57 protein-coding genes and 1 pseudogene (2 of these 58 cut by a window edge) are annotated in these 55,419 nt (G+C 60.5%); 35 read left to right on the top strand and 23 right to left on the bottom strand.

The features are described 5' to 3' along the window. Window positions 1-883, bottom strand: partial view of a LysR family transcriptional regulator gene (locus tag ACQY8Q_RS18750; protein ID WP_428427954.1) — the 5' portion only. 11 nt of this gene lie to the left of the window's left edge; the window shows 883 of its 894 coding nt (coding positions 1-883); the start codon lies at window positions 881-883; the stop codon falls past the left edge of the window. A gap of 121 nt (window positions 884-1,004) precedes the next feature. Here ACQY8Q_RS18750 and ACQY8Q_RS18745 point away from each other — a divergent pair, with 121 nt between their 5' ends. Further along, the gene (locus ACQY8Q_RS18745; protein ID WP_428427953.1) at window positions 1,005-1,400 is read left to right on the top strand and encodes a (R)-mandelonitrile lyase; all 396 of its coding nucleotides are present in this window, start codon (window positions 1,005-1,007) and stop codon (window positions 1,398-1,400) included. 15 nt (window positions 1,401-1,415) lie between these two features. Beyond that, entirely contained in the window at window positions 1,416-2,405 is a 990-nt protein-coding gene (locus ACQY8Q_RS18740; RefSeq protein ID WP_428427952.1) for an aldo/keto reductase, read from the top strand. A 118-nt stretch (window positions 2,406-2,523) separates the two neighbouring features. Here the strand turns inward: ACQY8Q_RS18740 and ACQY8Q_RS18735 are convergent, their stop codons facing one another. Together ACQY8Q_RS18735 and ACQY8Q_RS18730 are read right to left on the bottom strand one after the other, a co-directional pair. Beyond that, window positions 2,524-4,149, bottom strand: coding sequence for an arylsulfatase (locus ACQY8Q_RS18735; RefSeq protein ID WP_428427951.1), 1,626 nt, complete (start codon window positions 4,147-4,149; stop codon window positions 2,524-2,526). 188 nt (window positions 4,150-4,337) lie between these two features. Continuing rightward, window positions 4,338-4,763, bottom strand: coding sequence for a universal stress protein (locus ACQY8Q_RS18730; RefSeq protein ID WP_428427950.1), 426 nt, complete (start codon window positions 4,761-4,763; stop codon window positions 4,338-4,340). Between the two features lie 339 nt (window positions 4,764-5,102). On the opposite strand from ACQY8Q_RS18730, the gene ACQY8Q_RS18725 reads away from it, so the two are divergent. After that, window positions 5,103-5,966 carry a VOC family protein gene (locus ACQY8Q_RS18725; RefSeq protein ID WP_428429816.1) on the top strand — a complete coding sequence of 288 codons (864 nt, stop codon included), beginning with the start codon at window positions 5,103-5,105 and terminating at the stop codon, window positions 5,964-5,966. Window positions 5,967-6,114: 148 nt separating this feature from the next. Next, window positions 6,115-8,295 (top strand): right-handed parallel beta-helix repeat-containing protein, encoded by a 2,181-nt coding sequence (locus ACQY8Q_RS18720; RefSeq protein ID WP_428427949.1) that lies wholly within the window; start codon window positions 6,115-6,117, stop codon window positions 8,293-8,295. A gap of 61 nt (window positions 8,296-8,356) precedes the next feature. Here the strand turns inward: ACQY8Q_RS18720 and aztD are convergent, their stop codons facing one another. Continuing rightward, a complete protein-coding gene (aztD, locus tag ACQY8Q_RS18715; protein ID WP_428427948.1) occupies window positions 8,357-9,586 on the bottom strand; it encodes a zinc metallochaperone AztD in 1,230 nt (409 codons plus the stop codon). Between the two features lie 489 nt (window positions 9,587-10,075). Here aztD and ACQY8Q_RS18710 point away from each other — a divergent pair, with 489 nt between their 5' ends. Together ACQY8Q_RS18710 and ACQY8Q_RS18705 are read left to right on the top strand one after the other, a co-directional pair. Next, on the top strand, window positions 10,076-11,203 hold the full coding sequence (locus ACQY8Q_RS18710) for a glycosyltransferase family A protein (RefSeq protein WP_428427947.1): 1,128 nt from the start codon (window positions 10,076-10,078) through the stop codon (window positions 11,201-11,203). A gap of 95 nt (window positions 11,204-11,298) precedes the next feature. Next, complete coding sequence (locus ACQY8Q_RS18705; RefSeq protein WP_428427946.1) at window positions 11,299-11,949, top strand: sugar transferase; 651 nt, start codon at window positions 11,299-11,301, stop codon at window positions 11,947-11,949. A 58-nt stretch (window positions 11,950-12,007) separates the two neighbouring features. Here the strand turns inward: ACQY8Q_RS18705 and ACQY8Q_RS18700 are convergent, their stop codons facing one another. Both ACQY8Q_RS18700 and ACQY8Q_RS18695 read right to left on the bottom strand, forming a co-directional pair. Further along, window positions 12,008-12,832: a nickel-binding protein gene (locus ACQY8Q_RS18700; RefSeq protein WP_428427945.1), complete on the bottom strand. Its 825-nt coding sequence runs from the start codon at window positions 12,830-12,832 to the stop codon at window positions 12,008-12,010. A 138-nt stretch (window positions 12,833-12,970) separates the two neighbouring features. Next, the gene (locus tag ACQY8Q_RS18695; RefSeq protein WP_428427944.1) at window positions 12,971-13,270 is read right to left on the bottom strand and encodes a winged helix-turn-helix transcriptional regulator; all 300 of its coding nucleotides are present in this window, start codon (window positions 13,268-13,270) and stop codon (window positions 12,971-12,973) included. A gap of 201 nt (window positions 13,271-13,471) precedes the next feature. Between ACQY8Q_RS18695 and gstA the strand changes: the two genes are divergently transcribed. Genes gstA through ACQY8Q_RS18680 form a run of 3 tightly spaced genes read left to right on the top strand, consistent with a single transcriptional unit; the run spans window position 13,472 to window position 14,707 of the window. After that, a complete protein-coding gene (gene gstA, locus ACQY8Q_RS18690; RefSeq protein ID WP_428427943.1) occupies window positions 13,472-14,086 on the top strand; it encodes a glutathione transferase GstA in 615 nt (204 codons plus the stop codon). After that, window positions 14,083-14,481 (top strand): nuclear transport factor 2 family protein, encoded by a 399-nt coding sequence (locus ACQY8Q_RS18685; RefSeq protein ID WP_428427942.1) that lies wholly within the window; start codon window positions 14,083-14,085, stop codon window positions 14,479-14,481. Before gstA ends, ACQY8Q_RS18685 begins: the two co-directional genes overlap by 4 nt. A 10-nt stretch (window positions 14,482-14,491) precedes the next feature. Beyond that, window positions 14,492-14,707, top strand: a complete 216-nt coding sequence (locus ACQY8Q_RS18680) for a tautomerase family protein (protein ID WP_428427941.1) — start codon at window positions 14,492-14,494, stop codon at window positions 14,705-14,707. Window positions 14,708-14,771: 64 nt separating this feature from the next. On the opposite strand, the gene ACQY8Q_RS18675 is transcribed toward ACQY8Q_RS18680, so the two are convergent. Further along, complete coding sequence (locus ACQY8Q_RS18675) at window positions 14,772-16,685, bottom strand: methyl-accepting chemotaxis protein (protein ID WP_428427940.1); 1,914 nt, start codon at window positions 16,683-16,685, stop codon at window positions 14,772-14,774. 337 nt (window positions 16,686-17,022) lie between these two features. Between ACQY8Q_RS18675 and ACQY8Q_RS18670 the strand changes: the two genes are divergently transcribed. The 5 genes from ACQY8Q_RS18670 to ACQY8Q_RS18650 all read left to right on the top strand — a co-directional run bounded on the left by ACQY8Q_RS18670 (window position 17,023) and on the right by ACQY8Q_RS18650 (window position 22,412). Continuing rightward, window positions 17,023-19,116, top strand: coding sequence for a S9 family peptidase (locus ACQY8Q_RS18670; protein ID WP_428427939.1), 2,094 nt, complete (start codon window positions 17,023-17,025; stop codon window positions 19,114-19,116). After that, the gene (locus ACQY8Q_RS18665) at window positions 19,117-19,638 is read left to right on the top strand and encodes a hypothetical protein (RefSeq protein WP_428427938.1); all 522 of its coding nucleotides are present in this window, start codon (window positions 19,117-19,119) and stop codon (window positions 19,636-19,638) included. An 84-nt stretch (window positions 19,639-19,722) separates the two neighbouring features. Continuing rightward, complete coding sequence (locus ACQY8Q_RS18660) at window positions 19,723-20,190, top strand: hypothetical protein (RefSeq protein WP_428427937.1); 468 nt, start codon at window positions 19,723-19,725, stop codon at window positions 20,188-20,190. Window positions 20,191-20,282: 92 nt separating this feature from the next. Continuing rightward, window positions 20,283-20,804, top strand: a complete 522-nt coding sequence (locus tag ACQY8Q_RS18655) for a DUF1697 domain-containing protein (protein WP_428427936.1) — start codon at window positions 20,283-20,285, stop codon at window positions 20,802-20,804. A 99-nt stretch (window positions 20,805-20,903) separates the two neighbouring features. Further along, window positions 20,904-22,412, top strand: coding sequence for a protein adenylyltransferase SelO (locus ACQY8Q_RS18650; RefSeq protein ID WP_428427935.1), 1,509 nt, complete (start codon window positions 20,904-20,906; stop codon window positions 22,410-22,412). Window positions 22,413-22,661: 249 nt separating this feature from the next. On the opposite strand, the gene ACQY8Q_RS18645 is transcribed toward ACQY8Q_RS18650, so the two are convergent. Continuing rightward, entirely contained in the window at window positions 22,662-22,901 is a 240-nt protein-coding gene (locus tag ACQY8Q_RS18645) for a hypothetical protein (protein ID WP_428427934.1), read from the bottom strand. 357 nt (window positions 22,902-23,258) lie between these two features. Between ACQY8Q_RS18645 and ACQY8Q_RS18640 the strand changes: the two genes are divergently transcribed. Next, entirely contained in the window at window positions 23,259-25,601 is a 2,343-nt protein-coding gene (locus ACQY8Q_RS18640; RefSeq protein WP_428427933.1) for a glucose/quinate/shikimate family membrane-bound PQQ-dependent dehydrogenase, read from the top strand. Window positions 25,602-26,162: 561 nt separating this feature from the next. Beyond that, a complete protein-coding gene (locus tag ACQY8Q_RS18635) occupies window positions 26,163-28,115 on the top strand; it encodes a GTP-binding protein (RefSeq protein WP_428427932.1) in 1,953 nt (650 codons plus the stop codon). Between the two features lie 139 nt (window positions 28,116-28,254). Here the strand turns inward: ACQY8Q_RS18635 and dmeF are convergent, their stop codons facing one another. The 3 genes from dmeF to ACQY8Q_RS18620 form a co-directional block, all read right to left on the bottom strand. Continuing rightward, entirely contained in the window at window positions 28,255-29,328 is a 1,074-nt protein-coding gene (dmeF, locus tag ACQY8Q_RS18630) for a CDF family Co(II)/Ni(II) efflux transporter DmeF (RefSeq protein ID WP_428427931.1), read from the bottom strand. Between the two features lie 36 nt (window positions 29,329-29,364). Further along, the gene (dmeR, locus tag ACQY8Q_RS18625; protein ID WP_428427930.1) at window positions 29,365-29,637 is read right to left on the bottom strand and encodes a Ni(II)/Co(II)-sensing transcriptional repressor DmeR; all 273 of its coding nucleotides are present in this window, start codon (window positions 29,635-29,637) and stop codon (window positions 29,365-29,367) included. Window positions 29,638-30,193: 556 nt separating this feature from the next. Next, entirely contained in the window at window positions 30,194-30,484 is a 291-nt protein-coding gene (locus ACQY8Q_RS18620) for a DUF1330 domain-containing protein (RefSeq protein ID WP_428427929.1), read from the bottom strand. A gap of 66 nt (window positions 30,485-30,550) precedes the next feature. Between ACQY8Q_RS18620 and ACQY8Q_RS18615 the strand changes: the two genes are divergently transcribed. After that, on the top strand, window positions 30,551-31,036 hold the full coding sequence (locus tag ACQY8Q_RS18615) for a MarR family winged helix-turn-helix transcriptional regulator (protein WP_428427928.1): 486 nt from the start codon (window positions 30,551-30,553) through the stop codon (window positions 31,034-31,036). A 222-nt stretch (window positions 31,037-31,258) separates the two neighbouring features. After that, window positions 31,259-31,465, top strand: a pseudogene (locus ACQY8Q_RS18610) (HD domain-containing phosphohydrolase); the annotation flags it as partial. 237 nt (window positions 31,466-31,702) lie between these two features. On the opposite strand, the gene bla reads toward ACQY8Q_RS18610, so the two are convergent. Next, window positions 31,703-32,587, bottom strand: a complete 885-nt coding sequence (gene bla / locus ACQY8Q_RS18605) for a class A beta-lactamase (protein ID WP_428427927.1) — start codon at window positions 32,585-32,587, stop codon at window positions 31,703-31,705. A gap of 377 nt (window positions 32,588-32,964) precedes the next feature. Here bla and ACQY8Q_RS18600 point away from each other — a divergent pair, with 377 nt between their 5' ends. The 3 genes from ACQY8Q_RS18600 to ACQY8Q_RS18590 all read left to right on the top strand — a co-directional run bounded on the left by ACQY8Q_RS18600 (window position 32,965) and on the right by ACQY8Q_RS18590 (window position 34,193). Beyond that, window positions 32,965-33,468: an N-acetyltransferase family protein gene (locus ACQY8Q_RS18600; RefSeq protein ID WP_428427926.1), complete on the top strand. Its 504-nt coding sequence runs from the start codon at window positions 32,965-32,967 to the stop codon at window positions 33,466-33,468. 126 nt (window positions 33,469-33,594) lie between these two features. Then, window positions 33,595-33,783, top strand: a complete 189-nt coding sequence (locus ACQY8Q_RS18595) for a type II toxin-antitoxin system HicA family toxin (RefSeq protein WP_113242931.1) — start codon at window positions 33,595-33,597, stop codon at window positions 33,781-33,783. Between the two features lie 5 nt (window positions 33,784-33,788). Next, window positions 33,789-34,193 carry a type II toxin-antitoxin system HicB family antitoxin gene (locus ACQY8Q_RS18590; protein ID WP_428427925.1) on the top strand — a complete coding sequence of 135 codons (405 nt, stop codon included), beginning with the start codon at window positions 33,789-33,791 and terminating at the stop codon, window positions 34,191-34,193. A 520-nt stretch (window positions 34,194-34,713) separates the two neighbouring features. Here the strand turns inward: ACQY8Q_RS18590 and ACQY8Q_RS18585 are convergent. From ACQY8Q_RS18585 to ACQY8Q_RS18575, 3 genes are all read right to left on the bottom strand, one after another. Then, window positions 34,714-35,631 (bottom strand): c-type cytochrome, encoded by a 918-nt coding sequence (locus ACQY8Q_RS18585; protein WP_428427924.1) that lies wholly within the window; start codon window positions 35,629-35,631, stop codon window positions 34,714-34,716. Window positions 35,632-35,724: 93 nt separating this feature from the next. Further along, window positions 35,725-36,162, bottom strand: coding sequence for a c-type cytochrome (locus ACQY8Q_RS18580; protein ID WP_428427923.1), 438 nt, complete (start codon window positions 36,160-36,162; stop codon window positions 35,725-35,727). Between the two features lie 182 nt (window positions 36,163-36,344). Next, window positions 36,345-36,983, bottom strand: coding sequence for a LysE family translocator (locus ACQY8Q_RS18575; RefSeq protein ID WP_428427922.1), 639 nt, complete (start codon window positions 36,981-36,983; stop codon window positions 36,345-36,347). A gap of 136 nt (window positions 36,984-37,119) precedes the next feature. Between ACQY8Q_RS18575 and ACQY8Q_RS18570 the strand changes: the two genes are divergently transcribed. Beyond that, window positions 37,120-37,836, top strand: coding sequence for a helix-turn-helix transcriptional regulator (locus ACQY8Q_RS18570; protein ID WP_428427921.1), 717 nt, complete (start codon window positions 37,120-37,122; stop codon window positions 37,834-37,836). 9 nt (window positions 37,837-37,845) lie between these two features. Here the strand turns inward: ACQY8Q_RS18570 and ACQY8Q_RS18565 are convergent, their stop codons facing one another. From ACQY8Q_RS18565 to ACQY8Q_RS18555, 3 genes are all read right to left on the bottom strand, one after another. Then, window positions 37,846-38,076: a hypothetical protein gene (locus ACQY8Q_RS18565; RefSeq protein WP_428427920.1), complete on the bottom strand. Its 231-nt coding sequence runs from the start codon at window positions 38,074-38,076 to the stop codon at window positions 37,846-37,848. Between the two features lie 98 nt (window positions 38,077-38,174). Next, window positions 38,175-39,029, bottom strand: a complete 855-nt coding sequence (locus ACQY8Q_RS18560; RefSeq protein ID WP_428427919.1) for a metallophosphoesterase — start codon at window positions 39,027-39,029, stop codon at window positions 38,175-38,177. Between the two features lie 147 nt (window positions 39,030-39,176). Further along, complete coding sequence (locus ACQY8Q_RS18555; RefSeq protein WP_113242939.1) at window positions 39,177-39,776, bottom strand: superoxide dismutase; 600 nt, start codon at window positions 39,774-39,776, stop codon at window positions 39,177-39,179. A 243-nt stretch (window positions 39,777-40,019) separates the two neighbouring features. Between ACQY8Q_RS18555 and ACQY8Q_RS18550 the strand changes: the two genes are divergently transcribed. The 4 genes from ACQY8Q_RS18550 (at window position 40,020) to ACQY8Q_RS18535 (ending at window position 43,440) form a co-directional block, all read left to right on the top strand. Continuing rightward, window positions 40,020-40,349 (top strand): hypothetical protein, encoded by a 330-nt coding sequence (locus ACQY8Q_RS18550; protein WP_428427918.1) that lies wholly within the window; start codon window positions 40,020-40,022, stop codon window positions 40,347-40,349. Between the two features lie 111 nt (window positions 40,350-40,460). After that, window positions 40,461-41,351: a dihydrodipicolinate synthase family protein gene (locus tag ACQY8Q_RS18545; protein WP_428427917.1), complete on the top strand. Its 891-nt coding sequence runs from the start codon at window positions 40,461-40,463 to the stop codon at window positions 41,349-41,351. Between the two features lie 176 nt (window positions 41,352-41,527). After that, a complete protein-coding gene (locus ACQY8Q_RS18540) occupies window positions 41,528-42,412 on the top strand; it encodes an AraC family transcriptional regulator (RefSeq protein ID WP_428427916.1) in 885 nt (294 codons plus the stop codon). A 77-nt stretch (window positions 42,413-42,489) separates the two neighbouring features. Continuing rightward, window positions 42,490-43,440: an IS481 family transposase gene (locus ACQY8Q_RS18535; protein WP_428426613.1), complete on the top strand. Its 951-nt coding sequence runs from the start codon at window positions 42,490-42,492 to the stop codon at window positions 43,438-43,440. Between the two features lie 125 nt (window positions 43,441-43,565). Here ACQY8Q_RS18535 and ACQY8Q_RS18530 read toward each other — a convergent pair whose 3' ends face one another. Next, complete coding sequence (locus tag ACQY8Q_RS18530; protein ID WP_428427915.1) at window positions 43,566-43,751, bottom strand: hypothetical protein; 186 nt, start codon at window positions 43,749-43,751, stop codon at window positions 43,566-43,568. 237 nt (window positions 43,752-43,988) lie between these two features. On the opposite strand from ACQY8Q_RS18530, the gene ACQY8Q_RS18525 reads away from it, so the two are divergent. The 3 genes from ACQY8Q_RS18525 (at window position 43,989) to ACQY8Q_RS18515 (ending at window position 46,672) form a co-directional block, all read left to right on the top strand. Next, entirely contained in the window at window positions 43,989-44,495 is a 507-nt protein-coding gene (locus ACQY8Q_RS18525) for a hypothetical protein (protein WP_428427914.1), read from the top strand. Window positions 44,496-44,576: 81 nt separating this feature from the next. Then, window positions 44,577-45,857 carry a hypothetical protein gene (locus tag ACQY8Q_RS18520; protein ID WP_428427913.1) on the top strand — a complete coding sequence of 427 codons (1,281 nt, stop codon included), beginning with the start codon at window positions 44,577-44,579 and terminating at the stop codon, window positions 45,855-45,857. Continuing rightward, the gene (locus tag ACQY8Q_RS18515; RefSeq protein WP_428427912.1) at window positions 45,854-46,672 is read left to right on the top strand and encodes a hypothetical protein; all 819 of its coding nucleotides are present in this window, start codon (window positions 45,854-45,856) and stop codon (window positions 46,670-46,672) included. The genes ACQY8Q_RS18520 and ACQY8Q_RS18515 overlap by 4 nt, the downstream gene beginning before the upstream one ends. A 43-nt stretch (window positions 46,673-46,715) precedes the next feature. Here the strand turns inward: ACQY8Q_RS18515 and ACQY8Q_RS18510 are convergent, their stop codons facing one another. From ACQY8Q_RS18510 to ACQY8Q_RS18500, 3 genes are all read right to left on the bottom strand, one after another. Continuing rightward, the gene (locus ACQY8Q_RS18510) at window positions 46,716-47,666 is read right to left on the bottom strand and encodes an MYG1 family protein (protein ID WP_428427911.1); all 951 of its coding nucleotides are present in this window, start codon (window positions 47,664-47,666) and stop codon (window positions 46,716-46,718) included. 162 nt (window positions 47,667-47,828) lie between these two features. Beyond that, window positions 47,829-48,911, bottom strand: a complete 1,083-nt coding sequence (locus ACQY8Q_RS18505) for a D-alanyl-D-alanine carboxypeptidase family protein (protein ID WP_428427910.1) — start codon at window positions 48,909-48,911, stop codon at window positions 47,829-47,831. Window positions 48,912-49,104: 193 nt separating this feature from the next. Next, on the bottom strand, window positions 49,105-49,992 hold the full coding sequence (locus ACQY8Q_RS18500) for a branched-chain amino acid aminotransferase (protein ID WP_428427909.1): 888 nt from the start codon (window positions 49,990-49,992) through the stop codon (window positions 49,105-49,107). Window positions 49,993-50,143: 151 nt separating this feature from the next. On the opposite strand from ACQY8Q_RS18500, the gene ACQY8Q_RS18495 reads away from it, so the two are divergent. From ACQY8Q_RS18495 to tam, 6 genes are all read left to right on the top strand, one after another. Beyond that, window positions 50,144-51,184 carry a zinc-dependent alcohol dehydrogenase family protein gene (locus tag ACQY8Q_RS18495; RefSeq protein WP_428427908.1) on the top strand — a complete coding sequence of 347 codons (1,041 nt, stop codon included), beginning with the start codon at window positions 50,144-50,146 and terminating at the stop codon, window positions 51,182-51,184. Between the two features lie 212 nt (window positions 51,185-51,396). Beyond that, complete coding sequence (locus tag ACQY8Q_RS18490; protein ID WP_113242950.1) at window positions 51,397-51,564, top strand: Thivi_2564 family membrane protein; 168 nt, start codon at window positions 51,397-51,399, stop codon at window positions 51,562-51,564. 84 nt (window positions 51,565-51,648) lie between these two features. Continuing rightward, entirely contained in the window at window positions 51,649-51,855 is a 207-nt protein-coding gene (locus ACQY8Q_RS18485) for a hypothetical protein (RefSeq protein ID WP_162743609.1), read from the top strand. A gap of 140 nt (window positions 51,856-51,995) precedes the next feature. After that, on the top strand, window positions 51,996-52,565 hold the full coding sequence (locus ACQY8Q_RS18480) for a phosphatase (RefSeq protein ID WP_428429815.1): 570 nt from the start codon (window positions 51,996-51,998) through the stop codon (window positions 52,563-52,565). 217 nt (window positions 52,566-52,782) lie between these two features. Beyond that, complete coding sequence (locus tag ACQY8Q_RS18475; RefSeq protein WP_428427907.1) at window positions 52,783-53,433, top strand: haloacid dehalogenase type II; 651 nt, start codon at window positions 52,783-52,785, stop codon at window positions 53,431-53,433. Between the two features lie 84 nt (window positions 53,434-53,517). Further along, on the top strand, window positions 53,518-54,288 hold the full coding sequence (gene tam / locus ACQY8Q_RS18470; RefSeq protein WP_428427906.1) for a trans-aconitate 2-methyltransferase: 771 nt from the start codon (window positions 53,518-53,520) through the stop codon (window positions 54,286-54,288). Window positions 54,289-54,310: 22 nt separating this feature from the next. On the opposite strand, the gene ACQY8Q_RS18465 is transcribed toward tam, so the two are convergent. After that, window positions 54,311-55,419 carry the 3' portion of a serine hydrolase domain-containing protein gene (locus ACQY8Q_RS18465; RefSeq protein ID WP_428429814.1) on the bottom strand. 124 nt of this gene lie beyond the right edge of the window, so the window shows 1,109 of its 1,233 coding nt (coding positions 125-1,233); its start codon lies beyond the right edge, outside the window; its stop codon occupies window positions 54,311-54,313.

The following is a 55,419-nucleotide window of genomic DNA, read 5'->3' as shown; positions in this document are numbered from 1 at the left end:
AACGAAGCGCGCTCACCAAGAGGGCAAAGGCAGCGGACGGCTGTTTGCGGCTGGGATAATAGAGGTGATAGCCGGAAAACGGCAGGCACCAGTCATCGAGAACACGGATCAACCGGCCGTCGGCAATCTGTGCCTTGACCGCATCTTCCGGCAAATAGGTCAGACCCAACCCTTCGAGCGCCGCATTCACCCGCAGCGCGATATTGTTGAAGACCAGCCGCCCTTCGACCCGCACCCGCAGCTCATGCCCGTCCTTTTCGAACTCCCAGACATAGATGCCGCCATAGGTTGGCAGCCGCATGTTGATGCAGGAATGGCCGGTCAGATCGTGCGGTGTCTCAGGCTTTTGCCGCTGTTCGAAATAGGCGGGAGAGCCGACGACGGCCATGCGCATGTCGGGTGCGATCCGGACCGCGATCATGTCCTTGGCCACCTGCTCGCCCAGCCGGACGCCGGCGTCATACCGCTCGGCAACGATATCCGTCAGGCCATAGTCGACGATGACCTCGGCATTGATGTCGGGATAGTCCGGCAGCAGTTTTGCCAGCGCTGGCCACAACACCGCTTCGGCCACATGTTCGCCTGCGGTGATGCGGATGGTGCCGGCCGGTTTGTCGCGGAATTCGCTGAGCGCCGCCAGTTCGCTTTCGATCTCGTCCATGCGCGGGCCGACCGTATCGAGCAACCGGGCACCGGCCGGCGTCGGCGAGACGCTGCGGGTATTGCGGCTGAGCAGCCGCAGGCCGAGCCGTTTTTCCAGCCCGGTAATTGTGTGGCTGAGCGCCGATTGCGAGACACCGAGCCGCGCAGCCGCCTTGGTAAAGCTCTGTTCGCGCGCGACGGCGATGAAGGCGGCGAGATCGTTGATAGACTGGCGCGGCATTCATGAATTCTCCTCATGAGGCTTAGCGCGTTCTAGCACCTAATCGCGGGTAATCGCACGCGCTAAATACAAGATCATCAATGGCCACACGAACGGCCAGCCTCTCCGGAAAGGATATCTGATGAACACCAAGCGCAATGGTTCTGCCCCATCCGCCAAGGGACCTGCAGACTATTTCACCGGAACAGTTCGCATCGATGCGCCGTTTCAGGGAACGGCACCCGCCCGCGTCGGCGGCGCGACAGTGACGTTCGAGCCGGGCGCCCGCACCGCATGGCACACCCACCCGCTTGGCCAGACGCTGATTGTCGTCTCCGGTTTCGGCCGGGTACAGCGCCTGGGCGGCCCGATCGAGGAGATCCGGCCCGGCGATACCGTCTGGTTCGAGCCGGGCGAAAAACACTGGCATGGCGCATCGCCGGCCACCGCTATGACCCATGTCGCCATCGCTGAAGCGCTGGATGGCAAGGTTGTCGACTGGTTGGAACACGTCACCGACGAACAATATCAGGCTTAATCAGGAGCGATCACAATGCAGAAACGCACACTTGGAAACAGCGGCCTTGAAGTCTCGGCCATCGGTCTCGGCTGCATGGGCTTGAGCTTTGGCTATGGCCCTGCCACCGAAAAGCAGCAGGCAATCACGCTGATCCGCACCGCCTATGAACGCGGCGTCACCTTTTTCGACAGCGCCGAGGCCTATGGCCCCTACAAGAACGAGGAACTGCTAGCCGAGGCGCTGGCCCCGATCCGGGACACGGTGGTCATCGCCACAAAATTCGGCTTCGACTTCAATGCCGAGGGTGGACAGAGCGGCTTGAACAGCCGTCCGCAGCATATCCGCAACGTTGCGGACGCAGCACTGAAGCGGCTCAAAACCGATGTCATCGACCTGTTCTACCAGCATCGCGTCGATCCCGCCGTGCCGATCGAGGACGTCGCCGGAACGGTCAAGGACCTGATTGCCGAAGGCAAGGTCAAGCATTTCGGCCTGTCGGAAGCAGGCGCCCAGACCATCCGCCGCGCCCATGCGGTCCAGCCGGTGGCAGCACTGCAGAGCGAGTATTCGCTGTGGTGGCGGGAGCCCGAGGGCGACATCCTGCCGGTGCTGGAAGAGCTGGGCATCGGCTTCGTGCCCTTCAGCCCGCTCGGCAAAGGGTTCCTCACCGGTGCAATCAACGCGCAGACCACGTTCAACGATAAGGACTTCCGCAACACCGTACCGCGCTTCTCCACCGAAGCGCGTAAGGCCAATCAGGCGCTGGTGGATTTGCTCGGCGAGATCGCCACGGCCAAGCAGGTGACCCCGGCGCAGATCGCGCTCGCCTGGCTTCTGGCGCAAAAACCCTGGATCGTGCCGATCCCCGGCACCACCAAGCTGAACCGTCTCGAGGAAAATATGGGCGCTGCAGCCGTCATCCTGTCGGCAGGCGATCTCGCCGTCATCGAAAATGCGGTGTCGACGGTCACAATTCAGGGCGAGCGCTACTCAGCGCAACATCAGGCGCGGATCAACCGCTAATTCGGAAAGGGTGCCATCGCCACTGCTAACCACGAAGGCAAGCCCGGCTTGCCTTCGTGGTTCGTGAACGGTCACAGGTGCTTACAGGCACCACTGGTGACCACACTGCGTGGCAGGCCTACTGCGGCATCAGCCTTTCCAGTTCGCCGAGTTTTTTCAACGCAGCCTGCTGTTGCAGCCAGCCATAGTTGATGTTGCTGGCATTCAAAGTGCTGCCCATCTGGAACGGATATTTATCGAAGTCGGTGAAGAACTCCTTGATCTTGCCCTGGATCGGCACCAGCAACCACATGTTGCGGCCGAGGAATTCCGTGGCGCCTCCGCCTTCTTCCAAGCCTTTCTCATAGGGGTCCATGCGCAGGTTGGTGATCAATGCCCAACTCGGGACTTCGCGGGTCGCAGTTGCAATATTGCCCGGACTTGCCTTCGCAAACGCCAGCTTCCAATCGTTCCAGCGGATGGCATTGAGATTGCCCCCCTGGTCAAAATAGTAGACGGATTCGCGTGGTGGCGCCTTGCTCTCGCCTTTCAGCAGCGCGGTCAGGTCGTAGCCGTCGAGATGAACCTTGAACGTCTTGGCCCCGGCCTTGTACCCCTCTTTCATTTCCGCCTTGATGTCCGAAATTCCAGCAGCAGTGGCAAAGGTCGGCAGCCAGTCCATCAGCGTGACCGGATCGTTGATCTGCGTGCCCGGTTTTACCACGCCCGGCCAGCGCACCATCATCGGGATACGGAAGCCGCCTTCCCAGGTTGTTCCCTTTTCGCCGTGGAACATGGTCATGGCGCCATCCGGCCACAGGGCGATTTCGGCACCGTTGTCAGTCGTATAGAGCACGATGGTGTTTTCGGTGATGCCGAGAGCATCGAGTTGATCGAGCAGCTGTCCGACATGGCCGTCATGTTCAGCCATCCCGTCGGCATGGATGCCCTTGCCGGTCTTGCCGACCGAATCTTTCTTCAGATGGGTGAAGATGTGCATGCGGGTCGAGTTGAACCAGCAGAAGAACGGCTTGTCGGCCTTGGCCTGCCGGTCGATGAAATCCTTCGCCGCAGCCAGAAACTCTTCGTCGATCGTCTCCATACGTTTGGAATTGAGCGCGCCGGTATCCTCGATCTTGCCGTCTGCCCTGGACTTGATAACCCCGCGTGGGCCGTACTGTTTCTTGAATTCAGGATCTTTCGGGTAGAAATATCCTTCCGGCTCTTCCTCGGCATTGAGATGATAGAGATTGCCGAAGAACTCGTCGAAACCGTGGTTGGTCGGCAGGTGTTCGTCGTGATCACCCAGATGGTTCTTGCCGAATTGACCGGTGGCATATCCTTTCGACTTCATCACGTCGGCAATGGTCGGCATCCAGTCCTGAATACCGTGCGGATCGCCCGGCATACCAATCGTCAGGAGCCCGGTGCGGAAGGGTTCCTGCCCGAGAATGAAGGATGCTCGTCCGGCCGTGCAGCTCTGCTGGCCGTAGCTGTCGGTGAAGATCGCACCTTCGGCCGCGATGCGGTCAATATTGGGCGTGCGATAGCCCATAAGCCCCATCGTATAGGCACTGATCTGGGGGATGCCGATATCGTCGCCGAAGATCACCAGAACATTCGGCACTTTGCCGGAGGGAGCGGCGGCTTGTGCCTGCGCCGCTGTCGTGGTGGCGATATTCCCAACTGCAACGACACCGGCTGCGAGAGCCGTTGTGCCAATGAGCAGGTTACGTCGCGTTACATTGCTGTCGTCGTAGGCCATGTCATGTACCTTCCATCGAACGTTGAACTGTTGGGTGGATTTGAGATGCACTGCTGACGCCGCAACCGGGCATATTTATTAGAGTGCATGCAAGTACGTTACAGTAACATTCCGATATCAGACATGGCGGAGTGTCCGGGAGCAGCACTCCCGAACATATCGAGCATCAGCAAAACTATAGGCTTCGCCTACCGGTCGATCAGCACCGCACATTTGCAATGGCTAGCGACGCGGCTGGCGGTCGAGCCGATGAAATAGTCGATCAGTCCCGGCCGGTGCGAGGCAATGATCACCAGATCGCCCTCCACTTCCTCAGCAAAATTATTGATGACGCCGGCGGCACCACCGATACGGATTTCGACGCGGCCCGTCGTCACCCCGTGTTTTTGCATGAGATCGGTCAGCGTCTTCTTGGCATGATCCCGCGACGCCTCGATCAGTTCCAGCGGAAAATCGACGATCATGTAGCCTTGGGCATAGGCGTTCAGGTCCTCGACGACGTTGAGCAGGATGATCTCGCCGCCCTCATCCAGCAGCGACTGGGCGCGCTCCAGGACCTTTTCGCCGTGCTCCAGATGGTCCATGGCAATCGGCACGATAATTCTCGAATACATGACGGTCTCCTCGGGTTCGCCGCACCGTGCGCAGCGCATGATGGCCGCTTTGGAAGCCACCAGTGTCGCCGCATTGCGCGGATAGATTCAATATAGGTGTGCGGTGGCAAAAGTCACAACCCGCCATTCGGTCGCAGGCGATTGTCAACAGGTTGAGAACAGTAAATCCTCAAGTCGGTATCTTCCGTGAACGCCGCGCGCGCGTCATATAGTTCACCAACACAATCAGACGGGACCGGACCGATGGCCAGCTTCAACAGACGCACGTTCATGAAGTTTTCGGCCACAGCATTGGTCACCGGAGGCACCGTCACCACCGCCAAGGCAGGAAGCACGTCCATGACCGTTCAAGCCGAAGACCACGCCGTCCGCATGCCAGCCTTCGTCGATCATTCCCATCTGGTGGTGCGCGACCTGCCGATGGTGTCTTCCTGGTATCAATCGATCATGGGGCTGTCGCCGATCGAAAAGACGGCAAGCGGCGAGACGCTTGGCGTTGCCGGCCGTCCGCTTCTGACCCTGACGACGCAGGGCAATGCGGCAATCGCCCCGCAGAATGCCCCCGGCCTGTTCCACACCGCCTTCCTGGTGCCCGATCGCACCGAGCTTGGCCGCTGGCTCGCCCATATCGCCCATAACAATGTGCCGCTTCAGGGCGCTTCCGACCATCTGGTTTCGGAAGCCATCTATCTCGGCGATCCGGAGGGCAACGGCATCGAGGTCTATCGCGACCGGCCGCGCGCGGAATGGAACTACGTCCAGGACGGCATGGTGAAGATGGCGACGCTGCCGCTCGACCTGCAGGCGCTCTATGACGAAGCCCCGAAGGACACGTGGAATGGCATGGCGGGTGGCACCGCCATCGGCCATATCCATCTGCAGGTTTCCGATATTCCGCAGGCCAATGCGTTCTTCGGCGATGTACTCGGGCTCGACCTGATGGCCAGCTATCCCGGTGCCAGCTTCTTTGCCTCGGGCAAATACCACCACCATGTCGGCGCCAATATCTGGAATTCGCGCGGCGCGCCGAAACGCCAGGCCAACATGACCGGCCTGTCGGACTATACCGTGCATTTCAACGATCCGGCCAAGCTGCAGAACGCCGTTGCCAAGCTGGACGAACTGGAGATCCCGGTGACCCGCAACGGCGATACCGTCTCGCTGATCGACCCCTGGGGGATCGGTCTGAAACTGGCCGGCTGACGACACGCGGGCGCTCCGATTGAAAGTTTTCAACAGGGGTGCCTGCGACGGATTGACCAATCCTGCACTTAAAATTGACTATTATTGTCAGGTATTCTAACCCGCCCGGACATCCGCCATTGCGGATTCTTGTCTAGGGGTTAGCATTTTGAATAATAAGAGAATTCTTGTATACGCACTCGCCACTGCGAGCGTTGCGCCACTTCCCTTGCGCGCAGCCGATTGGCGCCCTTCGGTGGAAATCGACGGCACCTGGCATAACGGCGATTCGAGCGCCAGTGGCGGCTTCTTCCTGCCCATCCTGCTTGATTCGGGCAGTGCACTGTTCATCGATATGCAAGGCGCCTTCATCGAAGGTGGCGTCCAGCGCGGTTCGATCGGCGCGGGCTACCGCATGCGGGCAAGTGATGATTGGGTCGTCGGCGTCTACGGTTACTACGACTACCTGAACAGTGCCTATGACAACTCGTTCAACCAGCTTTCCTTCGGCATCGAAGCGCTTGGGCCGGTGTTTGAAACACGCGCCAACATCTATCTGCCGCTCGGCAATGATCACGCGCTCGACGGCATGGGCCGTGGCGAGATCGACGGTGGCAAGCTGATGTTCCGCGAAGGCATGGAACGCGCCCGCCGTGGCGCTGATATCGAGGCCGGCGTTCGCGTACCGCTGTCGGCTGCCAGCGACAAGATGCAGCTGAAGGTCTTTGCGGGCAGCTACTTTTACGGCGGCGACAATCTCGACGACAAGCTGGGTGCCAAACTGCGCGCCGAACTGTCCTTTGCCGACCTGCCCGGCCTTCCCGGCGGATCGACGGTGACGATCGGTGCCTCCGGCACCTATGACAACGAAGACCATTTCAAGGGTTCGGCGATGGCGCGGCTGCGCGTACCGCTCGGTGCTTCTTCGTCGACGGGTTCGGCCGATCCGTTCGATCCGCTGACCCAGCGCGTCGAGCGCAACCGCACCATCGAGACCCATCGCGGTGCCACGGGCGATCTCGAAAATGCTGTTATCGACCTCAACGGCCAGACGGCAGGCAATGTCATCGACGTCTCCGCCGCCAATGGCGATGCAGCCGCCATCAACGCCATCATCGCTGCGGCCGGCGACAACGCGCTGATCCTTGCCAATGGCACGATCGGGCTCAACCAGTCGCTGACGCTGAACAATGGCCAGGTGCTGCTGGGCGGCGGCGGTGTTCTCAGCTTACGTGGTGCCTCAAGCGGCGGCGAAGGCTGGTTCCGCAACCAGGGTGCAGCGACGACGCTGACCGGCTACAATCCGGCCATGGACGTTGTCACCATGGCATCGAACAGCGCGATCTCGACCCTGTCGATCACCGGCGGACTGGCCGGCATCGGCGGCACCGACGCATCGAACCTGGTCATCGACCGCGTCGACATTTCCGGCACCAGCCGGGATGGCATCCGCTTTGACCGTGTCAACGGCGCAATCATCCAGAATTCCAGCATCCACGATCTCTACATCTGCGAAAGCAGCACGGAATGCGAATTCTCGGTGTTCGACCCGAACCGGGCGCCCTATGCCGCTGTCAGCGCACATGGAACCAGCAACCTGACGATCCGCGACACTGCAATCGACAATGTCACCTACGGCCTCTTCGCCGGTAGCGCCATCGATGAAAGTGAATGGCCGCCGGTGATCACCAATGCCGCCAGCAACATCACGCTGGACAACGTGACGATCTCGCGGTCGCGTCGCGAAGGCCTGTTGTTCGTCGCGGCAAACGACGTGAACCTTAACAGGGTGACGATCGACAACTCGATGCAGGACCGCGACATGGACCTCGTCGTGCTGCAGGGTACGCGTGATGTCACGATTACCGACATGGTGCTGAAGGGTGGCATCAACGGCCTGATGATGGTGACATCCAGCAGCATGCCGGAGGGTGCACTGACCACCAACGTCAATGTCGATGGCCTGACGATCGACGGCACGCGCAATGCCGGCATCTTCCTCAACCCGGTCTCCGACATCAGCTTCAAGAACGTTTCAATCACCAATGCCGGAACGTATGGCGTCTTCATCTACGGCAGCGACTGGGACTTCCTCGGCGGACCGATCAGCGACATCACCTTCGACAATGTCACGATCGACAAGGCCGGTACGGCCGGGCTCTACTTCATGGGTCCGTCGCTCGATGTCAAAGGTGACGTCACCGTCACCGGCACCCCACGCGACTGCAAGGTCGATCCGGCCTGGGACGGCAGCCTTGGCGGCTCGCTGACTCAAGGCCCCGGCTCGATCCTTACCGTCAATGGCGGCGTGCTCGACCAGACGAACTTCGGCAGCCGTTGCGGCGGATAAAGCAAGCCTGAAATCGCCGTCCGCACCTCGCGTCAGGTGCGGACGGCAGTCCTTTTAGGCCTTAGTGCTTGGCGCCAGAACCGCCAACTGCGACGATTGCATAAGGCATGCCTTCGACCGGAATGGTCGCGGTTTCCTTCAAGCTATCGCTATCGATCATCCTTACCAGGCTGTGGCGGGGATCGGTGATGGCGATGCGATCGCCGGCAACCGCAAGCCGTGGACGCGGATCGCGCCAATGGCCATCCTTGCTGTAGGGCTCGGTGACGCCGGCAGACCGGACAATCTCACCGCTGACGACATCCAGAACATGCAGCTTGCCATCTTCCGTCAGGATGTAGGCGTTGCGGACATTGGCCGGGTCGAGAGCGAAATCGACACGGCGGGTCGGTAGATCAACGAGACGATAGGGTGCTGCTGCGTCCGGATCGATCAGCACAACCTTGTCCTCACCGTAATTGCCGAGGAAGAACTGCATCGACCGGCCGCCGAGCAGGGTCGAAACCTTGCCCTCCGGCAGATCGCTGCCATAGGCGACCATCTCCAGCTTCGGGGCGTTCAACCCATCCGGCCGGGCGACGAGAACCCCTTCCGCGCAACCGAAGGCGACCAGACGCGCCGAGGACGCTTCGCCATGCAGCCCCGTGCATGTGGCGACATCACCCAGCTGCTTGCCCTGCCGGTCAACAACGCGCAGGCCCAGCCGTGGCGGCTGCTCATCAGGTTTCACCTCCGTCGTCATATTGGGCACGGAGACAAGGACATATCGGCCCATCGGCACGGCGACGCCGTGATGCGCGGCGGTGGTATCAATGCTTGTGGCATTGCCCTTGCCGCCGAGCAGGGCGCTCTCCTGAAACAGATCGAGCTTGCCGCCGTGGTCGTAGAACACCGCCACATCGTCACCATGGGTGACCACATGGCTAGGCTTCTTGCCGGTGATGATCCCGGGCAGCAGTTTCGGATCGGACGCTTCGATATCGCGATGCTCGCCATGATCGGACAGCGCGATGCCCGAGGCAATCACCTGCACCGTGTCCTTGTCGCCCTGCACCGCAAAAACTGTCTTGCCGCTTTCGCTGAGCGAAAGGGCAGCGTAGCCGCCAAGATCGAAGCGGCCGATCTCGTTGCCACTTGCCGCATCGAGCGCCCGTACCACCGGCTGGGTATGATCGGCCACGAACAACCGCCATGTTTCCTTGTCGTCTTCAGCAAAGGCCGGAAGGGGAGACAGCGCCGTCAGCGCCAGAACGGCGGCGGCCCGCATCGGTTTGCCCAGATGGATCAACATGGTTTTCTCCTGCAAATGTTAATGTAATAACGTAACATTTGCAGTTGTTATAAAGTTACACCTCGGTTGTCCAGCTGGAAAATGCGGCACCGTGCCTTCCGGCGGTATTTAAGGGGCTGCTATGACGCCCGGTTAAAATGGGAAAGCGCCAGCCAAACGGGCCACGCGGTCCAATGCAATGGATCACGCACCGGACATTCGGCTTGGCGGCAAGTGCGATTTCACTTTGCGGGACAGCGGCAGGAGCATGCCTTGGACTTGCGCTCCCTCCCCCCGTCTCCTCTGACTTTCCCCCAATAAAGGTCAAGGAACCGCGCGTACATTCGCGTCAACTACTATTGCTCATCCATAATATCTGGTGTATTCAAAGAATAATAAGATTAAAACTATGTTACAAATTGATTACCAAGACAAAATTTCATCATTTTGTCACAAAACTGACGCTTTTCTTGCCTGAAATTTGGGCAAATTGCACAATATTTTCGTTTTATGCCAATTCGTTACACAACGAATAATTTAAAAAAGACAAAACAACTCTCGGTAGTGCGTCAAAATAGTAAATATAGTGTGAGGCTTGAAATGATGACCAATATCGCTGTCATAATACCTTTCTATCAGGCAGAGGACGGGATTTTGCGCAGGGCGCTTGAGTCCATTGAGATGCAGCAGTTGCCTGCCGGCGTCAGGCTGAAGGTTGTTGTTGTCGACGACGCTTCGCCGCACCCCGCCAGCGCGGAGCTCAAAGGGTTCTCGTTCAAGGGGGCCCATTCCCTGAATGTCATCACCCAGGTCAATTCCGGCCCGGCCGGAGCGCGAAACACCGGCCTTAACAGCCTTGCAGGCGAAGAGATCGATTTCATCTCTTTCCTCGATTCCGACGACATCTGGAATCCCCTGCATATCCAAAGGGCACTGTCGGCTCTTCGCAACAGCGATTTCTTCTTCTGCAATCACATCAGAAGCAAACATTACGGCGATTATTTCCGTTGCCTGCCCGAGACATGGCAGGCCCTCAGCCAAAACCGCGGGGCGGGACAGTCGCAGCTGGTCAAGGCTTTTGCTGCCGGTGAACTGACGCGGACAATGATCCGCGAATGCCCGCCGCAGACATCGACCGTCGTTTATAATTTCCGCAAAAACCCGAACCTTCGCTTCAACACCTCGCTCAGAAGCGCCGGAGAAGATCACATCTTCTGGATCGAGCTGTCGATCGACAACGCAACGGCGGTGGACGTCCGGGTCAATGTCAGCTGTGGCGAAGGCCTCAACCTTTATTGGTCGAACGTTTCCTGGGAAAGCCCGAAATCAATCAGCATCCAGGGCTGCCTTGCCATCCAGTACAACTACATGCGCAACAACAGCCGCATCTATTGCATGGATATCGAAACGATCACCTTCAGGCAAAGGCTGTATGAGGGCGCCTATGTCTATGCGCTGCTGCGTGGCGCGGCGAAACGGTTTCTTCCTGACCCCAAGGTCTTTGCGAAGCTGGTATCGCACTATCCAGCCTTCATCCTGCGCAGCCCGACCAACCTTGCCTTCTTTGTCATGAACAGGAAGGTGATGACGGATGTGACGTCGGTAAAAAACGTCCCTAGCGCGGACCTGGCCGCGTAGGCATCCGCGCGTTTGTTCTTGCGCCACACCGCGTCTTTCCGGGTCTCCTGCGGAAGAGGACAGTCTATGCAAATCGAGAGAATTTCGAGCGCGTCATGATATCATCCACGGCTAGAAACGCTAAGTATTCGTTGACCCATATCGTCAATCTCCAGTACCGGCCAACCGGGGGATTTGCGAAGCGGTTCATCGACATCCTCCTCTCCCTTACGATGATACTGATCCTCCTTCCTCTTATTCTGATGATCTCCGCGCTGGTGAAGCTGTCGACGACTGGGTCGGTCTTTTATAACCATTCGGAGATCGGATATGACGGTGTATCCCTGGTCCGCCTGACATTTCGCACCGCCTCTGCCTCGGGAGGACAGGGTTTTGCGCAGTACATGACGATGACCACGCAAAGCGGCCCGACGCCCCGGCATCACACCGACATTTCGCTTCCGCCGCTGGGGGCCGTTCTCCAGCAATTGGGCCTCGACCGGTTGCCACAACTCTTCAACGTACTGCGTGGCGACATGAGCATTGTCGGCCCCTCGCCGCTGACGATGAGCGAGATCGAGCGATACGGCTCCAATACCTCACATTACATCAAATCGCGCCCGGGCCTGATCGGCCACCGGTTGAGCAGCGGCACGGACAACCATTACGTCCGGCGTCTGCAACTCGACCAAAACTATACGGAAAACTGGACGATGGTGACGGACTTTCGGGAAATCTGGCGATTTCTCACCGCTGTCAGGCCGTAGCGGCTGCTCACAAGCGACCAGCCCGGCAGCGGCCTTGGCGCACGATCCGCTTGCGGCATTAGGCGCCGGCGTCAGCCCATTCGCATCGAAAGGCCAGGATCGGCTTTGAAAACCCTTTCAGCCGGCGGCGTTTTGCCTGGGTGAAGAGGTCGGCCGCGCCGTATTCCCGAAAGATGTTCTCCGACACCAGGATCTGATCGCTGGAGGCCGCATCGCATAGGCGGGCTGCCAGTTGCACGGTGGAACCGAACAGGTCGTTGCTGTCCTCGACGGGCTCTCCACAATCCAGCCCGATGCGGATATGAAGCGGCTCGGCATTACCGCGATTGTAGCGCTCAAATTCCTGCTGGATCGCCCTGGCGCAATCGACGGCTGCGGCTATCGAGGCGAAGGTCGCCATGACGCCGTCGCCGGTGTGCTTCACCTCGCGGCCTGAGAATTGCCCGAGACACCTGCGCACCACCGCGTCGTGCGCCCGGACCAGTTCCGTCCCCATCCGATCGCCAAGGCGCGCCGTCATCGCAGTTGAGCCAACGATATCGGTGAACAGGATGGCCCGGTGGCCGGAATCGATTTCGGCCTCGGATTGTCCCGGTGCAGGCTCCGGGTCGAGTATCCGGCCAAGAAACGCCTCGACCGCCGATAGGGCAACTTCGACGACCTCGCCGGAAACCAGGCCGTGCGCCTCACGGTGAACGCATTGGGCTGTCTCTGCGTCCGGTGCGTCCATGAGGCAAAATGCGGTTCCGCGCCGCTGGTCGAACCAGTAGGTCAGAAACTTGACGCCGTACTGATCCTGAATGTCGAGGTCTCTGCGATGCGCCTCGGCAACGTCTGCGGCCGTGGTTCCCGTCAGTTCATGCCGGTCCATGAAAATAGGCATTTGCACGCTCCCGCCCCGAGCCCTGTACCTATTGCAAGAATGCACTCTACGGCGTGAAGACAGCCTCGTCTATATTTTAGGTATTCCTGATGTTAAAAGAAAGGAGACCGGTATGCCCAACTCTCCGGCGCAATCCCGTCAGGCAGGCTGCCCAGCCACAACAGGACGCAGCTTGAGCTTGTAGCCGATCTCGACAATGGCATTGATGGCCGGAACGAGTTCGCAGCCAAGTTCCGTCAGGCAGTATTCCACCGTCGGCGGTGTCGTCGGCATAACGGTGCGCTCGACAACGCCCTTCGCTTCGAGGTCTTTCAGCCGGGTGCTGAGCATCTTTGCGGACACTTCTGGAATATCGATCCGCAATTCGCTGAACCGGCGCGGGCCGCCGCTCAACGACCAGATGACATTGGGCGTCCATGCACCGCCGAGCAGCAGCATGCACTCGCCCACCGGGCACGTCGGAGGCAGCGGGCCAGCTTTGTTTTTCCTGATTTTCAAGGCCATGGGTGCAATTTTCCGGTTTCGCCGGGGTTACCGGAAAGCGAAGTAACATAAAGTTACCACATATACAAAGGTTATCCGTTCCGCCTAGTTTCCGCCTGCCGCTCACGGCGGACCAACGGCAAAGGAACCCTGACCATGAAACTCTACTACGCACCGGGCGTCTGCTCGCTCTCGCCCCATATCGTCCTGCGCGAAGCCGGCACCGATTTTACGATCGAGAAGGTTGAAACGGCCACCCGCCGGACGGAAACCGGCGACGATTTTGCAGCGATCAATCCGAAGGGCTACGTGCCTGCACTGGTTATCGACGGCGGCGAGGTCATCACCGAGGGCGCCGCGATCATCCAGTATATCGCCGACCGTTTTCCGGCGGCAAACCTTGCCCCCGGTTACGGCACGCTGGCCCGCACGCGGCTTCAGGAACAGCTGAATTTCATCGCTTCGGAAGTGCACAAGGCTTTCTACCCGCTGTTCAATTCAGCAGCTTCGGCAGAGGCAAAGGCTGCCGCGATCGTAACCGTGTCCAAACGGCTGGATTATATCGAGAACCTCCTGTCAGATGGCAGGCCCTATCTGCTCGGTGGCACGTTTTCGATTGCCGATGCCTATCTCTTTACCGTGGCAAGCTGGACCGGACCGACCGGCATCAGCCTTGAGCGCTGGCCGCACCTCACCGCCTATCTCAAACGGATCGGAGATCGCCCTGCCGTGCGCGCAGCGATGCAGGCGGAAGGGCTGATTGCGGCATGAGCGCCAACATTGATCACGACAACCGCTTTTCCGCTGTCACCGGTCTGCTCGGGCTCTATTTCGACGGGCTGCATCACAGCGACACGTCGATCCTGCGGCAGGTCTTTCACCCGAAGGCTCACTATGCCACCGCGTCTGACGGGAGCCTTTTGGAGCTCGACATGGCCAGCTATTTTCCGATCGTCGACAAACGCCCCTCACCGGCCAGCCGGGGCGAGGCACGGGCGGACAGGATCCTATCGATCGAATTCGCCGGGCCGGTCACCGCATTGGCAAAAGTGCAATGCGCCATCGGCGAAAAGAGTTTTACCGATTTCCTGTCGCTGATCTTCGTCGATGACCGCTGGCAGATCATCGCCAAGGTCTTCCACTCCGATATCCGCACGGCCAGCTAAGGAGGAAACAATGCCCTACGTGAATATCAAGATCACCCGCGAAAATGCCACCGCAGACCAGAAGGCCGCCCTGATCAAGGGCGTTACCGAGCTGCTGCAAACGGTGCTCAACAAGAACCCCGCCACCACCTTCGTGGTCATTGACGAAGTCGCCATGGAAGACTGGGGTATCGGCGGCCTGCCCGTGGATGAGTATCGCCGGCGCCAGAGCGCGGCACCTCGCTAAACAAAAAGAAGGGGAGGACATCGCTGCCCTCCCCTTCATCAAGATAGCTCTATGCAGCCTGATCTCAGGCCGCGTAACGGGTGCGCTGCTGCATCGGCTGCGAACGGCTGGTTTCTTCCAGCTTGAAGCGGGCCAGCAGGGTCTGCAGCTGGCGGCTTTCCTCGGCCAGCGTCTCGCTGGCAGCCGTGGTTTCCTCGACCATGGCGGCGTTCTTCTGGGTCATCTGGTCCATATGATTGACCGAGGTGTTGATCTCGGCCAGCGCCGTCGACTGCTCGCGGGCGGCCGTGGCGATGCTCTCGACATGGTCGTTGACGCGCAGCACCAGCTTTTCGATCTCGACCAGCGCATCACCGGTGGCCCGCACCAGCGAGACGCCACCTTCAACCTCGGAGGCAGAGGCACTGATCAGTGTCTTGATTTCCTTGGCGGCATTGGCAGAGCGCTGCGCCAGCTCGCGCACTTCCTGGGCGACGACGGCAAAACCACGTCCGGCATCGCCTGCCCGCGCCGCTTCGACACCGGCATTCAAGGCCAGCAGATTGGTCTGGAAAGCGATCTCGTCGATGACGCCGATGATCTGGCTGATTTTTGTCGAGGACCCTTCGATCCGGCTCATGGCGGTGACGGCGTTGCGGACGATCTCGCCGGACTTTCCGGCGCTGTCCTTGGTTTCGCGCACCATGTCGCGGGCCTCAACGGCGCGGGCCGACGAGGTGCGCACGGTCGCGGTGATCTCGTCAAGCGCTGCGGCGGTTTCCTCAAGCGCTGCCGCCTGCTGCTCGGTGCGCTTCGACAGGTCGTTGGCAGCCGAGCTCAGTTCGGCCGAGCTGTCCTTGATGGTGCCGGCGGCACCGCGCACATTGTTCATGGTCGAGCGCAGCGTCACCATCGTCGCGTTGACGTTCTGCTGCAATTCGGCAAATGCGCCCTGGAAATGGCCTTCCATGCTTTCCGACAGATCGGCATCGGCAAGCGCTGCGATGACGCGGCGCACTTCGGTGACGGCCAGATCGATGCTGCCGACCAGTTCGTTGACGCTGCCGGCAAAACGGTTGAGGTCGTCATTCTGGTAATCCTTGCCAATGCGGCCGGTGAAATCGCCGGCGACAGCGGCGGCAACGACCGCACTGATGCTCGACTGCAGGTCGCTGCTCAGCGCCAGAAGGGCGGCTTCCTGCGCCTTCATATCGCGCATGGCCAATGCATTGCGGCGGAACACCTCGACGGCGCGGGCCATTTCGCCGATCTCGTCCTTGCGGGTGGCATCGGTGCCGGCATCGTCAAGCTGACCTTCGGCAAGGCGGCTCATGGCGATTGTCAGATTGCGAACAGGCGCTGCGATACCACGGCGCGCAACCAGAAGACCGATCACGCCACCGGCGAAAATGCAGGCTGCAGCTACGCCCATGCCGATCATCAGCGCCATGCGGGACGCTTCCAGCGCAGCGGCACGCGCAGCCGCCAGAGCATTGCCGGAATAGGTGCTGTATTCCTTGACTGCGACCGTCACGGCCTTTTGCGCATAGAGGACCTGGTCGAGCAGGGCGCGGGTGCTGGCAGCATCGGCGGGATTGGCCTCTGCATGATCGATCATGCCACGAATGTCGTTGAAATAGACGTCAAGCGCGCCGCGGACGGCCTGCAACAGCAGTATTTGCGTCTCATCCGCCCCGGCTTCGATCGTTGGAAGGCGCTCCAGCATCTCCTTGGCGCGGGTCTCGGCCTCGGTGCGGAATTCTCCGGCAGCACTGGGCTTCAGGGCCAGCTGGTAGGTCATGCGGCTGATCGCAATGATATCGACGCGCAGATCCATGGCCTCGCGGGCAACCTCTTCCTTCGTGCCAACGGAGACGAGCGTGTTCTCAAGCGACAGAACACCCCTTGCTCCGACAGCGGCGATGACCACAGACGACAGGCTCATGACGGCCATGACCAGGCCTATCTTCTGGAGAATGGAGAGATTGCGAAAATTCATGTCGGAACTCCGGCTGGGCAAATGACCGCGCGCTAAACAAAAGATGGGAAAAAGCGAGGCATGATGCCTCTGGCAGAGCGCAGCAAGGACAAGAACATCGCGCCGAGGCGCAATGACATCGCGCCGGAGCGCAATCTGAGGTAATTGCGCTAACACCAAGTTAAGGCTGGCAATCAAGACGTCGAAGCGCGCCCAGAAACACGAATAATCGTACCGGAATGGACGGCCGCCACCTCAAGTTGCCTGCTGCGGCAGCGCTTCGGCGACTTTCAGCTTGAACCTTGCTCACCCGGTCTCTATCTCGGGTGGAGTACCCTCGCATTCCCCGGAGATTTCCTTGTCCATCTTCAAGAACCTGCCGCCCGCTCCCGCCGCCCCGAAAAAACCAGTCACCGATACCCGCCACGGCATCACGAGGACGGACGACTATGCCTGGCTGCGCGCCGATAACTGGCAGGCGATGTTCAAGGATCCGACGATCCTCGACCCGGAAATCCGCAAGCACCTGGATGCCGAGAACGCCTATATGAAGGCGGCGATGGCCGATACCGAGGCGCTGCAGAAGATGCTGTTTGCCGAAATGAAGGGCCGCATCAAGGAAGACGACTCATCCGTTCCGGTCAAGGACGGCCCGTTTGCCTATGGCACCTTCTATGTCACCGGTGGCGAGCAGCCCTCGTTCTTCCGCACGCCACGCGATGGCGGCGAACGCTCCGTTTTGCTCGACGGCGACAAGGAAGCAGCCGGCAAGGCCTATTTCCGGCTGGGCGGCGTCGATCATTCGACCGATCACAGCCGCGGTCTCTGGAGCTATGACGACAAGGGTTCGGAATATTACACCCTGCGCGTCCGCGATCTGGCGACCGGCGAGGACCTTGCCGATGTCATCGAGAGCACCGGCGGTGGCGGTGCCTGGGCGCCGGATGGCAAGAGCTTTTTCTACACCGTTCTCGACGACAATCATCGCCCGTCAAAGATCTTCCACCATATCGTCGGTACACCGCAGAGCGACGACCGGCTGGTTTACGAGGAAGAGGATCCGGGCTTCTTCATGGGCGTCGGCGGCTCGATGCTCGACGACTTCATCTACATCGACATCCATGACCACGAGACCAGCGAATACTGGCTTTTGCCGACCTCTGATCTTACCGGCAAACCACAACTGGTGGCTGCCCGCGAAACCGGCCTGGAATACTCACTGTCGGAGGGTGGCGATGTCTTCTACATCCTGACCAATGCCGACGGCGCAAAGGATTTCAAGATCATGCAGGCGCCGGTTGATAATCCGATTCGGGAGAATTGGACCGACGTGGTGCCGCACACCGCCGGCCGCCTGATCATCGCGCATGGCGCCTATGCCCGCCATCTCGTCTGGCTGGAGCGCGAGGCCGGCCTGCCGCAGATCAAGATCCGCGATCGCCGCACCGGCGAGGAGTATTCGATCGCCTTTGCCGAAGAGGCATTTTCGCTCGGCCTGCAGGGTGCTGCCGAATACGACACCGACGTCATCCGCTTTTCCTATTCGTCGATGACGACGCCGAGCCAGCTCTACGACTACAACATGGTGACGCGCGAGCGCACGCTGTTGAAGACGCAGGAAGTGCCCTCGGGCCACAATCCCGATGACTATGTCACCCGCCGCGTCATGGCACCGGCCTGGGACGGCGCCGAGGTGCCGGTCACCCTGCTCTACCGCAAGGATACCCCGCTCGACGGCTCGGCCCCCTGCCTGCTTTATGGCTACGGCGCCTACGGCATCGCCATTCCGGCCTCGTTCAACACCAATTGCCTGTCCTTGGTTGACCGCGGTTTCGTCTATGCCATCGCCCATATCCGCGGCGGCAAGGACAAGGGTTTTGCCTGGTATGAAGACGGCAAGATGGAGAAGAAGACCAATACCTTCAAAGACTTCACCGCAGCGGCCGACTATCTGAATCAACAGAAGTTCACCTCTTACGCAAACATCATCGCCGAAGGCGGATCGGCCGGCGGCATGTTGATGGGGGCGATTGCCAACATGGCACCGGAAAAATTCAAGGGCGTGATTGCGGCCGTGCCCTTCGTCGATGTGCTCAACACCATGCTCGACGACACCCTGCCGCTGACACCGCCGGAATGGCCGGAATGGGGCAACCCGATCGACTCCAAGGAAGCCTACGAGCGCATGGCCGCCTATTCGCCTTACGATAACGTCTCGGAGAAACCCTATCCGGCGATCCTGGCGCTCGGCGGCCTGACCGACCCGCGCGTCACCTACTGGGAACCGGCCAAATGGGTGGCCAAGCTGCGCGAAAAGACCACCGGCTCCGAACCGATCCTGATGAAGACCAACATGGATGCCGGCCACGGCGGCGCTTCGGGCCGCTTCCAGCGACTGGAGGAAATCGCGTTTGAATATGCGTTCGCGATCAAGGTGGCGGGGAAGATGTGAATGGAGACGGAGCAGCCATTCACCGGGACCGGAGCATTCGCTTTCGGTGAATGGCGCACTCCATTCGAGAATGAGGCACTCAACATCTGCGAAATTGCCTATTCTTCCGTTTTCGGCTCTGCCGGTGCGAGCGGCGGCAACACCGAAAGCAGCCTGCTGCGGCGCGTACCGGAACATCAACTGACCGTTCGTATTGCCGTCGAGACGACAGGCGATGTCTACCGGCTGATGTTCCAGCAAGTCTCTGCTTTTCGCGTCCTCGATGAACATGGGCTGATGGAATTTTGGGGAGAAACGACAAGACAGGGCGGCAGGCCGGCGCAGTCGACCTTCCGGGTGCGAAATCATGGCTGGACGAAGGAGAGCATGCTCTCGTTTCTTCCGACCGACGGTTGGTCCTATGTTGTCGCAACGGATTTTGACTGCGTGGAGATCGTTTCGGCCAACCCGCCGCTCGTGATCCTCGAACCGGGCGGCGAGCCTGATGAATCCGGCAAAACCAGGGGGCCTCACGCCACCTAGCCGCACTGGCGAACACTACCCATTGCAAGCTCCGCGCATGCCTCAAACGCTAATTTCCCGCGCAACATCGCAGGGAGAACCGGCATGAAGATCGGCGACAGCATCAGCAATTATTATCGCCCGCAAAACGGCAATCCGGCAGCCGGTACCGCTTCTTCGGGCCTGTCCCTCACGATCGATGGCGGGGGTGGCGAGCGCACGCAGGCGCCGACAGTGTCGATCGGCGGCTCGTCATCCTCCTCCTCGCTGTCTTCGGCGCTCTGGCTATCGATGGCTGACAAGCTGGAAGGCGAAACCGGCTCGGTGACCGAGGCCCCGAAGGACAATCCGGCCGACGAGTTCATGGACTGGTCGAAAATGTCGCTTGCCGAGAAGATCCGGGCGCAGATCCTCGCCGACAAGGACCTGACGGAAGCAGACGTTGCGGCTATGGATGCCGACGCCCGTGCCGCAATCGAGGCGGAAATCAAGGAAGCGATCAAGCGCCAGCTGGAAATCCCGCAGGATGGCGGCACGGCTGAGGCCGAGGCTGCGTCCAACGCCACCATTTGATAACACGCCGCACCTCAACAGGCTCGTCTTGATTTGGCCAAGGCGATTTCCTCCTCTAATCTGCGCCGCGCAGATTCCCGGAGAAAAGTCCCATGCCCGTTCACATCGCCCTGCTTCGCGCCGTTAATGTCGGAGGCACCGGAAAGCTCGCCATGAGCGACCTGAGGACGTTGTGCGAAGAAGCCGGTTTCGAGCATGTGCAGACCTATATCCAAAGCGGCAATGTTCTTTTCCACTCCGATCTCTCCGCCGGGGATGCCGGACGCCTCCTACAGGCGGCGCTGACGACAGCGATGGGCAAGGCGACCGGCGTGATGATCCGCAGCCGCACCCAGATGGAACAGCTCGCCAGAAACAATCCCTTTCCTGACGCCAAGCCAAACTACCTGATGGTGAATTTCCTGCCGGAACCGGCCCCTGCGGACGCACTCGAAAAGCTGGTCGTGCCCGATGGCGAACAGGTATTCGTCGCGGGCAGCGAGATCTATGTTCATTATCCAGACGGCTCGGGGGTCTCGAAATTCAAGCTTCCGGCGCTGAAAAACGCGACAGCGCGCAATCTCAACACGGTGCGAAAGCTGGCTGAACTTGCCAAGGCGATGGAAGAGCGCTGACGATCGGCCTCGTCCTCGACATGCCACCCTTTCGCTCCCCGTCTTCAGGCCCTATCTATGGATGGTATGACGGCAGACCCAGGAAAGCAGGACCGAGCCATGACCGAGGCGACGAAACGTGCCCAGACGGCAGCAGCCGCTCCGATCCCTTTCGACAACAGCTATGCGCGGCTGCCCGCGCATTTCCACGCCGCCGCCGTTCCGACCGCCGTTTCCGAGCCCTGGCTGATCAAGTTCAACCGTCCGCTGGCGATCGAGCTTGGCCTCGACGCCGATGCGCTGGAGCGCGACGGGGCGGCGATCTTTTCCGGCAATGTGATCCCTGATGGGGCCGAGCCGCTCGGCATGGCCTATGCCGGGCATCAGTTTGGCCAGTTCGTGCCGCTGCTGGGCGACGGGCGGGCGATCCTGTTGGGCGAAGTCATCGACACTCATGGCAAGCGCCGCGATATCCAGCTGAAGGGTGCGGGCAAGACGCCCTATTCGCGACGTGGCGACGGACGCGCGGCACTTGGTCCTGTGCTGCGCGAGTACATCGTGAGCGAGGCGATGTTTGTACTCGGCATTCCGGCAACACGCGCCTTGGCCGCCGTCGTCACCGGCGAGCCGGTCTACCGCGAACGGGTCCTGCCCGGCGGCGTCATCACCCGGGTGGCGGCCAGTCATATCCGCGTCGGCACCTTCCAGTTCCTGGCGGCGCGCGGCGATACCGAAGGCCTGAAGGTGCTGGCCGATCATGTCATCGACCGGCATTATCCCGATATCAGAAACAGCGAACGCCCGTACCTGACGCTGCTTCATGCCGTCATCGCGCGGCAGGCATCGCTGATTGCCCGCTGGCTCTGTGTCGGCTTCATCCATGGGGTGATGAACACCGACAATTGCTCGGTCTCCGGCGAAACCATCGATTTCGGCCCCTGCGCCTTTCTCGATGCTTATGATCCGGCCAAGGTGTTTTCGTCGATCGACCGGGGGGGACGGTATGCCTATGGCAGCCAGCCGGCCATCGGCCAGTGGAACATGGCGCGGCTGGCCGAAACGCTGCTGCCGTTGCTCGCCCCCGAGCCTTCGGAGGCCGTCAATCTGGCCAATGATGCGGTTGCCGGGTATGGCGCGCAGTTCCAGGCTCACTGGCTTGCGGGCATGAAGGCAAAGATTGGGCTGCATACGGAAGAAGACGGCGATCTCGACCTCGTTCAGGGGCTGCTCAGCGCCATGCACCGCAACGCCGCCGATTTTACGCTGACATTCCGCAGGCTGTGCGATGCCGCTGAAAACAGCACCAAGGACGGTCCCTTGCGCGACCTCTTCGCCAATCCCGCCGACATCGACGCCTGGCTTCTCGCCTGGCGCGAACGGACGGGACGCGAAACCCTTTCAGATGCGCAGACGGCAGCGGCGATGCGCGCCGTCAATCCGGCCTTCATCCCGCGCAACCACCGCATCGAGCAGGCGATCCGCGCGGCGGAAGACGACGGCGATTTCTCGTTGTTCGAGGCGCTGAACGACGTTCTAGCAAGGCCTTATGAGGACCAGCCGAAGTTCGCAGCCTATGCCGCGCCACCAGCCCCTTCGGAGGAAGTGCTGAAGACGTTCTGCGGGACGTGAGGGGGCTGAGGCGAGCGGTGCAGGCTGCTGCAGACACTGAAATCGATTGTCTGGCGAGAGTGGCACCCCACTCTCCGTCATCCTCGCCCTTGTGGCGGGGATCCAGCGACCCGACGTCTGTCGGGTCAAAAGACTTTTTCAGCTCAACGCCTTGAGTTGGCCGGATGCCTGCCACAAGTGCGAGCATGACGGAGAAAATTGGGTGCCCGAATGATCACAGAAGCTCGCATCGTAATAAGTCTCTTCCGATTACTCCCAACCGGTTCCACCCACAGCGGCGCACCCATACGGTGGCAGGCGGTTTTCGAAGTTGGACTTTAGCTGGGCGCAGCCCCATTGGCGCAGGGGTTGCGGCATCCGGCTGTTGAGCTCGATGCCGACCTCGTCGAGCGGATCATTGGTATTGGTGACGTAAAGCAGCCAGCGCCCGCCGATCACGCCGACAACAGCCACCACCGCGATCAGCAGAACCATCAGCAATTTCTTCATCTCGGACCTCGTTGTGGTGAACGTTGCCGTTGACCTATCCTATTTTCCGGCACTGCCGAAACCCTTTCGCATGCCTTCGGCTGGCTGTGTGTCAAACGCCTGCCTGCCATGCCGAATTTTGATGGCTGTGCCGAAATGTGGCCATTGAAAGGCGGCGCATGTGCGGTATGTTTGGTGATGATACGCGCGGGGATTGAACCTTGTCCGCGCATCCGACCGAGGATCACCGCGCAAAGAACCATCCGGCGCGATGGCCACCCCTAAGACCGGACTGCCTTTTCCCTGAGGCTTTGGACCCAGACGCCCACCGCAAGCGAGACGAACCGCGCGGCGCGGCTTTCCTAACGGGAGATATTCATGTTGATTTTGTTGACGGCCATCGTCTTCGCATTGATCGGGCTTGCGCTCGGCGGCGGCGGGCTCTGGCTTATCGTGCTCGGCGGCAGCTGGTATTATGCCATTGCCGGCCTCGGCTTTCTCATCACCGCCTTCCTGCTGTTTGCGCGGCGCGGTGCAGCGCTGACCATCTATGCGCTTGTGATCATCGGCACGCTCGCCTGGGCAATCTGGGAGGTCGGCTTTGACTGGTGGCAGCTCGGCCCACGTGGCGGTGTTATCATCCTGCTCGGCCTTTGGCTGCTTTTGCCGTCCATCCGCCGTGGTCTCGGGTTCAGCAGCCCGACCGGCGAGGTCTACAAGGCCAGCGCCCTGCCGCTGGGCCTGGCCGTTGTCGCCTCGATCTTCGTTGCCGGTTATTCGATGACACAGGATCCACTCGATCTGGCCGGCGAACTGCCGGTCGGGACCGCGACTGCGGCCGTCGATCTTGGCGGCAATGTGCCGGATAGTGAATGGCATCAGTATGGCCGCACGCCCTATGGCCAGCGCTATTCGCCGCTGACGCAGATCACGCCTGAGAATGTCGGCACGCTGCAAGTCGCGTGGCAATACCAGACCGGTGACGTGAAGCGGCCGGACGATATCGGCGAAACCACCTATCAGGTGACGCCGCTGAAAATCCGCGACACGCTCTACATGTGCACGCCGCACAATCTTGCCATCGCGCTCGATGCCGCAACCGGCAAGGAAAAATGGAAGTTCGACGCCAATTCCGGCATGAACCCGGACCGGCAGCACCAAACCTGCCGTGGCGTCACCTACTACGCCGATCCGGCTGCCGTGGCAGGCAGCGCCTGCGCCGAACGGGTCTATCTGCCGACGGCCGATGCACGGCTGATCGCGCTCGATGCGGCCAACGGCAAGGTCTGCGAGAGCTTTGCCGACAAGGGCACGCTGCATCTTGAGGCAGGCATGAAATACAATCCGGCCGGCTATTACTACTCGACCTCGCCGCCGGTGATCACGGCGGGCAAAATCATCGTTGGCGGCGCCGTCAACGACAATTATTCGACGCAGGAACAGTCCGGTGTCATCCGCGCCTTCGACGTCAACACCGGCGCGCTGATCTGGAACTGGGACAGTGGCAATCCGGACGTGACGACGCCGCTGCCGGAGGGCCAGACTTACACCACCAACTCGCCCAACAGCTGGTCCGTTTTCAGCTATGACGATAAGCTCAACCTCGTCTATATCCCGCTCGGCAACCAGGTGCCCGACCAGCTCGGCATGAACAGAAGCGAGCATGTTGAGAAATATTCCTCGTCGATTGTGGCGCTCGACATTACCAGCGGTGCCGTTCGCTGGGTGCGCCAGACCGTGCATCACGACCTCTGGGACATGGACGTTCCAGCCCAGCCGGTGCTGCTCGACATTACCGGCAAGGACGGCCAGCCGGTTCCAGCCCTTGTCGGCCCGACCAAGCAAGGCGATATCTACGTGCTTGACCGGCGCACGGGCGAACCGATCATCCCGATCAAGGAAATCCCGGCACCGACCGGAGCGATCGCGGAAGACTTTACCGCGCCGACCCAGCCGATCTCCGACCTCACCTTCTCGCCGCCGCCTTTGACGGACAAGAACATGTGGGGCGTGACGATGTTCGACCAGCTCGCCTGCCGGATCGACTTCAAGCGGCTGAAATATGAAGGCCGCTATACGCCGCCGTCGCTGGAAGGCAGCCTGATCTATCCCGGAAATTTCGGCACCTTCAACTGGGGTTCCGTTGCTGTCGATCCGGAGCGGCAGGTGATGTTCGGCATGCCGACCTATCTCGCCTTCACCTCAAGGCTGGTACCGCGCGACCAGATCCCGCCGAAGGGCCAGGACGAAAAGGGTTCCGAACAGGGTCTCAACCGCAATGACGGCGCACCCTACGGCGTCTTCATGGGGCCGTTCCTCGGGCCGCTCGGTATCCCCTGCCAGGCGCCACCGTGGGGCTATGTCGCCGGTGCGGACCTGAAGACCGGCAAGATCGCCTACAAGCACAGGAACGGCACCGTGCGTGACATGACGCCGCTGCCTTTGCCCTTCAAGGTCGGCGTACCCGGCATCGGCGGCCCGATGATAACCAAGGGCGGCGTCGCCTTCCTCGGGGCTGCTGTTGATAACTATATCCGCGGCTACGACCTGACCACCGGCAAGGTGCTGTGGGAAGGCCGTCTTCCCGCCGGTGGCCAATCGACACCGATGAGCTATGCCACCGATGACGGCACCCAGTTCGTGCTGATCGTCGCTGGCGGTCATGGTTCGGTCGGCACCAAGCCGGGCGACTATGTGATCGCCTACAAACTGGCGAAATAATCGTCCAGAACATCCAAAAGCCGGCAGGGCGACCTGCCGGCTCAGACTGTTGAAGAACGCTGACAACGATTACCTGCCGGGAGCAGCACCCCACTCTCCGTCTTCCTCGCCCTTGTGGCGGGGATCCAGCGACCCGACGTCTGTCGGGTCAAAAAGCCTTTCAGCCCAAAGACTTGGGCTGGCTGGCTTCCTGTGACGAGCACAGGGATGACGGAGAATTTGGCAATCGCGTTATCTCCCAACTGACCTGCAAAATGAGGAGAAAATAACTTCGTCAGCAGTCCGTGCAGGCAGCGTAGCCTGTCGGCTATTCACTTTAAAGACGACTGCGTAAGACCAATTCTGCCACTTAGAACCAAGCATTGCCGGTGGTTTTCCAGCCCTCAAAGCTGCGATATCGCCCGGCTTGACATATCTTTAAAAACGCCTGTAGGCTTGCCCGCATCGGTGCAAAATCAGATGGTTACGCATCGAGCCACGATTGCCAGCACGGAGAATTCCCAATGCGCCGACTCATTTCTCACGAAAATCACATTCGAAATTCTGAGAAATTGAGGAACCATGCGTACTTTGAATCTGGGTATCCTGGCCCACGTGGATGCAGGCAAGACTAGTCTTACAGAGCGGCTGCTTTTTGACGCCGGTGTGATCGACAAACTCGGCAACGTCGACGCCGGCAATACACAGACCGACAGTCTCGAACTCGAACGGCAACGTGGCATCACCATCAGGGCCGCCGTGGTGTCGTTCACCATCGGCGATACGGTCGTCAATCTCATCGATACGCCCGGCCATCCCGATTTCATCGCCGAAGTCGACCGGGTGCTCGGCTTGCTCGACGCAGCGGTGGTCGTTGTTTCGGCGGTCGAGGGCGTGCAGGCGCAGACGCGCGTGCTGGTACGGGCGCTGCAACGTCTTGCCGTCCCGTTCGTCTTCTTCATCAACAAAGTCGATCGGCCGGGCGCTCGCTATGATGAACTACTGGATGTTCTCGGCAGCCAGCTGCCGGTTCGGCCGATTGCCATGTCGGGCGTTCAAGATTCCGGCAGCAAGCTTGCCCGGGTCGAAGCATATGATCTGCGGAGCGAACCACTGTTTACAGATCTCTGTGAAACGTTGACGGAAAACGACGATGTTCTGCTGGGCGACTATGTCCTTGCCCCCGATTGCCTGAGCCGCGAAACGCTGCTCCAGTCTCTGGCTGATCAGGTCGCCAAGGGCCTGGTGCACCCGGTGTTTGGCGGTGCTGCGACGACGGGGGTTGGCGTGCCGGCCCTGATGTCGGCGATCGCCACGATGCTGCCTTGCCGCAGTCCGGACCCGGATGGCCCGGTGACCGGCACGATCTTCAAGATCGAACGGGGATGGGGCGGCGAAAAACAGGCCTTCGTCTATCTGACATCCGGCACGATCAAAGCCCGGCACTATCTGGACCTGCCCGGGGGCCAGTCACGGGTGACCGGAATTCATCTGTCCGAGGCCGGCCGCGTTCACACCGTTACCAGCTTTCGCGCCGGACAGATCGCCCGCGTCAGCGGCCTCCACCGTGCCCGCATCGGCGATATCGTCGGCACGGCCCCATCCTCAGCCAGCCGGGCTCACTTTGCGCCGCCGACCCTTGAGACCCGCGTGCTGGCGCAGCACGCTTCCGACAATGCAGCACTCTGGCTTGCCCTCAATCAGCTGGCCGAACAGGACCCGCTGATCAATCTTCGCAGGAACGATGATGCGAACGACATCTACGTATCCCTCTATGGCGAGGTACAAAAGCAGGTCATCCAAGCGACCTTGCTGACGGATTTCGATCTTGAGGCGGCGTTCGAGGAAAGCACGGTCATCTGCGTCGAGAGGCTGCTGGGACCCGGAGTCGGTCTTCAGATCATATTCAAGGAGCCGAACCCGTTTCTTGCGACCGTCGGGCTGCGCATCGAGCCGCGATTGGAAGGTGGGGGCAACAGCTTTGCCCTGGAGGTCGACGTCGGCCAGATGCCTGCGAGTTTCTACAGGGCGGTCGAGGATACCGTGCTGGAGACGCTGAAGCAGGGTGTCTTTGGCTGGCAGGTCATCGATTGCCACGTGGCAATGACGGCGGCCAAGCACAGTTCGCCGTCGAGCACGGCCGCCGACTTCCGCCAGTTGACGCCCTTGGTTCTGGCTGCGGCCCTATCGGCGGCTCAAACCGTCATCTGCGAACCGGTCGATCACATCGACATCGAAGCGCCTGTCAGCGCCTTGAATGGCCTGCTTACCTTGCTTGCGAAGGCCGGTGCATCGATGACGGATACCGTGATCGCCAACGGCGTGGTGCGGCTGGAAGGCACGGTCGCATCTGCCAAAACCCAGAGCTTTCAACAGCAGCTGCCAGGGCTGACAAGCGGCATGGGAACGATGGTCGCCACCTTTGACCATTATGCCCCGATCTCTGCCCCTCAGCGTTTGCGCCCGCGCTCAGGTCCCGATCCGTTCAACATTACGGAATATCTGCTGCGCATGCGCCGAAACTCACTGGACTGAGCTTCGGGGCCAGAGAAGGGAAACTGACGCCCGAGCAATGATGCCTGGCCATCTTCGTTGTCCACTGTGCAAGGTTTGCCGCGAAACCTTCAAATATCGCGACAAACCGATCACTTCGGAAACAGCCACCCCGTTCCTGTCACGCCGCGACTGGCGTGACTTCGACGGTGAGATGCGACAGCCCGGAAAGCTTGGCGAGCTTTTCCTTGTAGAATGCCGGCGGGCGCGGGTTTTGCGTGGCGATGGCGACGATGGCGGCGTTGTGTCCCGGGCCGACCTGCCAGACATGCAGATCGGTGATTTTTTCCTGCGGCGTTTCGATGCGCTCACGGATTTCCGACTGCAGGTCGCTGACGGTATCCGTCGCGTCGATCAGGATCAGGCCGGTCTGGCGGATCAGGCTCCACGACCAGTGGGCGATGATCAGCGCGCCGACGACACCCATGGCTGGATCGAGCCAGAGCCAGCCGTAGATACTGCCGGCCAGAAGCGCCAGAATGGCCAGCACCGAGGTCAGCGCATCCGCCATCACATGCAGATAGGCGGACCGCAGATTGTTGTCGGCACCGGGTTTTGCCGCAGCATGGCCTTGATGGCTGTGGTCCCCGTGGCTGTGAGGCTCGTGGCTGTGGCCGGCATGATCGTGGTGCTCTAGGCCACCCGCAGGCTGTGCCTTTGCACCATGCGTGTGTGTGTCATGTGCATGCGCCGCATGAGAGTGGCCACCATGCGCATGACCGCCGTGGGAATGGCCCAGATGCTGGTGATCGTCCTTGAGCAGGAAGGCGGAGATGAGATTGACGGCAAGGCCGGCGACGGCCACGGCAATGGCCTGAGAAAAGCTGATCTGGACAGGATTAGCGAAACGCAACAGGCTTTCCCAGCCGATCAACAGCGCGATCAGGGCGAGAACGATGGCGCTGGCGAAGCCGGCGAGATCGCCGAGCTTGCCGGTACCAAAGGTGAAGCGCGGATTGCGGGCCTGGCGCCGTGCATAGAGATAGGCCAGCGCCGTGATCAGCATGGCACCGGCATGGGTGGACATGTGCCAGCCATCGGCGACCAGCGCCATCGAGCCGTAGATATTGCCGGCGACAATCTCCCCGACCATCATCGTTGCGGTCAGCGCAATGACCAGCCAAACGCGCCGCTCATTGCGCCGGTGGCCTGCTCCGAGGAAGACATGTTCGTGGACCAGATTTTCTGTCGGCATGGAGCCATCCTCTCAAGATCGGCGTATCAGGATTTTTTAGCGTACGTACGTCCGCAACACGGCGGACAGTTCATCGACGGCCCGAAGACGCTCCGCGTCGCTTTCGGCGAGCAGCACATGTTCGCGCAGGTGATCTTCCATCACCTCACCGGTCAGCCCGTTCAACGCGCCGCGAATGGACGAAAGCAGCTGCAGGATATCGCCACAGGGCGTTTCCACATCCAGCGCCCGCTCGACAGCCTCGAGCTGCCCCTTCAGGCGGCGCACCCGGGCCAGAAGTTTTGTCTTTTCGCGAACGGTATGGGACATCGGCAACCTCTCTATAGCATAGGGGGGTATACTATATTTTTCCACTTGGAAAGCGGTCGTTGCCAAGAGGTCTCTCCCGTCCGGTGGGACCTGTCTTGTTCCGAGTGGATTGAAGCCGACGTAACGGTTATTGTCCGGATTCCCTTGGCCTTGGCGGCGTGTGAGACTGCGATCACAAGCGCCCACAGGCTATCGTCGATGAGCGCAACCGGGGCCAGAGCATGTCTGGCTGGCTGGATCGTACTGGCCACCGCCTATGGGCTGGGCACGGCGAGCGCGCCGTTGGCATCAGCAAGACCGCCGTCTGGCGGTGGCAGGCGCGACTTATGGCCGGGTGTCGTCGATATTGAGGTCTGCCTTGCTTGGGCTAGGCGCAGCGGCAAACGGCCAACGGCCAACGGCCAGCCCGGCATCCGGCGACGCCCTTGTCACGCTGCGGCTATCCCGCACCGTGCCCCGGATTTTGACAATCGCAAGTCAGCGGCTTCATCAGCAGTCCTTTGCTGCGAAGATCGCAAAACGGAGCGGACCCGTCCGATTACGGTATTGGAACCCTTTAGCCCGCATCGACAATAAACATGCGGGTTTCCTGCGCCGCGTCGCGCTCAACCTTGATCGGCGCGTACTCCGCTGACTGATAAAACGCCAGCGCGTCGGTCAGGGTCGCGAATTCGAAGATCCCAGCGATGGGCAATGGCGCCACATCCCCTTCCAGCATCTGGGCCACCGGCCCAAAGTGGAGAATGCGACCTCCTGCTGCCTGTAAGGCCGCTTGAAAGCGGGGTGCCAGGGCGGCTTGCCTGGCCGGATCTTTTATACGCAGATTGACGTGGACATAGGCCGTCATTACGTTACTCCTCAACAATGCTGCATATACATTATTGTGTGAGTCGTAATTTGTCGAGACCTACAAATGACAGAGGCTTCTGATCTCTATCGCCGCATCGAAACCGAGTGCCCAGCCTTCCAGGCCCGGGCCACCGCTCGGGCGCTGACGCGCTACTACAATGCTTGCTTTCGGCCCTTGGGGATTACCGCAGAGCAGTTCAGCCTTCTGGTGGGGATTGGCGGCAGCAACGAGCCGACGCTCGCTGAATTGGCGGCGCGCGCCGGCGTCGATGCCACCACTCTCAGCCGCAGTGTAAAGAGCCTCGAGCAGAGGGATCTCGTGCGCAACCATGGGGGGCGGGGGCGAGCCGGTAAACGACTGGTGCTCACCGACGCAGGCCGTCGGTTGATGGACGAGTCCGTGGCCATCTGGGAGCGCGCCAGGATCCGGTTGGCCGAGGCTCTTGGCGAGGAGGCATCGCGTCTTGCGGGGAGTGTCATGTCCCAGCTTGCAGTCGCCGCGCAAGCCGCGGCCGCAGCTGTGTCACCAACCGATTCCTCAGGTCCCTAGCGCGGGACACCCGATAGCACCGTATTGGCCGCCCCTTGTGTGGTTAGCGGCGCTCCGCTGATCGAGATGGCATCGCCCCTCCTCCCGCTTCGCAGAGTGGGTTGTCTTCACCGGGTTGATTTCCTGGGTTACCACTTCACCCGTAGCGGCGCAGGCGAGGCGTTTGTCAAACTGTCAGATGTCAGATTGGCCTCTCGCCATCCGTCGTCGCACAGCGGAATAACCCGCATTATCACCACTGCCGATATTTTTGACGCGCTCACCGCCGACCGCCCCTACCGCGCCGCCATGCCGGTATCGCAAGCACTGGCCATCATGGCCCGCGATGTCGGGACTGCGATCGACATGCGCTGCTTTGCGGCCCTGACCGGCGCGATGGATAGGCTCGAGAAGGCGGCGGCGCAGAATCTTGAGAAGGCAGCCGCCTGACCTCGACCACTCCTCCGTCCTGCAATTGTTGTTTGCGCCGGATAGGCATCTCTCCCTCCGTCATCCTTGCCCTTGTGGGCAGGGATCCAGCGACCTGACGTCTGTCGGGTCCAAAAGGCCCTTTCAGCCCAAAGACTTGGTCTGACTGGATCCCCGGGACAAGCCCACGGATGGCGGAAATCGGGGTACACTTGCCTACGACGCTAAATGCTCCTGTGCCCGTGCCGCCGCCAGACCTTACCCCACCATCGCGGCGATCAGCTTGCCAACCTCAGCAAACACCGGCTCGAGCTCCTTGGTCGGCTTCTTGCCCTCGGCGATATAGACCGATGCCAGGATCGCATGGCCTTCGGCCGGACGCATGAAGCCGATGTCGCCCGCTTCTCCCCGGCCGCTGGTGCCGGTCTTTTCGCCGATGGTCCAGGCCTTCGGAAGGCCTGCCCGCAGGCGCCGGTCGCCGGTGGTGTTGGCGACGAGCCAAGCGGAGAACTGATCGCGCGACACCGGTGACAGGACATCCTCCAGCAGCAGCTTGCCGAGCGTCTCGGTCATCGCCTTCGGCGTCGTCGTGTCGCGCGGATCACCGATCTTTGCTTCGTTCAGTTCCGGTTCGATACGGTCGAGACGGGTCGTCGCGTCGCCGATCGAGCGCAGCCAATCCGTCAGACCCTTCGGGCCGCCAAAACTTGCCAGCAGCAGGTTGCCGGCGGCATTGTCGCTATAGCGTACCGTTGCATCGCAGAGTTCGCGGATCGTCATGCCGCTGCCGACATGTTTTTCGACGACTGGCGAATAGGCCAACAGGTCTTTCTTTGAGATCGGAATACGCCGGTCTAGCTTTTCCTCACCCTTGTCGACACGCGCCAAGGCGAAGGCTGCCGCCAGCGCCTTGAAGGTCGAGCACATGGCAAAACGTTCGTCCGGCCGGTGGGCGAAGGACATCTTGGTTTTCGTATCGAGGACATAGACGCCGAGACGGCCGCCGATTTGCTTTTCCAGCGCAGCCAATCGCTCCTCAATGCCCTTCTCGGCGGCAAAGACCATTTTCGGGCCTAGACCGATGCTGGGCAAAAGCAGGCCGGAGCCGATGATGAACGACCGGCGATTGAACGTGAACGACATGTGATGGGTTCTCCTTAGATAACGGTTCCGATGGCAACAACGTCTTGATCGCAAAGGCTAATATTAGCCGTTTCTCAACCAGTCATTGCGCCACTGGAGACGATCCGTAGAACGCGATTGTGGCCGGTCTTGGCCGGAAAAGCGGCATCCCGGAATCTTGTTTTGGCCGCAAAAATGAACGGGCATACGATTTCCCGTTGACAATTTTCCGGAAAAGGCGACATTGCCCGCCATGATCAGAACCGCAAACATCGCCCGTTGGTATTTTACGCTGCTCCCATAGGTGCGGCTGTCTGATCTCGTTCAAACAAGCCGCCATCAGGCGGCTTTTGTTTTGGACAGCACCTGATGGCGCAAAAGCCATAAGGTGCCATGAAATGCTGCAGACGACGATCCCCACATCCCTTCTCCATCCCGCCACCCGCGCGCCGATGGTGACCATCCGCGCGGCCAAGCAGCGCGACTTGCCAGCGCTGCGCGAACTCATCAGCGAGCTTGCCGCCCATCACGGCGATGCCGCAGCCGTCACCCCGGAAAATCTCGAGCGCGACCTGTTCGGCCGTATGCCCTGGATCACTGCCCTTGTGGCCGAGGCCGCAGGCGAACTGATCGGTTACGCTATCCTTGTGCCGCTCTACCGCGCCCAGCAGGGTGCGCGCGGCATGGAACTGCATCATCTCTATGTCCGCCCCGCCCATCGCGGCACCGGCATCGGCCGCCATCTGGTCGCCAAGGCCCGCGAACAGGCGCGCATGGCTGGCGCCACCTATCTCTCCGTCAGCGCCGCCACCGGCAATTTCCAGGCGCACCGCTTCTACGAATCGGAAAACTTCACGCCCGGTCCGGTGACCGGCATGCGCTACCTGCAGACACTCGCCTGAGCCGGGCGATTTTCAAGGCAGCAGCATCATGGCGATGGGCGCGCTCCAAGGAGCGCGCCTTGGCCGTTCCTCTTGCGCGATCGTGCTCATATTGTTTTATACACATCAATGTGTATAATTTGACTGATGCTGAGCGCAGACATCATTTCCGCATTGAGGAAGGACGGCTGGTACGAGGTGGCGAGAAAGGGCAGTCATGTCCAATTCAAGCACCCGGACAAACCCGGCCGCGTGACGGTTCCGCACCCCAAGCGCGACATTCCCATCGGGACGCTCAAAAGCATCGAAAAGCAGGCCGGTTTGAAACTGAGGTAGCCCACATGCGCAATTATATCGGATTGATCCACAAGGACGCCAAGAGCGACTACGGTGTATCCTTCCCCGATTTTCCTGGCGTGATTTCAGCGGGGACCGATCTTGACGACGCCCGGCAGATGGCAGCCGATGCACTGGCCTTTCACCTTGAAGGTCTAGCCGAGGATGGCGTTGCCATTGCCGAGCCCTCCAGCCTCGAAACGGTCATGGCCGATCCGGATAACAGGAACGGCGTTGCCATTCTCGTTGGCGTCAAGATGGATACGAAGAAAGCAGTGCGTGTGAACGTGACACTGCCGGAAGATGTTCTTCGCCAGATCGACCGCTTCGCCGAAGCCAAAGGATTGACACGATCCGGGTTCATCGCGCTCGCTGCGTTGCACGCGATCGACCGCGACGACGCGGCTTGATCAAAGCCAATGCAGTTCAGCCCGCCCTTAGACTGCTGACAAAGTCATTTTCTCGGCATTTTTCAGGTCATTTGGGAAATTATGCGATTGCCAAGTCCTTCATCACTGTGCCTCTCACGGGGATGATGGAGAGTGAGGTGCTGCTCTCCCCAGACAATCGTATTCAGGGTTTGTCAGCAAGCTAAAGGTCACTCAGACAGCCTTTTGCGGGTCCGTGCCGATCCTGGCGCAGGTTTCGATATAGTCATTCACGGCTTCGTGGAATGCCGCTTTCAGATCCGCTACCGTATCGGCGTGAAAACCGATGCCGTCGGTAATGCCCGCAATCCAGCGAAAAAGATCTCGTCCTCCGCGTCGTAGTCGATCCGCGCTGCATAGCCCTTGTAGGACATGGTGTTCATGGCTTCCGCTCGCGCTGGCTGCAAGTAATACCATTTTACGGATGCCCGAAACGGAAGCAAGCGCCTGCCTTGTCTTTGAGAACAGCGAGGTGGGGGCACTGTGGGCCGACCCAACCATCCTACTCAACCGCTGGCACAGCCTTCAGATAAGCCGCGATCGCTTCGCGATCGGATGCAGGCAGTTTGGCCATGTTCTGCTGGACCTCAACCATCGAGCCGCCGGCCGAGTCGAATTCGGGCGTGAAGCCGGTTTCGAGGTAGGTGACGATATCGCCCTCGCTCCAGGAGCCAATGCTTTTCGAGCCCGGCGTGATGTTGGGAATGCGGCCCTCGCCTTCCGGGTTGGGGGCGCCCGCCAGCCATTGCGCAGTCTCGAAACCGCCGACCGCATTGCGTGGCGTGTGGCATTCGCCGCAATGACCGGGGCCTTCGACGAGGTACTGGCCGCGGGCGATTTTCGGATTGGCCGTATCGACGATAACACGCGGTTTGTCGGTGAAGAACAACAGCTTCCAGCCGCCGAGTGCGAGACGGATGTTGAACGGGAACGGCAAGTCATGTGGTGGCGCTACATTGGCGCTCTTCGGCAGGGTTTTCAGAAAGCCCCAGAGGTCGTTGATATCCTTCGGCGTCAGCCGGGCGTAAGAGCCATAAGGAAACGACGGGTAGAGATGTTCGCCCTGTTTACCGACGCCGCGCGTCATCGCGTTGCCGAATTCAGCCAGCGTCCATTTGCCGATGCCGGCCGTTTCATCCGGGGAGATATTGGGAACGTGAAACGTGCCGAACGGGCTTTTGAGCGGCAATCCACCGGCCAGAACCAGCTTGGCATCGCCTTCGGATTTCGCCGCCGCATGACAGCTGGTGCAGCCGCCCGCCCAGAAGATCTGTTCGCCATTGGCGAGATCCGGTTTGCCGACCTGATCCCAATGGGCTGCGGGCGATGGTTCGGGCTTGGTCAGGAACCAGGCAGCACCCCCGGCCAAGGCTGCGAACACGACGACCGCCGTGACCAGTTTTCGAACCCGCACACCCATCAGCCGCTCCTATCGCTCATCCGGAAAACACATTTGGCGCGCCGGGCCGGGCGCGCCAAACATCGCAGTTTTGGTGGGACACGGCCTACCGCATCACTTCTTGATGCGGTAGGCCTGATGACAGTCGCCGCAACCCTTGCCGATGATGCCAAGCGCTGCCCCGACGCCGGCCTGGTCTGCCGGAAGCTGGGCCAGCGCCACATCGGCGTCAGAGCCGAGCTTAGCAGCCTTGGCCTTGAAGTCGTCCATATTGTCCCAGATTTTCGGGGATGCTTCGGAATTTGCCTCGGATCCAACCGGGAACTGATCCGCGAAGGCCTTGATGTTGGTGCTGATCGTCGTCAGCGACGCCTTGACGATTTCAGCGTCATAGGGTTTTTCGCCCTTGGCGATCCCGGCAAGCGCGCCCATCGATCCGCCGATCTGCTTCATCAATCCTTCGCGGACCTTGACCGGATCATCCGCAGCGATGACGGCGCTGACGCCACAGCCTGCAATCACGAGCGCCGTCAGTATCATTTTCAGCTTCATACAAATCTCCAGCTCTGGCGAGACGCCGCCCGGCCGGGCGAAGCGGGCTCTCTTAATCGATGCGCGGGCATGATTGCATTTTAGCGCCTCGAAGGAAGTAACATTTTTTTGAGATCAAGTTTATCGCATTGACCGCAACGGATTGAATTAACACGAGTATTTTAGTCATGTTATCCATATCCTCACGCTTGTGAGACCCATCCCTCCCATGCCGTCAGCGCTGCCACCGCGATCAGCACCACGCCAACCGTCTTGCCGATGATGGCCGTGGCGCGCGGGCTGGAGACGATGACATCGCGGCTGCGTCCGGCGGCGAGCGCCAGGCTGCCATAGACGGCAAGCTGGGTCAGCGAGATCATGATCGCCATGATCAGCGCCTGCGACCAGAGCGGACCGAACTCAGGCTTGAGGAACTGCGGGTAGACGGCGAGCATGAACAGATAGGCTTTTGGATTGAGAAGGCTGGTCAAGGCACCGCGGCGAAAGCTCGTCCAGCGCGACAGCCGGGCGCCGGGCTCGACCGAGGCGATCGATATGCTGCTGCGGGCAAGCGAAAAGCCGATCCAGGCGATATAGGCAGCACCGGCAAGCAGCAGCACATTGAACAGCTCCGGCACCAGATGCAGCAGGAAGCCGACGCCGAGTGCGGCATAGAGCGTGTGAAACACGCCGCCCGCCATGATGCCGGCTGTGGCCGTCAGGCCGGACGCCCGGCCGCCGGTCAGCGCATTGGCCATGACAAAGACCATGTCCATTCCGGGAACGATGATGATGCCGAACAGCAGTGTGAAAAAGAGCCAGAGGTTTTCCGCATAGGTCATGTCAGTTATCCGTCAATCAAGAGAGGAGTGCGCTTACCACAACGCTGGTTTTTCAAGCGCTTGCCAGCATGCTATAGCCTCACCCAACTGACAGGGTTCTGTCAGGAGCGTTTTCCCGGTGATAAAAAGGTGGCCCATGCGCAAGGCATCGCGACTGTTCGAGATCATCCAGATTCTGAGGCTGGCGACCCGCCCCGTCACGGCGGCGCAGATCGCCGAAACGCTGGAAGTGACGGTCCGCTCGATCTACCGGGATATCGCCGCACTTCAGGCGATGCGGGTGCCGATCGAGGGCGGGCGTGGCATCGGCTATATCATGCGCCCCGGCTTCGACCTGCCACCACTGATGTTTTCGATCGAGGAAACGGAGGCGATCGTGCTGGCCCTGGCGCTGTTGGAGCGCACCGGCGACGCGGAATTGAAGGAGGCGGCCAGGCGGGTCAACCAGAAGATCGCCGGGGCAATACCGGCGCCGTTGCGCCAGACATTGCACTCCAGGGCGCTGCACGCCTGGGGCACGATCGCAGCGCCGCCGTCCGGGCTTGATCTTGCCCTGGTGCGCAGGGCGATCCGCGACGAGCAGAAGCTCGCGCTCGATTATCGCGATGAATCCGGCCGTGCCAGCCAACGCACGGTCCGGCCCTTGGCGCTGATCTATTATTCCACCACCGCCGTCGTCGTCGCCTGGTGCGAACTGCGCCAGGCCATCCGCAATTTCCGCGCCGACCGGGTGGAAAATTTCACAATGACGGGCGAGTATTTTCGCGGCGAAGGCGATGCCTTGCGGGATCTATGGATCAAAGGATGGCGGACAAGCCCACAGGCCGGTCCCCCACTCGCGTCAATCAGGTGAGAAGGAATGTTACTTTGTCGCCCCGTGCGCGGGCCCCTCTTCCTTGACGGAGCGCGGTGTCGGCGCCGTGATCACGCCATGGTTCGGATCTTTGACATCCTGCCCCTTCGAACCATCCGCAGCGGTCGCCCGCTCATGCTCGCGGCTGTCGCTCAGCGTCTGGCGAAGGCGCGTTGCCTCGTCGATAAGGGCGGTCAGTTCCTGTTCGGACAGGCTGGAAAGATCAAATGTCGTCGCCACGGTAGCCTCCTGGAATGAATTGGACCCAGGCTAAACGCACAACTCGGCAAATCGGCCCATTCGCCAGCAAATTTAGTTGAGGCAAGCGAGACGGCGCACTATCCCCCGATACCCATCACCCGGCTTTCTTCCCGTCCGAACCCTTCGATCTCGATCCGATCGGGGAAGACCGTGACGATGGCGAATGTGTTTTCATCCGGCGTGTCCACCATGCCCTTGAACGTCACGAACGGCCGGCCAGCGACTTCGCCGAAATTGCCCTCGTGGTTGTGGCCGCAGAAATAGCCGCGGAAGCAGGAAAACCCGGTGAGCAGATCGGTGATCCGCTGGCTGTCCCACATATTATGGCTGTTGGGCGGAAAGACAGGGTAGTGACCAAGGACCAGAACGGCCTCGCCGTCAGCCTGCGCCTTTTCCATCACCTGCGTCAGCCATTGAAATTGTTCCTCACTGAGCGAACCGTTCCAGGTCTGCGCATTGATCGCACCTTCAGCCACAAGCACGCTGAGCCGCTCCGCCGCCAGCGCCACGCGCGGATCGTCTGCGGGAGCGGAAAAAGTGCTGACATCGCTGCCATCCAGAACAACGAAGCGCCAGCTACCGATGGCAAAATCATAATAACGGCCGGGCATGCCGAGCCGTTCGGAGACAGCGCCCAGATGTTCCGGCGCAACGGCGAAATCATGATTGCCGAGCAGGAACAGCGTCTTGTGGCGCGATGTCTCATAGACCGGCAGGATATTGTCGAAACTTTTCCAGTCGCGATCGATGATATCGCCGAGCGTCATGACGAAATCGAGTTCCGTCGCGTTGAAGACAGTGATGGCATCGGCGAGCTTGGTGAGGCTGCGGGCATAGTGCCGGTTCATGGCCTCGTGCGGCGCGATATCGGCATATTGCGGATCAGCGACAATGCCGAAGCGGAGGATGGGTGTTGTGGTGTCTTTTTGCATGGCGCCTGCCTAGAACCGGCTTGTAACAACCGCGTGACATCTGCCCGTCAAAAAGGGCGGCCGCAAGTTGTAACGGCCTTTGCTCAAACGAAAACACCCGGCGCTTTTCGGCGCCGGGTGCAAATCTGCAATCCGATAAGATGTGGCTTACGCAGCGGCTTCGTAAAGCTCGAGCACGTAATCCCAGTTGATCAGGCTGTCGACGAAAGCTTCGAGGTACTTCGGACGGGCATTGCGGTAATCGATGTAATAGGAATGTTCCCAGACATCGACGCCGAGGATCGGCGATGCGCCGTGAACCAGCGGATTTTCGCCGTTCGGGGTTTTCGAGATTTCAAGCTTGCCGCCCTTGACGGAGAGCCATGCCCAGCCCGAACCGAACTGGCCGGTGCCGGCTGCGATGAAATCGGCGCGGAACTTGTCGTAGCCGCCGAGATCGGACTTGATGGCTGCGTCGAGCTTGGCCGGCAGCTGCGTGCCGCCGCCGCCCTTTTTCATCCACTTCCAGAAGTGAAGGTGGTTGTAATGCTGGCCGGCATTGTTGAACAGCGGCTGGTTGGTGCCATAGGACTTCTTGACGACTTCTTCCAGCGACAGGCCGGAAAGACCGGCTTCTTCAGCCAGCTTGTTGCCATTGGTCACGTAAGCCAGGTGATGCTTGTCGTGGTGATACTCGAGCGTTTCGCGCGACATGTAGGGGGCGAGCGCGTCGTAGTCGTAAGGCAGGTTCGGCAATTCGAAAGCCATGATGGTATCTCCTCTTGTTGGCGGGGTCCATGAAAGCCGGGTTGGAATTCATGAAAGAAATCTGTGAGGCGGAACATAGGGACCACCGCTGCAACAGGCAACCGCCGCCATGCCAAATTTCGCCACAGGTATAGAAAATACTTTCACCGCCGGAATGTTCCACAGGGATGAAACGGGCACAGAATGGACATGATCGTTCGACAGGTTACACCTCACCGTCTGCCCCATACTCAAGGAAATCCGATGTCTTTTCACAATCGCGCCGCCCTGATCGCTGTTTTCGCCGCAACGCTGATGCCAGCCGTTGCCTTTGCATCCTCGGACAACGCCTGGGACGCCATGCGGGCAGATGTTTCCGCCAAATGCATCAAGGCGGCGGCCGGATCGATCGAGAAGCCGAAAGCTGTTGTCGACCCGTTCGGTTCTGAAAGCTTCGGTCTTGCGCTGGTCAGCGGCAAGCCGAAGGGCGCCAAGGGAAAGATCACGCAGATCTGCGTCTACAACAAGCAGACCAAAACCGTGGAGCTGGGTGGCGAACTGACCGAGAAAATGTTGAAGACGCCCGCAAAATGATATCTGGCGAATGACGCGGTCAAAATGACACCGGGACAATCCCGGCATTGACCTCAAACAGCCGGACGGTCACAGCTTGCGGACATGCTTCCTCCAGCACAGAGACCCGATATGCTGTTTCATGGCCTGTCCGCCTTCCCGATCACCCCATGCGACGCGGCTGGCCGCGTCGATACCGGCGCCCTGAGCGGCCTCCTCAAGCGCATTGATACTGCGGGCGCTGACTCCATCGGCCTTTTGGGCAGCACCGGTTCCTATATGTATCTGAGCCGGGCGGAGAAGCGCCGCGCCATCGAGGCCGCGTCCGATTGCCTTAGTGGCCGCACACCCGTCATCGTCGGCGTCGGGGCGTTGCGGACCGACGAGGCAGTGGCGCTGGCCCGCGATGCGCAGAATGCAGGCGCGCAGGGGCTTTTGCTGGCGCCCTTGTCCTATACGCCGCTCGGCGACGATGAGGTGTTCGAGCATTTTTCGGCTGTCGCTGCAGCCACGCCATTGCCGTTCTGCATCTACAACAATCCGGGCACGACGCATTTTACCATCAGCCAGATGCTGCTATCGCGCCTCTCTTCCATTCCCAACATCGCAGCCGTCAAGAACCCGGCTGTGCCGGCCGCAGACATGACGGCAGCCCATCAGGCAACGCTGTCTGCCGTTCCCGCCGGGTTTGCCGTCGGTTATAGCGGCGACTGGCTTGTTGCAGACGCCATCCTCGCGGGCGGCGTCACCTGGTACAGTGTTGTCGCCGGCATTCTGCCGGAACCGTCCGTCAAGCTGATGCGGGCAGCCCAGGCCGGGGACCGCGCTGAAGTTGAGCGCATCAACGCGCTGTTCGAACCGCTCTGGACGCTGTTTCGCGAACTCAGCAGCTACCGCACCGTTCACGCGATCGCCAACCTCCTGGACCTCAGCCCCCACGATCCGCCGCTGCCGATACGCCCACTCTCTCAGGCCGACCGGCCACGGGTAAAGGCTGCACTTGAGGGTCTGGTGGCGGTCTAAGTCATAGATTTATGGCGATGAGCCAGAGGCACGTCACGACGCGCGCTGGGTGAGAAAGTTGCCGGCCAACGTGTCATAGCGCGTGGCAACACGGCGGATCCATGCCAAACCGCAAGATCGGTCGAGCGCGAGATATCCGGAAAGGCGTAGCTCGTGTCGCCACGAAGGAAGAGACGATGAAGGCGGCACTTGAAAACTACCATGCCCGAATGCAGCGGGTGCTGGATCACATAGACCAGCATCTGGATGACGATCTGGGTTTGGAAGTATTGAGCGGCGTCGCGGCGTTCTCGAAATACCATTTCCACCGGCAGTTCACGTCCACCTTCGGGTTGTCCGTGCATCGCTATGTCCAACTTGCCCGCATGAAGCGCGCTTCGTACCGGCTGGCCTACAGAGACGCCCACAGCGTCACGGATATAGCGATGGATGCCGGTTACGACGCACCGGATGCTTTCGCCCGCGCCTTTCGGCAACGGTTCAGGCAATCGCCGTCGTCATTCCGCAAGTCTCCCGAATGGGAAACGTGGCTTGCGGCCTTCGGGCCTCTCGACAACGCCAGGAGCAAGCTCATGCAGAAAACGTACAGAAATGAAGACGTGACGATCCGCGATCTCTCCCCGACACCGGTGGCGATTATGGAGCATCGGGGCGACCCCACGACGATTGGCGACACCATCCAGCGATTCATCACTTGGCGAAAGGCCCATGGCCTGTCATCTCCAAAGACCAGCCCGATCTTCAACGTCTTCCGTTCCGAACGGCGGCCCGCATCCCCGGCCGACTACCGGATGGACCTGTGTGCGGGCATCGATTTCCCCATAGGAGCAAATGACGAGGTCGTGACGGCGGGTCTTATCCCCGGCGGACGCTGCGCTGTACTGCGCGTCGTCGGTAATACCGACAATCTGGAACCGGCCGCTCTCTACCTCTATCGCGACTGGCTGCCGGAAAGCGGCGAAGAGCCGAGGGATTTCCCCCTCTACTGCCAACGCCTCGCCTTCTTTCCCGATGTGGCGGAGCACGAGACGGTCGCGGAGTTGTTCCTGCCGTTAAAATAGAACCGCTGGACAGCGGCTAGTTGTTTGATCCCGGGTTTTGATGGTGCATTATTTTCCCATGCCTGGAGGGATGCACTATGGGACAGATTTTACACGGCAGCGCCACGACGACTGAGGCAGTCCGTCGAGCAATACAAAATAGTCAAGAGAGCCTGAGGGCGCTTTCGAAGCACTACGGGATCAATCAGAAGACTGTTGCGAAGTGGAAGAAACGGACTTTTGTTTCCGATCTGGCCACGGGCCCCAAAGAGCCGAAGTCGACAGTCTTGTCACGTGAGGAAGAGGCCGTGATTGTCGCGTTCCGCAGACATACTCTGCTGCCACTCGACGATTGCCTCTATTCTCTTCAGCCGACCATTCCTCACCTGACGCGCTCATCGCTGCACCGATGTCTGCAACGGCACGAGATTTCCAGACTGCCAGAGGTCGAGGGTGACAAGCCGGCCAAGAAGAAATTCAAGTCCTATCCCATCGGCTATTTTCACATTGATATTGCTGAGGTTCAGACCGCCGAGGGCAAACTCTACCTCTTCGTCGCCATCGACCGGACGTCCAAGTTTACCTACGTCGAACTGCACGGGAAGGCAGGCAAGATGGCCGCAGCCCAGTTCCTGCGCAATCTGGTCAAAGCCGTTCCTTATGCAATCCATACCGTGCTGACAGACAACGGAATTCAGTTCACCAATCGCACCCGTGACATCTACGATTTCGGCCACATCTTTAATCGGGTCTGCGACGAAAACGGTATCGAGCATCGGTTGACCAAGGTGAAACACCCCTGGACGAATGGTCAGGTCGAGCGGATGAACCGCACCATCAAGGACGCAACCGTAAAACGCTTCCACTACGATGACCATGCCCAACTGAGAACGCACCTCAAAGACTTCGTCGCAGCCTACAATTTCGGGCGCCGCCTCAAGACACTCGAAGGCCTCACTCCATACGAATTCATCTGCAAATGCTGGACAATGGAACCCGAACGTTTCAGGTCAAGTCCGATCCATCAAATGCCGGGACTGAACAGCTAGTCCCTTCTGATCGTCAGACGCGGAGAAGCCCTTGTCCACCAGACTCGGTTGCCGCATTTGTGAGTTCACAGCCTAGTCAGTCCATACGCGGCAGGAAACGTAAATGCCGCGCCGGCCGCTGCACTCTATTGGGCAAACATGATGACGGCGGCGGTCGCGCCGACGGCAAGCAGCGCCACGATGCACAGCCGCAGCAGCATGGCTGCGTCCTCCCGCCCCGTCGTTGCGGGGGTGACGGCAAGAGGAGCAGCGGCGGCATCGTTGCGCCTTTGATACTGATAGGAAAGAACCGCACCACGACCATACAGCATTGAACGACATCCTTTTCGGTTGGTCTCGCAGGCCAGGCAAACCTTGGAAAAAACGTGGCTGTCCGGCGCGTTCCCATTTACGGCGAAGCGGCATAGGATTTCGATTGCGCTCGCCCGATGAACATATCAAAATCCCATAAGTCCGCAGTCGCCCGGCGCATGTCCGCCCGGCCTTCACTGACGGCGAACCGGCTGATTTTTCTACGCATTGATGACAATCATTCAGGGGGAATTTCCATGGCCAACCCATTGTCCACGCTCGGCATCGTCCATACCATCATCAGCGTCGTGCCCATTGTCGCGGGGCTCTATTCCTTTTCGAAATATGCCGCCATCGTTCCGAAATCCAATTCCGGCCGAATCTACATCATCACGCTGTTCCTGTCGGCGATCACCGCGTTCGGCCTGTCGAGCACCGGTGGCTTCAACGCCGGTCATGCGCTCGGCATCATTGCCATGCTGGCAGTGATCTTTTCCATCGTCATCGGCAAGCTCGGCTGGTTCGGCCGCCTCAACCGCTACCTGCAGGCGCTGTCGATGTCGTTCACCTTCTTCCTTCTGATGATCCCGGGCATCAACGAAACCCTGTCGCGCCTGCCGCCATCGAGCCCGATTGGCAACGGCCCGGATTCGCCGCCGGTCCAGACGGTCACCGCCATCTGGGCCGTGATTTTCCTTCTCGGCATCTGTCTTCAGGCCTTTATCATGCACCGCCGCTCGGGCTCCGGCGCCCTGCCCGCCTGAGACGCTGAAACGGCGCGCCATAAGCCTTGATTTCGCCGGTATTTTAAGGGTTTGTTAAGCCACCTCAGCCGGAGAAACACCATGGCGCTTGGCGCATCGCATCGCTTGCAGGACGGCATCGAGGCCGTCGAAACCATGACCCGTTTCGCCCTTGCCACGCTGGCGCTGGCGTCGGGGGTCTATACCTATCTCGGGGTTCGCTCCATCCTCGATGGCTCGGCAACCGCCGTGTTCTTCGCGGCGCTGATCTATTCCTGTGCTGTTTCCGTGGCGATCTACGCCTTCTGGACCTATATGGCGCGGTTTTATCCGCACATCATCGGTGCTGCGGCGAAAACCGCGATGCTCGGCATCATGGCGGTCGGCTGCCTGATGATCATCGCCATGGCGAGCTGGCTGAATGCTGCAGCTCTTGCCGGTTCGGCTGCGCTGGAACAGCATCTGGCCGAAACGGTGGAGGATTACACCGCCGATCTCGACCGCGCGCACCAGAATGCCCTTGCCGCCCAAAGCCTGCTGCCGGATATCCAGCGCGCTTCCGAACGCTTCCAACGCCTCTCCGACCAGGAGCGCGAAAGCGGCGCGCTAACCGGCACGACAGGGGCCGGCAGCGTGGTGCAGCTGCTCGGGCAGATGGCGGCGCAGCTGAACGAGCTCGAAACCGGCATTACCGCCTCGCGGGACCGCGTCACGACACTGTTCGATGAAGGCCGCGCCCGCCTTGCCACCATGCGTGGCCTCGTCTCCGCTCCCGGCGCCATTGATCCGCGCGCCGACCAGTTTGCCGCCGAAGCCGTGGCCCTAACCGGCACGATCACGGCGCTGGAGCAGACGTCGATCGCCGGGTCCGTGAAGCGTGCGGCGGAAGACCTGTCGCTCGGGTTCATCGCCCCGGTCGCCAGCGGCCTGGAGGCTGATCTTGCCAACCGGCAGGATCAGGTGATGGAAACCATCCGCACCTCTGTCGCCGCGCAATCCAAGGTCCTTTCCGAGGCCGCCGACCAGATCCTCACGCGCGAACCCGTCGGTGAGCGCCGCTTCGTGCCGCTCTCCTCGGCCGCAGCGGTACTCCGCTATGCTTCGGATTTCATCCCGAGCTGGGCCGGCGCCATCGCCATCGATCTTCTGCCTGCCGTTCTCGTCTTCATGCTGTCGATCGCTCATGGGGCGCTGCGCCGGCAGGAGCAAAGCCTGCCCTTTGCCGAGCGGATCACCGCCGCGGAACTGCTGGAAGCGCTGGAGGTGCAAAAGGCGCTGCAGCGCAGCGGCTTCGATATCCAGACAGCGATCAGCGAGGCGGAAGCAAGAGAGCAATCCAACATCACCAACCTCGACCTCTCCGGCAAGGGCCCGCGCAAATGAACGCGACCACGCGCCTGCAAGGGTTCGGACAGCGGTTGAAAACCTATCTGCTTTCGGCTGATGACGGCATGCTGATGCGCCATTTCTTTCACGGGCTTGTGGTCACGTCGCTGGTGTTCATCGTTATCGACTGGAACGAACTGAGCACGGCCAACAAGGCTCATCCCGGTTTCGAACCGACGCAGCCGCAAGCGGTGCCGGTGCTGCCGCCGGCACTCACCGAAGGCGAACCGCAAAACGCCCCCTCCGACATTACCACTGACCCAAACACGCTGAAGCAGGCAATCCGTTTCGAACTCAGGCCCGGCGGCATCCTGTCGGCCGAAGGTTCGATCGAGCCGGGGGCTGCCGGGCGTTTTGCCAGCGAGATCGAGGCACGTGGCGAATATGTGAAAACCGTGTTGCTGAATTCTCCCGGCGGGGCCGTCGGCGATGCGCTCGCCATGTCGAAACTGATCCGCGAGAAGAAGCTCAGCACGAAGGTCGCCAGCGGTGCACTCTGCGCCTCCTCCTGCCCGATTGTCATGGCTGGCGGCGTCATCCGCGAGGCGGAAAAGGGTGCGGTTATCGGCGTCCACCAGATTTTTAACGGCTCGACGGAAAAACTCTCGCCCGAACAGGCGATGTCCGACGCGCAACGGACCACGGCCGATGTCAGCCGCCACTTGGAGGAGATGGGCGTCAAATCCGGACTCTGGCTGCATGCCCTGGAGACACCGCCGGACCGGCTGTATTATCTGACGCCCGAGGAAATGACGGCGTTTGCGCTGGTAACGGATGGCACAACGCCGGTGGCGACGGCCAAGACGAAATAGCCGCGACGCGGCACTCTACCGACACCCCAGCGTTGCCGTTGCCTTACTCCGCTGCTTCCACCTGTCCGAGACCCGTGGCGATAGCGTCAGCAACCGCCAGTTCGGCCATGGCAAGCGCTGCCTCACGCGTCTTGGCGGCGGCAACGAAGCGGCCGTTGTGGCAGAAGCTGGCACCCCTCACCCCCGATGCCGCTTCCAGATCGCCATTGGTCAGACCTGCCCAGGCGGCAGGCAGGTCGGCCCGGACTTCAAAGCCTTCGTCGGCGCGGCGGATGGTGGTCAGGCACCAGTCCTTGTCGCGCGGGTGGACGACGAACAGCAGGTGATCGGCACCCGCCTTGACGATGGCTGGACGGAACGGCATGCCCATCGGCAATTCCAGAATGCGTCCCTCACCGGCATCGACGATGGCCTGATGCACCAGTGCCTCGGCCCGCAATTTGGCAGCGCTCTTGGCGATCCGTGCCTCGACGAAGGCGCGCGAAATAGCCAAGGCGTTGTGGAAAGCGCGATCGTCGGCGTCCGGATCGGTCTCGTCGAAAACAGGTTTTAGGGTTTCCAGCAGCACCGGCAGCGTCAATCCACCCAGCAGCCCGGCAACCGAGGGGCTGAGCGCACCATTGTCGACCAGATCGACCGGCAGCACGAAGCTGGCATCGAACGCGGCATGAACAGTCTCGACATGCGCCTCAGGAATGCCGGATGCTGTGAGATAATCGCGGCCATAATGCTTCCAGATCAGCCCGAACGAACTGTAGGGCTGGCCGTCCTCGCGCATCGGTGCGCCGCGCTGATGATGATCGAAGATCTGCGTTCCGGCATCGTAGGCGCCGCCGACATCATAGATGATCCGGTCGCCACTGGGCGTGATCCATTCCGGCGAACGGCTGCGCATGATGCGCGCCTGCGGGAAAAGCCGGGTGAGGATGACGCTGGACAACAATTCATCCGCATGGAAGCCACCGGAATGGGTGACGAGGAATTCTGGGGTCATGCCGGGGATACGCCTTATTGCTTGCGGAAGTTCGCTTGGGGTGTTGCACCAGATAGCCATTGCGTGGCGTCACCTCAACCCGTCTTTTATGGTTTCGCGTGCGAAGCGGAGACTGCCCCGGAAAAGCCGACGCCCGTTTGACAGCAATTGCAGCCTGCAACCTCAGCCGGCTGAGCCGGGCTTTGGTTTCAGTTCTGAAGGGCGGCGAATGGGGACGGGTACGTCTGACAGGCTTTCGTTTGCCCGTGTGCTGATCGCATGCACCTGGCCAGGGATCTGGTCTCCCAGATAACTCGCATTGCCCGGCAGGCCCATCGGATACAGTGCGTCGCGGCTCGCCTCGTAGGCCGCGCTCTTATCGGTGCAGAGGCGGACACGCATATCCTGCGGCGCGACATCGGTCCGGTTCTGCAGATTGCCGACAAGCCCTGCCTTGGCCGGCAGACGGCCGTCGAAGGCTTCTGTCAGATATTGCGCCGATCGTTCGTTGCGCTCGCGCTCTGTCGTTGCGCCCAGGATCACCACCGCCACACGCTTTCCGTTGCGCGTGGCCAGACCAACGAAATTTCGCCCCGATGCACACAAAAAACCGGTCTTCATGCCAATTGTGCCATTAAAGCGGGTCAGCAGAAGATTGTTGGACTTGATCTCCTTGCCATCGATGGTGACGGCCGAGGCCAGGAAGAAGCGGCGATATTCCGGGAACAGCCGGTCCACTTCCATGCCCAGGATCGCGAGATCGCGTGCGGTCGTATAGTTGGTCTTGTCAAACAGCCCGTTCGGGTTGGAGAAATGGGTGCCCGTCATCCCAAGACGGATTGCGGCCTCGTTCATTTTCCGGACGAACGTTGGCTCGTCCGGCGCCACCGCTTCGGCTAGGGCGACAGCGACGTCATTGGCAGATGCGGCGATCATGGCAAACAGCGCATCTTCCAGCGTCATCGTCCGCCCGAAGATCAGGCCGGATTCGAGAAAGGCCTGTTTCGTGGCATTGCGGGTCATGGTGACGGGTGTCGCAAGGTTAACCTCGCCTGCGCGCAGGGCCTCGAACACGACGAGTGCCGTCATCAGCTTGGTTGTCGAGGCCGGATACCAGGGCACCCCGGCATCCTCCTGGTACAGCACCTGCTGACTATCGGCATCGACCACAAGCACAGGCGTGGCATGGGCTGGTGCCGGCAGGAAAAGGCAGGCCATCAACGCCAGTTTTTTCCATGGCCGTCCGACCAATATGTTTTCTGTCATCTGCCAGTCTCCGGAGAAAGGCGTCCTCATGGCACGATGCACACTGACAGGACAAGCTTTTGCTGCGAAAGCGTAACGAATTGGTCGGCCGGAGAGTTCCGGAGGATAACGGCTATGGGCCATTAAAGCCGTCTTCCCTGCAGCAGAGAAGCAGCCATCCGCCTTGCCAGCGGATGGCTCATCTGCAACGTCCTTACAAATCCGACGCCGACGAGTGTGCCCAGTCCATGTACAGGTCCTTGGCCTTGGCGGCGATCGGGCCGGGCTGGAGGTCGCGGTCTTCGAGTTTGGTGACGGGGACGACCTTGGAGTAGTTGCCGGAGGTGAAGATTTCGTCGGCGGTCTCGAAATCGGAGAGCGTCAGTGAGGTCTCGACCACGTCGAAGCCGGCGTCGCGCAATAGGCCGATGACGCGCAAGCGGGTGATACCGGCGAGGAAGGTCTTGTTGGAGGCGGGTGTGAAGACGACGCCGTCCTTGACCATGAAGACGTTGGACGAGCCGGTTTCGGCGATATTGCCAAGCATGTCGCGCACCAAAGCGTTCGAGAAGCCGCGGCTGCGGGCTTCGATCAGGATGCGGCCGTTGTTGGGATAGAGGCAGCCTGCCTTGGCGTCGGTCGGCATGCATTCGATCGTCGGGCGGCGGAAGGGCGAGATGGTCAGCGACTGGCCACCGGGGCCTTCGCCCATCGGGGCTTCGAACAGGCAGAGCGCAAAGCGGGTCGAATCGGGATCGACGGCAACGACGCTGCCGGGCATGCCATGTTCGCCCCAGTACATCGGCTTGATGTAGATGGCGGTCTGGCCATCGAATTTCTTCACGCCTTCCCAGGCGAGCGCCTCGATATCCTCTGCCGTGACCACCGGCTTCAGGCCGAGAGCCAGCGCCGAACGGTTGACGCGCTGGCAGTGCAGATCGAGATCCGGGGCGATGCCGTCAAACCAGCGGGCACCATCAAACACCGTCGAGCCCAGCCACATGGCGTGCGACGTCGGGCCGATCAGCGGCGGATTGCCGGAAAGCCACTCACCATCGACATAGGTAAAGGTGGTGCTGCGCGGGGATGTATCGACGGCCATGATGGTCTCCTGTTGGTCTCTTGGTTTACCGGCATAACCGGAAAATCGACAAGTGGGGTAAATAGGTACATCAAAAAAAGTCATGCCGTCCAATCTGGATCGCACAGTGCCGCTCGCATAGTCTGCCGCCAGAAGCAAAGGGACCCGTTCGATGAAAGCCATGTATTACGACGCCTTCGGCAAGACGCCCGACATTCGCGTGCTGCCCGACCCGACCCCGAGTGCGGATGGGGTGGTCATCAAGGTCGAGGCGACCGGGCTTTGCCGCAGCGACTGGCACGGCTGGATGGGGCATGATCCCGATATCGCCCTGCCACATGTGCCGGGCCACGAACTGGCGGGCACCGTTGCCGCAACGGGAAAAGGCGTGTTGCGCTATAAGGTCGGCGACCGGGTGACCGTGCCGTTCGTTTCCGGCTGCGGCCGTTGCGGCGAGTGCCATTCGGGCAATCAACAGGTCTGCGCCAACCAGTTCCAGCCGGGCTTTACCCATTGGGGCTCGTTTGCCGAATACGTGGCGATCGATTTTGCCGACCAGAACCTCGTGCATCTGCCCGAAAATCTCGACTATGCCACAGCCGCCAGCCTCGGCTGCCGGTTTGCCACGTCGTTCCGCGCCATCGTCGATCAGGGCCGGGTGCGCGGCGGTGAATGGGTGGCGGTGCATGGCTGCGGCGGTGTCGGCCTGTCGGCGATCATGATCGCCACGGCGCTCGGCGCCAATGTCATCGCCATCGATATTTCCGAGACAAAACTGTCGTTTGCCCGCGAGATCGGCGCGGTCGCCACCATCGACGGCAGCGTTACCGGCGACGTGGCTGAGGCCGTGCGCGAGATCACCAAAGGCGGCGCGCATGTGTCGATCGATGCGCTCGGCTCGCCCGTCACCTGCTTCAACTCGATCAAGAACCTGCGCCGCCGCGGCCGCCATGTGCAGGTCGGGCTGATGCTTGGCGAGCATGCCAGCCCGCAGATTCCGATGGGCCAGGTGATCGGCCATGAGCTGGAAATCTACGGCAGCCACGGCATGCAGGCCTGGCGCTACGAGGCAATGATGGCGATGCTGGAGACGGGCAAGCTCAACCCGCAAAAACTGATCGGCCGCCATATCAGTCTGGAAGAAGCGGTGCCGGCACTGATGACGATGGACACGGCCCAGGACCTCGGCATCAGCGTCATCACGCGGTTCTGAGGCAAACAGCCACCGTGGCAGCTGGGGCGTTGTACCTGCGGGATGACGCGTCCCGCAGACGGCCGTTTGCATCCGCTGCCGGGGAGCCGCCGCTTGGCGGCGGCATATCACCTGACGATTATATTCTGCCAGCGGCAGCTTCCCTTAAGCCATTCGCGCCCTATTTCATGTCTTGCCGCGTCAATGCGTCGTTCTTTTTAGGAGTGGGATAAATGGCAACATCCATGCTGATCAGTATTCTGATCACATTTCTCGTCATCGTACTTGTTTTGTATCTTGTAGCGCGCCTGCCGATCGATGGCCGCGCCAAGCAGATCGTCCAGATCATCGTAATCATCATCGGCATTATTTCGCTTCTGAAATACCTCGCGGTGTTTTAAACATCGTTGCAGGTTCAAACGTCCCGGGCGGGAGAACGATCTCCCGCCATGGTTCCTTTCACGTTTCAAAGCGAGTTCATTCCATTGACCGATAAAACCGACGTCAAAGTTCCTGGTAAAGTAACCGTGCGGCGCAGCCCGGACGAAACGTCCGCTGCTGCCCTCAACATCATCAATCAGGAACTGGTGGCGCGAAACAAGAAGACCGCGATGCTGAAAGCCCTGCGGCTCGGTCAGGAACAGGCTGAAGAAAAGCCGGTGAAGAAGGCTGCCGCCAAGAAGAAGAAATAAGCGGCGGCATTGCCAAATTGACGAGGACCGAGCTGGGTCCTCGCGGCAAGCTTAGACATCCTCCCTCAAAAAACCTCTTCCCCAGCCCCCGTTGTCGCTGATATTTTCGCGCCTTACGGCAACGGAATCACGAGGCGATGATGGCCATGGCGGCTGAAAAGCAGGAGAAGCAGGCGGAGGCACTTTATGCACCATTGCTTGCGGCCAATGCGGGACATCCGCATGGCTGGCCGGTGCGGGTGATCGTCTCATCGCAGACGGAAGCGCGGCATAACAAGGCCGTCTGGGCGCCGAGCCACCTGATCTCGATCCGGGCGCCGGGGACCAAACTTCTGTCAATGATCGATCTGCCGTCCGAGCGGCATCTCGAATTGCTGTTCGGCGATGTCACCGATCCGGATGAGGGGGATGCGGCCAAGCCCGGCCATATCGAGCAGGCCTTTGCGTTTATCGACGGCCTGCCCCAGGATGCGCATCTCCTCATTCACTGCCTGCGCGGCATCGGCCGGTCGACGGCGCTGACACTTGGAGTTCTTGCCCGTTACATGGAACCGGAGGATGCGGCAGCGGCGCTGCATGGGCTGAGGCCAGAGGCCAAACCGAACCGGCATGTGACCGGGCTTTGCGACACGGTGCTCCGCCTCAAGGGTCGGCTGGCCAAGCAGGCGCTGCGGTTTCCCGCCAAGGTGTGGAAACCCACGAAGAGTTGATCGCGATTGCGCCGATACCCCGGATCGCGTGGAGAAAGATTGTGCGGCGCACAAATCTTTGACATGATCCCGGTAGAGAACCGTATGGAAGCGGCAATCGCAAGATGCCCTCGCCTTGACACCGGCAGGCGGCGGAATAACGCGATCAATCAAGGCGATGTCCCTCTGTCTCGTGTCTTGACAGAGAGCGGCGTCCGGGAAATGACGGGAGAGTTCGATGTCTCATGCGGCCTATGTGTTCGATGCCTATGGCACGTTGTTCGACGTGCATGCGGCCGTGCGCAGGCATGCGGGCGCGATGGGGCCGGATGGCCAGGCCTTTTCCGATCTCTGGCGGGCCAAGCAGCTGGAATATTCCTGGATCCGCACCCTGATGGGCACCTATACCGATTTCTGGGCGCTGACCGAGCAGTCGCTGGACTATGCCTTTGCGCGCTTTCCCTCCGCTGACAGAAAGCTCAAGGCAGCACTGCTCGACGCCTACTGGCATCTCGACTGCTATCCGGAAGTGCCAAGCGTGCTGAAGCACCTGAAGGATCGCGGCGCCCGCATCGCCATCCTGTCGAACGGCACGCCGCAGATGCTGCAATCGGCGGTGAAGAAGGCGGGGCTGGACCTGATCATCGACGACATCTTTTCGGTCGAGACGGTCAAGGCCTTCAAGACCGCACCCGCCGTCTACGACATGGTGACAACCACCTACCGGCTTTATCCTGATGCCGTCTCTTTCCAGTCGTCCAACCGCTGGGATATTGCCGGCGCCACCAAATTCGGCTTCCGCACTGTCTGGATCAACCGGGCCAACATGCCCGACGAATATGCCGATTTCGGCCCGTCGCTGATCCTGCCGTCGCTGGAAAGTCTCTAGGGTATTTTTTGTTTTTACGCATTTCCGGGCGCAAAACCGCTTCGCACTTGTGCTGGAACTGCTCTAACACTCAAAGGACACGTCATGTCTTGGTCTGCGGAACAATATATGAAATTCGAAGACGAGCGCACCCGGCCGGCCCGCGACCTGCTCGACCAGATCCCCAACCTGCCGGATGGCGCGCTCTACGATCTTGGCTGCGGACCAGGCAATTCGACCGAGCTGATCCACGACCGTTTTCCGGCCTATATGCTGACCGGCATCGACAGCGACGAGAACATGCTGGTGGCGGCGCGCAAGCGCATGAGCCATACGCGGTTCGAGAAGGGTGACCTGACGCACTGGAAGCCGCCGCAGCGCGCCGTGCTGTTCTTTGCCAATGCCGTTTTTCAATGGCTGCCGGATCATCTGAGCACGATCGAACGGCTAATGGGCGAACTGATCCCCGGTGGCACGATTGCGGTGCAGATGCCGGATAATCTCGACGAGCCGTCGCATGCGTCGATGCGGGAACTGGCGGAAGACCCGCGCTTTTCGCAGTATTTTCCGAATGGCGGAGAGCGCCGCGCCGCCCTGCCCGCACCGTCCGTCTATCTCGACCGGCTGGAAGCAAAATGCATCAAGATCGATGTCTGGCACACGATCTATTATCATCGCCTGGCAAACGCCGAAGCCATCGTCGAATGGGTCAAGGGCACCGGCCTTCGCCCCTATCTCGACGCGCTTCCGGCCGATGCGCGCGAAGCCTATCTGGCGGCCTATCTGCGCCGCATCCGCGAGGCCTATCCGCCGCTTGCGGACGGACGCGTGCTGTTGAAATTCCCGCGCCTGTTCGTGGTGGCGGTGAAGCGGTAAACATCCACCGCCCACCCGGGAACTACGGCTTTTTCATCAGATGGTCGGCAACTGCCTCGAAGCCCGGCAGCGTCGTCGGGTCGTTGGCGGCATTGCCGGCTGTCGGGTGCGAAGAGAAGCGGGCAATGACCATGCGCGCCGCCGGGTCGATATAGATCGACTGGCCGTGCACGCCGCGCGCCATGTAAGCGCCGTGCGCATTGTGCGACACCCACCACATGCCGCGATAGCTCCAGCCGGGAAGATTGGCATAGCCGGCCTTCTCGAAGGCGGCCTTGTCGCCGCCACCGCGAATGCTTTTGATCGCCGCTTCCGGCACCAGCCGTTCGCCGCCCACGACCCCATCATCAAGCAGCAGCTGACCGATCCGGGACATGTCGCGCAGACCGGCGTTCAGACCGCCACCAGCAAACGGTGTACCAATGGAATCAACCGTGTAATAGGCATCCTGCTCCGCGCCCATCTTGCTCCAGATACGCTCCGACAGCAGATCGGCAACCGACTTGCCGCTGACGCGCGCGATGATCCAGCCGAGCGCATCGGTGTTGATCGTCTTGTAGCCGAAGGCAACGCCGTGTTCGCCCTGTTTGGCGACGGTCTGCAGATATTCGAAATAGCTCTGCGGGCCTTTGTAATCGGCCGGTTTTGGCAGGGGATTTCCGGCGGCCGAATAGGTCCAGACATCGGCGTCGGGATCAGCATAATCCTCGCTGTAGCGCAGGCCGGTGGTCATATCGAGCACCTGGCGCACCGTCGCATCGCCAAAGGCGCTCTTTGCCAATTCCGGCACGATGGTGGCAACCTTTGCCGTCTCATCAAGCTTGCCTTCCGCCACCAGCATTTCGCCGAGCAACCCGGTCAGCGATTTCGTCACCGACATCGCGCCGTGCTGGCCGGCCTCGTCGAGGCAGCCGGAATAGCGCTCATAGACCACCTTGCCCTCATGCAGGACGACAATTCCGTCGGTATAGTTGGCCGACAGCGACTGCGCCCAGGTCATGGGTGTGCTCGCGCCCGTTGGCGTGAACGTCAGGCCATCGATTGCCGCATCGATCGTCCGCTCGAGAGGACGTGGTGCGCCGAGCCCGCGGCTGACACCGACCGTCGGCATCAGCTGGCGGAAATGGCAGA

Source organism: Pararhizobium sp. (assembly GCF_965279435.1).
Lineage (GTDB): Bacteria > Pseudomonadota > Alphaproteobacteria > Rhizobiales > Rhizobiaceae > Pararhizobium.
Note: the sequence above shows the minus strand (reverse complement) of the source record. Positions and strands in the feature narration are given on the sequence as shown.

Bases quoted from the DNA above. Each gene is read 5' to 3' on its own strand.
- ACQY8Q_RS18745 (WP_428427953.1), top strand. From the start codon at position 1,005: ATGAACACCAAGCGCAATGGTTCTGCCCCATCCGCCAAGGGACCTGCA.
- ACQY8Q_RS18740 (WP_428427952.1), top strand. From the start codon at position 1,416: ATGCAGAAACGCACACTTGGAAACAGCGGCCTTGAAGTCTCGGCCATC.
- ACQY8Q_RS18735 (WP_428427951.1), bottom strand. From the start codon at position 4,149: ATGGCCTACGACGACAGCAATGTAACGCGACGTAACCTGCTCATTGGC.
- ACQY8Q_RS18730 (WP_428427950.1), bottom strand. From the start codon at position 4,763: ATGTATTCGAGAATTATCGTGCCGATTGCCATGGACCATCTGGAGCAC.
- ACQY8Q_RS18725 (WP_428429816.1), top strand. From the start codon at position 5,103: ATGACCGTTCAAGCCGAAGACCACGCCGTCCGCATGCCAGCCTTCGTC.
- aztD (WP_428427948.1), bottom strand. From the start codon at position 9,586: ATGTTGATCCATCTGGGCAAACCGATGCGGGCCGCCGCCGTTCTGGCG.
- ACQY8Q_RS18710 (WP_428427947.1), top strand. From the start codon at position 10,076: ATGCCAATTCGTTACACAACGAATAATTTAAAAAAGACAAAACAACTC.
- ACQY8Q_RS18705 (WP_428427946.1), top strand. From the start codon at position 11,299: ATGATATCATCCACGGCTAGAAACGCTAAGTATTCGTTGACCCATATC.
- ACQY8Q_RS18700 (WP_428427945.1), bottom strand. From the start codon at position 12,832: ATGCCTATTTTCATGGACCGGCATGAACTGACGGGAACCACGGCCGCA.
- ACQY8Q_RS18695 (WP_428427944.1), bottom strand. From the start codon at position 13,270: ATGCTGCTGCTCGGCGGTGCATGGACGCCCAATGTCATCTGGTCGTTG.
- gstA (WP_428427943.1), top strand. From the start codon at position 13,472: ATGAAACTCTACTACGCACCGGGCGTCTGCTCGCTCTCGCCCCATATC.
- ACQY8Q_RS18685 (WP_428427942.1), top strand. From the start codon at position 14,083: ATGAGCGCCAACATTGATCACGACAACCGCTTTTCCGCTGTCACCGGT.
- ACQY8Q_RS18680 (WP_428427941.1), top strand. From the start codon at position 14,492: ATGCCCTACGTGAATATCAAGATCACCCGCGAAAATGCCACCGCAGAC.
- ACQY8Q_RS18675 (WP_428427940.1), bottom strand. From the start codon at position 16,685: ATGAATTTTCGCAATCTCTCCATTCTCCAGAAGATAGGCCTGGTCATG.
- ACQY8Q_RS18665 (WP_428427938.1), top strand. From the start codon at position 19,117: ATGGAGACGGAGCAGCCATTCACCGGGACCGGAGCATTCGCTTTCGGT.
- ACQY8Q_RS18660 (WP_428427937.1), top strand. From the start codon at position 19,723: ATGAAGATCGGCGACAGCATCAGCAATTATTATCGCCCGCAAAACGGC.
- ACQY8Q_RS18655 (WP_428427936.1), top strand. From the start codon at position 20,283: ATGCCCGTTCACATCGCCCTGCTTCGCGCCGTTAATGTCGGAGGCACC.
- ACQY8Q_RS18650 (WP_428427935.1), top strand. From the start codon at position 20,904: ATGACCGAGGCGACGAAACGTGCCCAGACGGCAGCAGCCGCTCCGATC.
- ACQY8Q_RS18645 (WP_428427934.1), bottom strand. From the start codon at position 22,901: ATGAAGAAATTGCTGATGGTTCTGCTGATCGCGGTGGTGGCTGTTGTC.
- ACQY8Q_RS18640 (WP_428427933.1), top strand. From the start codon at position 23,259: ATGTTGATTTTGTTGACGGCCATCGTCTTCGCATTGATCGGGCTTGCG.
- ACQY8Q_RS18635 (WP_428427932.1), top strand. From the start codon at position 26,163: ATGCGTACTTTGAATCTGGGTATCCTGGCCCACGTGGATGCAGGCAAG.
- dmeF (WP_428427931.1), bottom strand. From the start codon at position 29,328: ATGCCGACAGAAAATCTGGTCCACGAACATGTCTTCCTCGGAGCAGGC.
- dmeR (WP_428427930.1), bottom strand. From the start codon at position 29,637: ATGTCCCATACCGTTCGCGAAAAGACAAAACTTCTGGCCCGGGTGCGC.
- ACQY8Q_RS18620 (WP_428427929.1), bottom strand. From the start codon at position 30,484: ATGACGGCCTATGTCCACGTCAATCTGCGTATAAAAGATCCGGCCAGG.
- ACQY8Q_RS18615 (WP_428427928.1), top strand. From the start codon at position 30,551: ATGACAGAGGCTTCTGATCTCTATCGCCGCATCGAAACCGAGTGCCCA.
- bla (WP_428427927.1), bottom strand. From the start codon at position 32,587: ATGTCGTTCACGTTCAATCGCCGGTCGTTCATCATCGGCTCCGGCCTG.
- ACQY8Q_RS18600 (WP_428427926.1), top strand. From the start codon at position 32,965: ATGCTGCAGACGACGATCCCCACATCCCTTCTCCATCCCGCCACCCGC.
- ACQY8Q_RS18595 (WP_113242931.1), top strand. From the start codon at position 33,595: ATGCTGAGCGCAGACATCATTTCCGCATTGAGGAAGGACGGCTGGTAC.
- ACQY8Q_RS18590 (WP_428427925.1), top strand. From the start codon at position 33,789: ATGCGCAATTATATCGGATTGATCCACAAGGACGCCAAGAGCGACTAC.
- ACQY8Q_RS18585 (WP_428427924.1), bottom strand. From the start codon at position 35,631: ATGGGTGTGCGGGTTCGAAAACTGGTCACGGCGGTCGTCGTGTTCGCA.
- ACQY8Q_RS18580 (WP_428427923.1), bottom strand. From the start codon at position 36,162: ATGAAGCTGAAAATGATACTGACGGCGCTCGTGATTGCAGGCTGTGGC.
- ACQY8Q_RS18575 (WP_428427922.1), bottom strand. From the start codon at position 36,983: ATGACCTATGCGGAAAACCTCTGGCTCTTTTTCACACTGCTGTTCGGC.
- ACQY8Q_RS18570 (WP_428427921.1), top strand. From the start codon at position 37,120: ATGCGCAAGGCATCGCGACTGTTCGAGATCATCCAGATTCTGAGGCTG.
- ACQY8Q_RS18560 (WP_428427919.1), bottom strand. From the start codon at position 39,029: ATGCAAAAAGACACCACAACACCCATCCTCCGCTTCGGCATTGTCGCT.
- ACQY8Q_RS18555 (WP_113242939.1), bottom strand. From the start codon at position 39,776: ATGGCTTTCGAATTGCCGAACCTGCCTTACGACTACGACGCGCTCGCC.
- ACQY8Q_RS18550 (WP_428427918.1), top strand. From the start codon at position 40,020: ATGTCTTTTCACAATCGCGCCGCCCTGATCGCTGTTTTCGCCGCAACG.
- ACQY8Q_RS18545 (WP_428427917.1), top strand. From the start codon at position 40,461: ATGCTGTTTCATGGCCTGTCCGCCTTCCCGATCACCCCATGCGACGCG.
- ACQY8Q_RS18540 (WP_428427916.1), top strand. From the start codon at position 41,528: ATGAAGGCGGCACTTGAAAACTACCATGCCCGAATGCAGCGGGTGCTG.
- ACQY8Q_RS18535 (WP_428426613.1), top strand. From the start codon at position 42,490: ATGGGACAGATTTTACACGGCAGCGCCACGACGACTGAGGCAGTCCGT.
- ACQY8Q_RS18530 (WP_428427915.1), bottom strand. From the start codon at position 43,751: ATGCTGTATGGTCGTGGTGCGGTTCTTTCCTATCAGTATCAAAGGCGC.
- ACQY8Q_RS18525 (WP_428427914.1), top strand. From the start codon at position 43,989: ATGGCCAACCCATTGTCCACGCTCGGCATCGTCCATACCATCATCAGC.
- ACQY8Q_RS18520 (WP_428427913.1), top strand. From the start codon at position 44,577: ATGGCGCTTGGCGCATCGCATCGCTTGCAGGACGGCATCGAGGCCGTC.
- ACQY8Q_RS18515 (WP_428427912.1), top strand. From the start codon at position 45,854: ATGAACGCGACCACGCGCCTGCAAGGGTTCGGACAGCGGTTGAAAACC.
- ACQY8Q_RS18510 (WP_428427911.1), bottom strand. From the start codon at position 47,666: ATGACCCCAGAATTCCTCGTCACCCATTCCGGTGGCTTCCATGCGGAT.
- ACQY8Q_RS18505 (WP_428427910.1), bottom strand. From the start codon at position 48,911: ATGACAGAAAACATATTGGTCGGACGGCCATGGAAAAAACTGGCGTTG.
- ACQY8Q_RS18500 (WP_428427909.1), bottom strand. From the start codon at position 49,992: ATGGCCGTCGATACATCCCCGCGCAGCACCACCTTTACCTATGTCGAT.
- ACQY8Q_RS18495 (WP_428427908.1), top strand. From the start codon at position 50,144: ATGAAAGCCATGTATTACGACGCCTTCGGCAAGACGCCCGACATTCGC.
- ACQY8Q_RS18490 (WP_113242950.1), top strand. From the start codon at position 51,397: ATGGCAACATCCATGCTGATCAGTATTCTGATCACATTTCTCGTCATC.
- ACQY8Q_RS18480 (WP_428429815.1), top strand. From the start codon at position 51,996: ATGGCCATGGCGGCTGAAAAGCAGGAGAAGCAGGCGGAGGCACTTTAT.
- ACQY8Q_RS18475 (WP_428427907.1), top strand. From the start codon at position 52,783: ATGTCTCATGCGGCCTATGTGTTCGATGCCTATGGCACGTTGTTCGAC.
- tam (WP_428427906.1), top strand. From the start codon at position 53,518: ATGTCTTGGTCTGCGGAACAATATATGAAATTCGAAGACGAGCGCACC.